48 protein-coding genes and 1 tRNA gene are annotated in these 48,432 nt (G+C 46.8%); 28 read left to right on the plus strand and 21 right to left on the minus strand.

From position 1 onward, the window contains the following. Window positions 1–84: 84 nt before the first annotated feature. The 3 genes from ENI34_02400 to ENI34_02410 all read left to right on the plus strand — a co-directional run bounded on the left by ENI34_02400 (window position 85) and on the right by ENI34_02410 (window position 2,699). Complete coding sequence (locus tag ENI34_02400; protein HEC77977.1) at window positions 85–708, plus strand: hypothetical protein; 624 nt, start codon at window positions 85–87, stop codon at window positions 706–708. Between the two features lie 82 nt (window positions 709–790). Further along, window positions 791–1,267 (plus strand): hypothetical protein, encoded by a 477-nt coding sequence (locus ENI34_02405; protein ID HEC77978.1) that lies wholly within the window; start codon window positions 791–793, stop codon window positions 1,265–1,267. Between the two features lie 688 nt (window positions 1,268–1,955). Beyond that, entirely contained in the window at window positions 1,956–2,699 is a 744-nt protein-coding gene (locus ENI34_02410; GenBank protein ID HEC77979.1) for an MBL fold metallo-hydrolase, read from the plus strand. A 55-nt stretch (window positions 2,700–2,754) separates the two neighbouring features. Here ENI34_02410 and ENI34_02415 read toward each other — a convergent pair whose 3' ends face one another. Next, window positions 2,755–2,979, minus strand: coding sequence for a T9SS type A sorting domain-containing protein (locus ENI34_02415; GenBank protein ID HEC77980.1), 225 nt, complete (start codon window positions 2,977–2,979; stop codon window positions 2,755–2,757). Window positions 2,980–3,138: 159 nt separating this feature from the next. Here ENI34_02415 and ENI34_02420 point away from each other — a divergent pair, with 159 nt between their 5' ends. Beyond that, complete coding sequence (locus ENI34_02420) at window positions 3,139–4,533, plus strand: hypothetical protein (GenBank protein HEC77981.1); 1,395 nt, start codon at window positions 3,139–3,141, stop codon at window positions 4,531–4,533. A gap of 39 nt (window positions 4,534–4,572) precedes the next feature. Here ENI34_02420 and ruvB read toward each other — a convergent pair whose 3' ends face one another. From ruvB to ENI34_02440, 4 genes are read right to left on the minus strand one after another with little or no spacing between them, the layout of a single operon-like run. After that, complete coding sequence (gene ruvB, locus ENI34_02425) at window positions 4,573–5,574, minus strand: Holliday junction branch migration DNA helicase RuvB (protein HEC77982.1); 1,002 nt, start codon at window positions 5,572–5,574, stop codon at window positions 4,573–4,575. A gap of 10 nt (window positions 5,575–5,584) precedes the next feature. After that, window positions 5,585–6,127, minus strand: a complete 543-nt coding sequence (ruvA, locus tag ENI34_02430; GenBank protein ID HEC77983.1) for a Holliday junction branch migration protein RuvA — start codon at window positions 6,125–6,127, stop codon at window positions 5,585–5,587. Next, on the minus strand, window positions 6,124–6,603 hold the full coding sequence (ruvC, locus tag ENI34_02435) for a crossover junction endodeoxyribonuclease RuvC (protein HEC77984.1): 480 nt from the start codon (window positions 6,601–6,603) through the stop codon (window positions 6,124–6,126). The genes ruvA and ruvC overlap by 4 nt, the downstream gene beginning before the upstream one ends. Further along, window positions 6,585–7,343 (minus strand): YebC/PmpR family DNA-binding transcriptional regulator, encoded by a 759-nt coding sequence (locus ENI34_02440; GenBank protein HEC77985.1) that lies wholly within the window; start codon window positions 7,341–7,343, stop codon window positions 6,585–6,587. Before ENI34_02440 ends, ruvC begins: the two co-directional genes overlap by 19 nt. A gap of 113 nt (window positions 7,344–7,456) precedes the next feature. Between ENI34_02440 and ENI34_02445 the strand changes: the two genes are divergently transcribed. Further along, entirely contained in the window at window positions 7,457–9,574 is a 2,118-nt protein-coding gene (locus ENI34_02445; GenBank protein HEC77986.1) for a hypothetical protein, read from the plus strand. Window positions 9,575–9,583: 9 nt separating this feature from the next. On the opposite strand, the gene ENI34_02450 is transcribed toward ENI34_02445, so the two are convergent. Both ENI34_02450 and ENI34_02455 read right to left on the minus strand, forming a co-directional pair. Beyond that, window positions 9,584–10,468, minus strand: a complete 885-nt coding sequence (locus ENI34_02450; GenBank protein ID HEC77987.1) for a phosphoribosylaminoimidazolesuccinocarboxamide synthase — start codon at window positions 10,466–10,468, stop codon at window positions 9,584–9,586. Further along, window positions 10,461–10,874 (minus strand): hypothetical protein, encoded by a 414-nt coding sequence (locus tag ENI34_02455; protein HEC77988.1) that lies wholly within the window; start codon window positions 10,872–10,874, stop codon window positions 10,461–10,463. The genes ENI34_02450 and ENI34_02455 overlap by 8 nt, the downstream gene beginning before the upstream one ends. Window positions 10,875–10,982: 108 nt before the next feature. Here ENI34_02455 and ENI34_02460 point away from each other — a divergent pair, with 108 nt between their 5' ends. From ENI34_02460 to ENI34_02475, 4 genes are all read left to right on the plus strand, one after another. Next, window positions 10,983–12,392, plus strand: a complete 1,410-nt coding sequence (locus ENI34_02460; GenBank protein HEC77989.1) for a hypothetical protein — start codon at window positions 10,983–10,985, stop codon at window positions 12,390–12,392. 193 nt (window positions 12,393–12,585) lie between these two features. Further along, entirely contained in the window at window positions 12,586–14,355 is a 1,770-nt protein-coding gene (locus ENI34_02465) for a hypothetical protein (protein ID HEC77990.1), read from the plus strand. Window positions 14,356–14,466: 111 nt separating this feature from the next. Further along, window positions 14,467–14,682: a hypothetical protein gene (locus ENI34_02470; GenBank protein ID HEC77991.1), complete on the plus strand. Its 216-nt coding sequence runs from the start codon at window positions 14,467–14,469 to the stop codon at window positions 14,680–14,682. Beyond that, window positions 14,679–14,885, plus strand: coding sequence for a hypothetical protein (locus tag ENI34_02475; protein ID HEC77992.1), 207 nt, complete (start codon window positions 14,679–14,681; stop codon window positions 14,883–14,885). The genes ENI34_02470 and ENI34_02475 overlap by 4 nt, the downstream gene beginning before the upstream one ends. A 13-nt stretch (window positions 14,886–14,898) precedes the next feature. On the opposite strand, the gene ENI34_02480 is transcribed toward ENI34_02475, so the two are convergent. From ENI34_02480 to ENI34_02500, 5 genes are read right to left on the minus strand one after another with little or no spacing between them, the layout of a single operon-like run. Next, complete coding sequence (locus ENI34_02480; protein ID HEC77993.1) at window positions 14,899–16,026, minus strand: ABC transporter permease; 1,128 nt, start codon at window positions 16,024–16,026, stop codon at window positions 14,899–14,901. After that, window positions 16,026–17,141, minus strand: a complete 1,116-nt coding sequence (locus ENI34_02485; protein HEC77994.1) for an ABC transporter permease — start codon at window positions 17,139–17,141, stop codon at window positions 16,026–16,028. Before ENI34_02485 ends, ENI34_02480 begins: the two co-directional genes overlap by 1 nt. After that, window positions 17,138–18,055 carry an ABC transporter ATP-binding protein gene (locus tag ENI34_02490; GenBank protein ID HEC77995.1) on the minus strand — a complete coding sequence of 306 codons (918 nt, stop codon included), beginning with the start codon at window positions 18,053–18,055 and terminating at the stop codon, window positions 17,138–17,140. Before ENI34_02490 ends, ENI34_02485 begins: the two co-directional genes overlap by 4 nt. After that, a complete protein-coding gene (locus tag ENI34_02495; protein ID HEC77996.1) occupies window positions 18,042–18,965 on the minus strand; it encodes an ABC transporter ATP-binding protein in 924 nt (307 codons plus the stop codon). Before ENI34_02495 ends, ENI34_02490 begins: the two co-directional genes overlap by 14 nt. Next, complete coding sequence (locus ENI34_02500) at window positions 18,952–19,824, minus strand: efflux RND transporter periplasmic adaptor subunit (GenBank protein HEC77997.1); 873 nt, start codon at window positions 19,822–19,824, stop codon at window positions 18,952–18,954. Before ENI34_02500 ends, ENI34_02495 begins: the two co-directional genes overlap by 14 nt. A gap of 233 nt (window positions 19,825–20,057) precedes the next feature. Between ENI34_02500 and ENI34_02505 the strand changes: the two genes are divergently transcribed. The 4 genes from ENI34_02505 to ENI34_02520 all read left to right on the plus strand — a co-directional run bounded on the left by ENI34_02505 (window position 20,058) and on the right by ENI34_02520 (window position 24,213). Further along, window positions 20,058–20,273, plus strand: coding sequence for a cold-shock protein (locus ENI34_02505; GenBank protein HEC77998.1), 216 nt, complete (start codon window positions 20,058–20,060; stop codon window positions 20,271–20,273). 99 nt (window positions 20,274–20,372) lie between these two features. Next, a complete protein-coding gene (locus tag ENI34_02510) occupies window positions 20,373–21,305 on the plus strand; it encodes a hypothetical protein (GenBank protein HEC77999.1) in 933 nt (310 codons plus the stop codon). Between the two features lie 57 nt (window positions 21,306–21,362). Further along, window positions 21,363–23,417, plus strand: a complete 2,055-nt coding sequence (locus ENI34_02515) for a PDZ domain-containing protein (GenBank protein ID HEC78000.1) — start codon at window positions 21,363–21,365, stop codon at window positions 23,415–23,417. Between the two features lie 22 nt (window positions 23,418–23,439). Further along, the gene (locus ENI34_02520) at window positions 23,440–24,213 is read left to right on the plus strand and encodes a hypothetical protein (protein HEC78001.1); all 774 of its coding nucleotides are present in this window, start codon (window positions 23,440–23,442) and stop codon (window positions 24,211–24,213) included. A gap of 30 nt (window positions 24,214–24,243) precedes the next feature. On the opposite strand, the gene ENI34_02525 is transcribed toward ENI34_02520, so the two are convergent. Beyond that, complete coding sequence (locus tag ENI34_02525; GenBank protein ID HEC78002.1) at window positions 24,244–25,032, minus strand: ABC transporter permease; 789 nt, start codon at window positions 25,030–25,032, stop codon at window positions 24,244–24,246. A gap of 2 nt (window positions 25,033–25,034) precedes the next feature. After that, complete coding sequence (locus ENI34_02530) at window positions 25,035–25,658, minus strand: ATP-binding cassette domain-containing protein (GenBank protein HEC78003.1); 624 nt, start codon at window positions 25,656–25,658, stop codon at window positions 25,035–25,037. A 175-nt stretch (window positions 25,659–25,833) separates the two neighbouring features. Here ENI34_02530 and ENI34_02535 point away from each other — a divergent pair, with 175 nt between their 5' ends. After that, entirely contained in the window at window positions 25,834–27,234 is a 1,401-nt protein-coding gene (locus ENI34_02535) for an aminotransferase class V-fold PLP-dependent enzyme (GenBank protein HEC78004.1), read from the plus strand. A gap of 3 nt (window positions 27,235–27,237) precedes the next feature. Here ENI34_02535 and ENI34_02540 read toward each other — a convergent pair whose 3' ends face one another. Both ENI34_02540 and ENI34_02545 read right to left on the minus strand, forming a co-directional pair. Next, window positions 27,238–29,271, minus strand: a complete 2,034-nt coding sequence (locus ENI34_02540) for a TRAP transporter permease (GenBank protein HEC78005.1) — start codon at window positions 29,269–29,271, stop codon at window positions 27,238–27,240. Window positions 29,272–29,278: 7 nt separating this feature from the next. Continuing rightward, complete coding sequence (locus ENI34_02545; GenBank protein HEC78006.1) at window positions 29,279–30,280, minus strand: TAXI family TRAP transporter solute-binding subunit; 1,002 nt, start codon at window positions 30,278–30,280, stop codon at window positions 29,279–29,281. 136 nt (window positions 30,281–30,416) lie between these two features. Here ENI34_02545 and ENI34_02550 point away from each other — a divergent pair, with 136 nt between their 5' ends. From ENI34_02550 to ENI34_02575, 6 genes are all read left to right on the plus strand, one after another. Next, complete coding sequence (locus tag ENI34_02550; GenBank protein HEC78007.1) at window positions 30,417–31,148, plus strand: rRNA pseudouridine synthase; 732 nt, start codon at window positions 30,417–30,419, stop codon at window positions 31,146–31,148. Between the two features lie 159 nt (window positions 31,149–31,307). After that, complete coding sequence (locus tag ENI34_02555) at window positions 31,308–32,543, plus strand: hypothetical protein (GenBank protein HEC78008.1); 1,236 nt, start codon at window positions 31,308–31,310, stop codon at window positions 32,541–32,543. Between the two features lie 48 nt (window positions 32,544–32,591). After that, the gene (locus ENI34_02560; GenBank protein HEC78009.1) at window positions 32,592–33,557 is read left to right on the plus strand and encodes a T9SS type A sorting domain-containing protein; all 966 of its coding nucleotides are present in this window, start codon (window positions 32,592–32,594) and stop codon (window positions 33,555–33,557) included. 84 nt (window positions 33,558–33,641) lie between these two features. Further along, complete coding sequence (locus ENI34_02565) at window positions 33,642–34,253, plus strand: phosphoribosylglycinamide formyltransferase (protein HEC78010.1); 612 nt, start codon at window positions 33,642–33,644, stop codon at window positions 34,251–34,253. A gap of 20 nt (window positions 34,254–34,273) precedes the next feature. After that, window positions 34,274–34,347, plus strand: a tRNA-Val gene (locus ENI34_02570). A 93-nt stretch (window positions 34,348–34,440) separates the two neighbouring features. After that, entirely contained in the window at window positions 34,441–34,785 is a 345-nt protein-coding gene (locus ENI34_02575) for a VOC family protein (protein ID HEC78011.1), read from the plus strand. A 100-nt stretch (window positions 34,786–34,885) separates the two neighbouring features. Here the strand turns inward: ENI34_02575 and ENI34_02580 are convergent, their stop codons facing one another. Both ENI34_02580 and ENI34_02585 read right to left on the minus strand, forming a co-directional pair. After that, entirely contained in the window at window positions 34,886–35,752 is an 867-nt protein-coding gene (locus ENI34_02580; GenBank protein ID HEC78012.1) for a T9SS type A sorting domain-containing protein, read from the minus strand. A 156-nt stretch (window positions 35,753–35,908) separates the two neighbouring features. Beyond that, entirely contained in the window at window positions 35,909–37,141 is a 1,233-nt protein-coding gene (locus ENI34_02585) for a hypothetical protein (protein ID HEC78013.1), read from the minus strand. Window positions 37,142–37,662: 521 nt separating this feature from the next. On the opposite strand from ENI34_02585, the gene ENI34_02590 reads away from it, so the two are divergent. Beyond that, window positions 37,663–37,830: a T9SS type A sorting domain-containing protein gene (locus ENI34_02590; protein ID HEC78014.1), complete on the plus strand. Its 168-nt coding sequence runs from the start codon at window positions 37,663–37,665 to the stop codon at window positions 37,828–37,830. A 65-nt stretch (window positions 37,831–37,895) separates the two neighbouring features. On the opposite strand, the gene ENI34_02595 is transcribed toward ENI34_02590, so the two are convergent. The 3 genes from ENI34_02595 to ENI34_02605 form a co-directional block, all read right to left on the minus strand. Further along, window positions 37,896–38,288 (minus strand): hypothetical protein, encoded by a 393-nt coding sequence (locus ENI34_02595; protein ID HEC78015.1) that lies wholly within the window; start codon window positions 38,286–38,288, stop codon window positions 37,896–37,898. A 74-nt stretch (window positions 38,289–38,362) separates the two neighbouring features. Further along, a complete protein-coding gene (locus ENI34_02600) occupies window positions 38,363–39,406 on the minus strand; it encodes a low-specificity L-threonine aldolase (protein ID HEC78016.1) in 1,044 nt (347 codons plus the stop codon). A 35-nt stretch (window positions 39,407–39,441) separates the two neighbouring features. Beyond that, window positions 39,442–40,248, minus strand: coding sequence for a hypothetical protein (locus ENI34_02605; protein HEC78017.1), 807 nt, complete (start codon window positions 40,246–40,248; stop codon window positions 39,442–39,444). A gap of 89 nt (window positions 40,249–40,337) precedes the next feature. Between ENI34_02605 and ENI34_02610 the strand changes: the two genes are divergently transcribed. From ENI34_02610 to ENI34_02640, 7 genes are all read left to right on the plus strand, one after another. Next, on the plus strand, window positions 40,338–40,883 hold the full coding sequence (locus tag ENI34_02610; GenBank protein ID HEC78018.1) for an HDIG domain-containing protein: 546 nt from the start codon (window positions 40,338–40,340) through the stop codon (window positions 40,881–40,883). Further along, window positions 40,880–41,755 (plus strand): glycine--tRNA ligase subunit alpha, encoded by an 876-nt coding sequence (locus tag ENI34_02615; protein HEC78019.1) that lies wholly within the window; start codon window positions 40,880–40,882, stop codon window positions 41,753–41,755. The genes ENI34_02610 and ENI34_02615 overlap by 4 nt, the downstream gene beginning before the upstream one ends. Beyond that, complete coding sequence (locus ENI34_02620) at window positions 41,748–43,796, plus strand: glycine--tRNA ligase subunit beta (protein HEC78020.1); 2,049 nt, start codon at window positions 41,748–41,750, stop codon at window positions 43,794–43,796. The genes ENI34_02615 and ENI34_02620 overlap by 8 nt, the downstream gene beginning before the upstream one ends. Window positions 43,797–43,808: 12 nt before the next feature. Further along, window positions 43,809–45,503 carry an aspartate--tRNA ligase gene (gene aspS, locus ENI34_02625; protein HEC78021.1) on the plus strand — a complete coding sequence of 565 codons (1,695 nt, stop codon included), beginning with the start codon at window positions 43,809–43,811 and terminating at the stop codon, window positions 45,501–45,503. Between the two features lie 16 nt (window positions 45,504–45,519). Further along, the gene (locus ENI34_02630) at window positions 45,520–46,683 is read left to right on the plus strand and encodes a hypothetical protein (GenBank protein HEC78022.1); all 1,164 of its coding nucleotides are present in this window, start codon (window positions 45,520–45,522) and stop codon (window positions 46,681–46,683) included. Beyond that, complete coding sequence (locus ENI34_02635; GenBank protein HEC78023.1) at window positions 46,683–48,017, plus strand: sigma-54-dependent Fis family transcriptional regulator; 1,335 nt, start codon at window positions 46,683–46,685, stop codon at window positions 48,015–48,017. Before ENI34_02630 ends, ENI34_02635 begins: the two co-directional genes overlap by 1 nt. A gap of 49 nt (window positions 48,018–48,066) precedes the next feature. Continuing rightward, on the plus strand, window positions 48,067–48,432 hold a 366-nt coding region (locus ENI34_02640; protein HEC78024.1), incomplete at its 3' end, for a CTP synthase.

The following is a 48,432-nucleotide window of genomic DNA, read 5'->3' on the forward strand; positions in this document are numbered from 1 at the left end:
AGTGCATATTATATTCGGTCACGGGTCAAGATATCTGTTCCAGATTACAATTTACTGCTGAAGGAAGTATTGTTTCTAAAACATGTGGCAGGAATAAGCGCATTAAAATGGTCGAATTTCAAGAACAGTTCTGATGAGTTTAAAGATATTTTTAATATTGATTTTAAAGTCTTTATAACGATTTCTATACCTTCACATCTTTCTAAAAAGTTATATAAAGCTTTACAAACAGTGGCGAGGATACCGGCAAAAGATTTCACCGGTGATTGGCGGTTAAAGGTGGCATTGAAACGCAAAGCAATAAACAGTTTAAAGCATACGCTCTTCTTTAATATCTATGAAAGGCAGCATATTGAAAATGCAAAATCGGTTTTAGTTAATGATACTGATCCATCAAAATACAAATTTGTGATTGATAGTCCGCAGTGTTTAAACAAGAATTGGCGTGAAATCGCAAACAGTGCGGGTGTTTCAAAGGTAGAGTTTATAGCCCGATCTGAAGATGAGCCGGGGATTCAATTAGCGGACATCATTGCTGGTTGTATTCAGGATATGACCAGGAATAATCGTAAGGCACGCCGAATCTATCAGCAATTAATTAAAGACAAAATGGTGGATATGTATTCAGAAGACTATCCTAATCCGAATCTCATTTTCTCCCCAACTTTTACGGATCGTGAAAAACGTAAACTGCAGATATTTAGATGAAGAACGACGTGGGGGCAGATCTTCTTCAATCTTCAAAATAAACATTGCTATGGGTGGTTGCTGTTGGTGATGTTATGGACAAATGCGTATTACCAGATTTGAGGAAGCGCTTCTCGTAAAACCAGCTAAGCTTCCAGATGATTTATTGAAAGTTTATACAGTCGATGCAATGTCAGATGCAGAGGGTGTTGATCTCTGTGTAGCAGTCCCAGCACATTATACATTGATTGAAAAGCTAAAGTTGATCAGCAGATTACTTAATAAATACAAGTTTCCTCGAGGATTGATTGAATTGAAAAAAATCGAGCAAAGGGGCGGTAAGAAGATTGCGGTTATAGAATTGAAAGAAACAAAGAAACATCCTACGGCGTGGAGGAGTGGATATTTTCAAGGTTCATGCGGAGGACATATTACAACATATATTCTGACAAACACCTTTTTGCAGCCGGATTACACCGGCAAATGGGTCGATGGTGTGGAGTTCTGGTATAATGGTAAACCGATCACCGGTGATTGGGACCATATATTTTTACACGGAACTATGTATAGAAAGAACTGAGTAACCATCGCGTACCTAATAAGAATTGAAACGGTCAAAATTCGAGGCAGTCTTGGAAAACTGCCGATGATTTATAGCAGACCTATGAGGAATTGAAACATGTGCAATTTTTGTGCAATTAATGTGCAATATGTGCATTTATAGCGTACCCCTGAGAAAGAAATCCAGGCGCGAGGTCTGGAAATGTAAGAAAGAGAGATTCTTCGCGGAGTTTACACTGAACAGAGTGAATGTGCTCAGAATGACAAGAAGGGGAAGCGTTTGGAGCGTTTAGAGCGTTTAGATCGTTTGGAGCGTTAGGAGCTGCGCTGGAAGAAAGATCACCCCCACCTTAATCCTCCCCCCTCAAGGGGGAGGAGAAGAGGGGTAAGGGCGGAGAGCAAAGGGCTAAGGGAGAAGCGTTTGGAGCGTTTAGAGCGTTTAGATCGTTATGAGCGTTGGGAGCTGCGCTGGATGAAAGATCACCCCCACCTTAATCCCCCCCCCATCAAGGGGGAGGAGAAGAGGGGAAAGGGGATGGATGTTGTGCATAAAGTTCTTGATTATTACTGCAGGATATTTACAATTTGATGATTCAGCAGATTGGTTTTTGAAAATCTGGTAATGTGTTTGTAACGGTGTCAAATCTTTGTATTTTGAAAAAGCTTGACTGAACAACCAGGTTGGGTAAAATAGCAGCAGGAGAAATATGAAGATAAATTGTTTTGTTGTCGGCCCAATTTACACAAATTGCTATGTTGTTTCCTGTGACCAAACCAGACAAGCGGTTGTCATCGACCCGGGATTTACTGATACAACAGATGGAGCAGAGGTTCTTCAAAAAATAAAGAATATGGAGGTTAAATACATTATAATTACACATGGCCATTTTGACCACACAAGCGGTATTACGGTTTTGAAGAAAGAAACAGGTGCGGAGATCCTGGTCCACGAGAAAGATGCAGATCTTCTGCCGGAACCGTGGAAAGGAATCAGCGAAATCATAAGTAAAGGCGAGCAACCTCCCTGCCCTGCATGCGGTTCATTATCTGTGCATCTTACAATTACCGCAGACAACAAAAAAGCGAATGTGAAATGCGATAACTGCGGGTTGAGTATAGAGTTTCTTTCTTCGCCGCCTGCTGATATAATGCTTAAAGACGGAGACAGTATAGAATTCGGAAACTGCAAACTTCAGGTTATTCATACGCCAGGGCACAGTATGGGTGGCATATCCCTGTATAGTGAAGAAGAAAATACGCTTTTCAGCGGTGATACACTTTTTGCCGGTTCTATCGGCAGGACAGATATATTTCGTTCTTCCTTTGATGAAATCATAAGTTCTCTTAAGAATAAGCTGATGAAATTACCTGATAAGACGGTTGTCTATCCCGGACATGGCGATACAACGACAATAGGTAGAGAGAGAAAAACCAACCCTCATCTGGTCTGATCCGGTTGAGGGCGGAGCGGGAGTCAGCCCTGGAAAGTGGAAACTGATTTTACTGCTACTTGACCTTTACAATCTTCTGCACAATCTCACCGTTTATCTCAAGGAAGTAGATGCCCGGTCCTGGATTAGAGGTGTACAACCGCCGACCGGTTATATCGTAAATTCTGCTCTTGCCGTGTTTCGGGAGCTGGATCGGACCGGCGATGATCGTCGCCGTCGGATTTGGTCGCTTTATCGGTTTCTGCACCACTTCTTCAACTCCCGGCACGCCGTCGAACATTTCATTCCAGGAGTACCAGAGTTTAGGCTGGGTATGGGCGGGTTGACAGCGGCGGACGTATCCGGATGATTACCGGAGTTGCTGATCGGATGCAGGTTGTTGACAATAAAGAGGGAAGTGTGTAGAATCTGGAGTGCTGATTATTAAAAAGGAGGTCTTATGAAATCGTCATGGATTATTTTTTTCTTGCCGTTTCTGGTTTTCGCGCAGAGCGGTACATCGGGCGGATTGACCAGGAATGTCATCGAAGACATTCAGGGATCTGTCCGGCTCAGTAAAAGTGAGTATGCGATAATGAACGCCGTCACCAACAATAAATTATCAGAACTCAGTTTGAATCGTTCTTTCTTTATCAAACACAACGACCTTTTCAGCCACCGCATCAAGACAAAGGGGATCACCGATCAGAAGAGGAGCGGCCGATGCTGGCTTTTCGCCGGCTTGAACATGCTGCGTCCCGGAGTTATTGAAAAATATAACCTGAAGAATTTCGAATTTTCACAGAGCTATCTCTATTTCTGGGATAAACTGGAAAAAGCCAATCGTTTCCTCGAATTCATTATCACTTCTTATGACCGCGGGTTGCTCGATCGGGAACTGGTGATCTTTCTTGAACGGCCGGTATTCGACGGCGGCTACTGGTCTTATGTGGTCAACCTGATCGATAAGTACGGTGTCGTACCCAAGGAGGCGATGCCTGAGACCTACAACAGTAATAATTCCTGGGTGATGAACTCAATCATCTCACGCAAACTCCGTGAAGACGCCGTGCTCTTGAGAAAGATGGCGCAGGAGGGTAAAGATGTGCAGGAGTTGAGGGACAAAAAGATTGAGATGTTGAAGACAATCTATAAGATACTGGTTTTGAATCTCGGTGAGCCGCCCTCAGAATTCATCTGGCGGTACGAAGATACAAAGGGTAATGTATCGGCGCCGAAGAGATATACACCTGAAGAATTTTACAAAGATGTTGTCGGTGTCGATATCAGGGATTATGTCGCTCTTTTCAACTATCCGGGCAAGGTGTATAATCGTCTTTATCAATGTGACAACGTGCGCAATATCTTCGAATATTCCGACCCGGTCTATATAAATCTCGATATCGAACAGCTGAAAGAGCTCACGAAGAAATCAGTGCTCGATGATGAACCGGTCTGGTTCGCCTGCGACATCATCAAGGACAAGGATTCAGAACACGGGATTCTTTCCACCAGAATACTCGATTACAGATCGTTATACGGACTCGAAATGGAGTTGAACAAGGAGGCGCGGATATTATTCCGCGAGAGTGCGGGAAACCATGCAATGGTCTTCACCGGAGTCGATCTGCAGGATAACAGACCCGTCAAATGGTGGGTCGAGGACAGTCATGGTAAGGAGAGGGGTGATAACGGACACTGGGTGATGTATGATGATTGGTTTGATGAATACGTTTATGCGGTGATCATAAACAAAAAATATCTGCCCGGCGAGTTAAGAAATATTCTCAAGCAGGAGCCGATACATCTTCCGCCCTGGGACCCGATGGCATGCCTGCTTAGAAACATCGAGTAACTGTTATGTAAAGGCCGGAATCAGGTGGTTGAACTTTGATTATTTGAAGAGGGGTCCCTGCGGATTTTTGAGTTTGAAGTGTTCGTAGGCGAGCGGCGTTGCTTCTCTGCCGCGCGGCGTCCTTTTTATAAAACCTTCCATTATCAGAAACGGCTCAAAGACTTCCTCAATGGTCTGGGCGTCTTCGCCCACAGCTACTGCAAGGCTGTTGATACCGACCGGCCCGCCGCTGAACTTTTCAATAATCGTCTTTATTATTTTTTTATCCATTTCATCGAGGCCGCGCTTGTCCACTTCAAGTTTTTCGAGTGCGTAGTTGCATATCTCAATGTCGATGATCTCTTTTCCCTGTACCTGGGCGAAATCCCTTACTCTTCTTAAGAGACGGTTGGCGATCCGCGGGGTGCCCCGCGCCCTTGTTGCGATTTCCCGGGTCGCCTCGTCCGTGATTTTCAGGTCCAGTATCTTTGCGGAACGGGCGATGATATGGAAGAGGTCCTCAGCCGGATAATAATCGAGCCTGAAGCTGATACCGAATCGAGAACGCAACGGTGAGGTGAGCAGTCCGGAACGGGTCGTTGCACCGATCAGGGTGAAGTGGTTGAGGTTGAGACGCAGCACCTTGGCGCCGACCCCTTTATCCTGCATAACATCCAGGCAGAAATCTTCCAGAGCGGGGTAGAGGTATTCTTCCACCGCCTTGTTTATCCTGTGGACCTCGTCGATAAAGAGGATATCAGCGGTATTCAGGTTGCTCAGGATGCCGGCGAGGTCAAAGGGCCGTTCCAGGATGGGTCCGGCTGTCGGATAGATATTGGTTTCCATCTCCCTCGCAATGATATGGGCGAGGGTCGTCTTACCCAGTCCGGGCGGTCCGTAGAGCAGGATATGCTCAATGGGTTCCCCTCTTTTCTTCGCCGCCTTGATGAAGACCTCTAAGTTTTCAGTTATCTTTTTCTGGCCGATGAATTCGGTCAATTTTTTGGGCCGCAGGGTTAATTCATACATCTCCTCGCCTTTGAGGAGTGTATTGCTCGTCATCTTTTCCATATCATTTCCTCAATGCCTGTTTTACGAGTTCTTCCAGCGTGAGATTCTGGGGGAGTCCCTTTAAACGCTGGAGCGCCTCGCTGCGGCTGATTCCTAAGGAACAGAGGGCGTTCACCGCTTGAGTGAACAATTTCGGGGTTTCGTCGAATTTCAGTTTCCCTTTTAACTCAAGAATGATCTTGCTTGCGATCTTTTTGCCGATCTTCGGAACTGACGAGAGGAGCTCGACATTTTCGTTCTCAATGGCTTCGGATATCTCTTCAGGTGAAAAAGAAGAGAGCAGGTTCAGTCCTGACTTGGGTCCTACACCGGAGACCGAAATCAATTCTTCGAAGATCTTCAACTCTTCTCTGGTGAGAAATCCATAAATGAACGCCTCGTCTTCCTTGAAGATACATTTCGTGTAGAGGGTGATTTCTTCCTCTTCTTTAATCTGTTTAAAGGTCGAGAGTGGGGATTGGATCAGATAGCCGATGCCCGAGACATCGAGAATAAAGAATGGAGGAGTTTTTTCATAGACCTTACCGGTCAATCTGCCGATCATAATTTTCTACTCATCCTCCTTAACGCCGTGTAGGCGATCGAGAGGGCGTCTGTCGCATGGTTACTCATCTTCTTTTTCTCGAACATAAAGACCCTCTCGACAAAATAACGCACCTGGGCTTTCGACGCCCTTCCGTTGCCCGTGGTCGTCAATTTGATCTGGGTCGGAGTATATTCGACTATCTTTATCTTTTCCTGAAGAAGCGTGATGATTATCGCACCGCGCAGCTCTGAAGAACGGATCAAACTCTGGATGTTTTTGTGATAAAAGACTTTTTCGAGTGCGGCGAAGTCGGGTTTGTTTTCTTTTATAAGTTCTTTTATCTTCGTGCAAATTTCGATAAATTTTTCGTGAATATTATTTTTTTTAGACCTTATCGTCCCTGTGCAGACACATCTCTCATCCTCTACAATACCGTAACCGGTGGCAGTAATACCCGGGTCTATTCCAATGACCTTCAACCTGATTGAGATGATATCTTTTCCATTACAGCGTCCGGGATATCGAAGTTGGCGTAGACATGCTGGACGTCTTCAAGTTCATCAAGCGCTTCGTATAGTTTTAAAACCTTTTCGGCTTCTTTCTCAGACAGCGGCACCGTGCTTTGCGGAGTCTTGGTCAGTTCACTGCTTGCGATTTCAATGTTGTTATTCTGCAGGATATCTTTGACCCTGGAAAAGTTCTCAGGCGAGGTGATGATTTGATAAAAGTCCTCTTCTGTTTTTATATCCGTGGCACCGCCTTCCAGTGCATACGCGATTATTGTATCTTCTTCGTATTTCTTTGCGTCTACACTGATAATCCCCTGGGCATGGAACTGCCAGGCGACCGACCCCTGACTGCCGAGACTGCCGTTGTGTCTGGAGAGAATATGTCTTATTTCACCGGTCGTGCGATTACGATTGTCCGTGACGACTTCAATAAGAATCGCGACTCCATGAGGTCCGTATGCCTCATAGGTCACTTCTTCAAGGTGCTGTCCTTCGAGTTCGCCGGTGCCGCGTTTTATGGCACGTTCAATATTGTCGTTCGGCATATTGAGGGCTCTTGCTTCTTCAATCGCAGTGCGAAGTCTCGGGTTGGCAGTGGGGTCTCCGCCTCCATTGCGTGCCGCTACGGTAATTTCCCGGATTAATTTGGTGAAAAGTCTTCCTCTTTTTGCATCGGCACTTGCCTTTTTCCGTTTTATTTTCGACCACTTTGAATGTCCAGACATATATTTTCTCCTTTTGATAATATTAATCAAAAAAAAAGACAAGTCAAGACTGCATAGCAGGCTCCTGTTTTACTCGATCTTGATTTTTTATTCGATTTATTTACACTTAAATAATGGGACGGATAAGGACTGCGATCTTCTCTTCAGGTGTTGTCATGGTCATCGGCCAGACCATTATGATTCGAGAGGCGCTTGTGCTCTTCGGCGGTTACGAGCTTGTTTCCGGAGTTCTTTTGTGCTTCTGGCTGCTCTGGGGAGGCCTGGGAAGTTTTATTTTTTCAAAGATAAGATTGAAACACCAATCCGTGAATGTTTATGCATCGCTGCTTATCCTGCTGGCTCTTTCTCTTATCTTCTCGATTACTTTTATGAGATTCGCATTGAAACTTTTCTCCCTGCCTTTCGGCGAGGTGATCGGTCTGGAAAAGATCCTGGAGATATCCTTTTTGAGCCTGGCTCCGACCTGTATTATATTCGGCGCACTCTATCCCGCCGCTTCGAGAATACTTGAACCGGCAAAGGTCTATCTTCTTGAAGGCCTGGGTGCCTTTCTCGGTGGTCTCTTACTTACCTTTATCCTGCTCCTCTTCCTGCCTCCTTACGCCATCATCCTCATTGCAGTGGTTCTTTTAGGGGTCTGCGCATGTATTGTAACGGCGAAACCGGGACTTCTGGTCTTCCCGTTTTTGCTTCTTTTCCTTTTTATCAAGATCCCTGCTTTTGAACTGACGATGCGCCGGGTTCAGATGCCCGGCCAGAATCTGCTCGCTGTAAAGGAGTCGAAATACGGTATGATTGCAGTCACCCGGACAGAAAACCAGCTGAATTTTTATACAAACGGCGTGTTCGATTTCACCTATCCCGACCTCTATACCAGTGAAGAGGCGGTTCATTATTCTCTTCTTCTGCATCCGGCACCGCAAAAGGTTCTGCTCGTGGGAGGCGGAATCGGAAATTGTATAAAGCAAATATTCAAACATCCCGATGTCAGGGAAGTGACATACCTTGAGCTCGACCCGCTCTTTTTCAAGATGGGTGAGGAATATATCAGAGAGAGGTTGACTTCAGTCCCAGGCTTGAAGGTGATATTCGGAGATGCACGGTTTTTCATCAAAAATACCACTGACCGCTATGACGTGATTATCATCAATCTGCCGGATCCGATAAATGCTCAACTCAATCGTTTCTATACAAAAGAGTTTTTCTTCGAGATCCGTCGGATCCTTGAACCCGACGGAATTTTATCGATCAAGATCACGGCACCGCCGGATATCGTCAGTCCACTCTTCGGCCAGCTCCTTAATACGATCCATCGGACACTCGGTTGCTCTTACCGATATAAGGTCTGTCTTCCTGCAGCGCGTATGACATTTATCGCATCAAACCATCATCCGATTGACACGGATGGTCTTGCACGATTACTTAACCAGAGGATTCAGGAGAGGCATCTTGATCTCAAATACGTCAATGAATACTTTTTCCTTTACAATCTCACTTCGGAGAAATTGAATTATTTAAAAAGGCGTATTCAAGAATCCCGGGGCGTTATAAATACAGATCTGAAACCGGTCTGTTATTATTTCACGACTATCTTATGGGGCGGCGTCGTATCCGGCGGTTTGAGAAATCTCTTTATCAGACTCTTTGCACTCAGCCCCTGGTGGTTTTTCGTTCCCCTGATTTTAATTTTTGTCTTTTTCAGACATAAATCAATGGTCTATATATCGGTGTTTTCAATGGGCGCGAGTGAAATCTCCGCCGAAGTGATTTTGATTATCCTCTTTCAAACTTCATATGGATATTTATATGGATGGATCGGCGGTATCATTGCATTCTATATGCTGGGGCTCGCCCTCGGAACAATCCTCTATCTGCGCTCACCGTTTAAAAAGGGGAATTTGGTCATCTTGCTTTCATACGTCGAGTTCATCACCGCACTCTATTTTATCACGATCATCGGAATTTCCCTTGTCAAAATCCCGGGCACGAATCTTCTCATTTCAGTCCTGATATTCATCGGCGGCGTCCTCGGCGGCATACATTTTCCATTGAGTATTGATATTTTGAAGAAGAGGGCGGCGGGGATACTTTACGGCGTGGACCTCATCGGTTCAGGACTCGGCGCCCTGATAACGGCGATCATCTTCATCCCGATCCTGGGTATTGTCTTCACCCTTTTTATCTTTACGGTCTTGAATATCCTGATTGCAGTGGGGTTGAGGACGGTCTGAAACAGCTGTTTATTTTTCCGTATCGACCAATCTGCTCAGTGCTTCCTGATACCGTGCCACGGTCTTTTCCACGATATCGGGCGGCAGTTCCGGCGGTGGTGAATTTTTGTCCCAGTCAGTGCCTGACAGATAGTCGCGCACGAACTGTTTATCAAAAGACGCCTGGGAACCACCCGGTTTATAGAGGGCAGGGTCCCAGAAACGGCTTGAGTCCGGGGTGAAGATTTCATCGATGAGGATTATCTTTTCATTAATTCTTCCGAATTCGAACTTTGTATCGGCGATGATGATGTTGTGTTCCCGGGCATAATCGTGTGCGAAATTATACAGTTCAATACTCTTCTGTTTGATGAATTCCGCATCCTCTGTCGGGATGAGTTCTTTCATCTTTTCAAAGGTTATATTTTCATCATGGCCGGTATGTGATTTTGTCGCAGGCGTAAACAGGGGAGAGGGTAATTTGTCACCCTGTTTTAGATTATCAATCTTTAATCCACCGATCATCCCGGTCTTTTGATAATCACGCCAGCCCGAGCCGGCGATATAGCCGCGCACCACACATTCCACGTCAATGGGTGCGGTCTTCTTCACCAGCATTGATCTGCCTTCAAGTATTTCTCGGTATTTTGCCAGCTCTGCGGGGTATTCTTCGATCCGGTCCGTGATGAAGTGGTTTTCAATGATTCCCTGAGTCGCCTTGAACCAGAACACAGATAGTTTATTCAAGATTATCCCTTTTTGCGGAATGAGGGTGGGCAGGATATAATCGAATGCGGAGATGCGGTCGGTCGCGACAATGAGATATGTTTCGCCGAGGTCGAATATTTCACGCACCTTGCCGGATTTCAATTTCTTTATGTCGGGAAGAACGACTTCGCCTATCGGTTTACTCATAGAATCTTATATCCTTTACTGCACTGAGCACCGCGAAAATCCTTTCGTTATTACTCTCAGGATCGATCGGTGTGAAGAAAAAACCCCGGCGCTGCGGTGAATAACCCAGGGTTAATCCGTAGAGCACTTCTCCGTCGACGAATTCGACCTTTACTTTTTTACCGATCAGTTTCTGGTCTTTCACCTGATCAAAGGTCCTCTTCACCACGGGTCGGCTTTTGTCGAGTCCGCCCAGTTCTTTTACAAAGAAGACCGCTTTGAGGGCGGCCATCTTCACGGCGATGGACCGGTCTCCTCCATCTTCTTTGACGACGAGATGGAATACATCTTTACCGGGCTGGAAATCGGTTGTGTATCCTCTTTTGACCTCGCCGTCGAGGTAACGGACAACCACTTTATTCGGCATAGGCTATTCTATTCATTATGCCTGCCATGTCAAGGGTGAAGAGAAACCGTAAATCAGGGACTTGACTTATGCAGAAGAGAATAGTATACTTACACCAGGAGGTGGCCGATGGATAAGATTAAAGTCGTGGCGGTGATTATCGGGTGTTGCATGGTCCTGTGCCCGATTTACGCCGGTAATACAAGATTCTCAGGAATGGGTGATCTCGCCTTTTTGTTTGAAGATGATTTTTCCAGATTTGCTCTCTATGACTTCGCCGGGATTTCAGCGGCGTTTTTTGAATACGATTCTGTGTCCAGCACTGCATTGCGCGGGTCAGGGCTCTTTGAGTCGTGGCGTGATGATTCCCTTACATACTATGCACTCGGTGACGCAATTCCAGATAAGCTCGTGGAGTACGCGCCGGTCGAAGCGATCGCCTTTTATGATACAATACCGGTATTCGGTCTTATCCCCTGTGAATTGGTCTATGAATCGCGGCGCACCGAGGAGACCTATAATCAATTCGGAGAGATGTCTGAACCCCAGGCATGGGGTCTGCGATTGGGCTATTCCCAGCTTGAACGCCGCATCGAAGAAGAAATAGATTATCTGAGAACACCGTCTCTGTATCTTGTGTATGCAAAGCCTCTTTCTGATAATCTGAAGCTGGGTATATCCGGAGACGGCTTTTACGGAGTTTACAGTTCACAGGATAATACAGACAAGGTTACACTCTCGCCTTTTGGAGGCGGTGGAGGAATCAGTTACAACAACGGGATTCTGGCGCTGGGTATGAACCTCGAATATCACTATCCGATCTTCAAATATGAAGGGCCTTTTGCAGACGAACAGTTCAGCGGCCATGCGGTCTCACCGGTGTTCGGCGCACTCCTTGCATTCTCAAACATAAAGTGGAGTAGTGCATTGAGCTACAGATGGGTTAAATTGAACGGCTCTTCAGACGGTAACAGCATCGGAAGTTTGAAGATAAAAGGATATTCTGCAAAGAGTGTGTTCAGGATGAGCTCTTACTTTCTACGCGCTGCAGGATTTTTTGAATATCACAACAACCTTCCTCTGTATATCGATGAGAACGACAGTATCTGGTTTGAGACCGGGTACAGTTCTTACAGGTTCGGCGGCGGTCTGGGGATAAGTTTGACCAGACTGACAGCCGGTTTTGAAGGCAGGTATGGTCGGTCTGAGTCTGATGATCGGGTGGCGGGAACAGTGAGAAGATCGAGCGATTACGGAGTCCGGATCGGTGCTGAACTGGAAGTCGTCAGAGAATTTTTCCTGAGGGGCGGTTATAATTACAGTGAATTTGATCCCGACCTGGAAAATTCGAACGGCATGAATGATCATACGGTCACCAACATTCTGACCTGCGGTTTCGGTATCAATCTCTTTGCGGATTCACGCATCGACTTCGCCTACAATTATAAACAGAGCCATCTGATGCTGACGGACGAGCGGGTGACAGATCACATCTTCTTTATCTATCTGAAACGTTTTCTGGGGTTGAATGAAATGTGATCGTCTTTCCGACCCTATTGACGGAAAATCAATTATGTATATAATAAAAATAAGGAGGAGGTCCTTTTTATTCGATTTCCGTTTACGAAAAACAGAATTCAAAGAGAAGGTATGCTAACTGAGATTTGGTATAGAAAGCATAGGAGGTTTTTAAAAACTTGGATATCGAGGTTCATAAGAAAGTGAGGGTAAGATGAGCAAATTTTTATATCTGATTTTTCTTTTTTTAACACCCGCTGTCCTGTTGAGCCAGATCCCCGGTAATATCGTGGTCTATCCTGATTCTGAGAAGATACCGATATCACCTTATCTCTTCGGCTCCGGTGATGAGATGACGGCCTGTTTTTCGCCGCTTGCAGACATCCAGCCTTTGATTACCGCGACCCGGCCTTCACTTTTGCGCTTCGGCGGGATCGGCGCCGAGTACTTTGACTGGCAGGGTGATTCTCTCGGTGGTCTGTTCTATCTTGACTTTTTTGATACATTGATAATCCCGTCTCCGGTCTATTTCGGTATCGACAGTTTTTTACGCATCTGTGAGGCGATCGGTGCCGAGCCCATCCTCACGGTCAATATGCAGATCGGAGATACGGCGCTCGCCCGTAATATGGTGGAATATGTTAATGGAGATACAACGACGCCCCTGGGGAACTTACGCGCCCATCGCGGACATCCGGCACCATATAATGTTTCCATCTGGAGTCTGGGTAATGAACCCGATATCGCCGGAGGCCAGTGGCCTGTTCCTCCCTGGGGTTACTGGACGTTTTACCGCCACTACAACATTCCTTTTTCAAACTGGTCCTGGCAGGATTCCGCTTTCTGGACGCCGCAGGATTTTGCAAGTTTGATTCCCCTTTATGTGAACAGTATGGAGAACGCCAGTCCTATTCCTCTTGAGTTTATCTATTCCATCGCCGGTAATCCTGCATGGGTCAGACCGGTTATCGAGCCCAATATCAACCTGATCGATTATCTTGATGTTCACTATTATCCGAGCAGTGCCTCTGATACCATAGCTGATACGACTGATTATATAGAATGGCTCAGAAAGTCGGATACGATATTCGCCGCAGAACCGTATATCCAGAGCTTCAGGGATTCCCTCAATGCAATCGGTGCGAGCAACATCGAACCGATCGTGCTTGAGTACAACGCCGGTATGATAATGATTCCCGATCATCTGTGGTGGAACTATCTGACAGGACTCTTTATCGCCGATTGTATCGGCCACTGGATGCATGCAGGCCTTAAGATGGCGGCGGTCTACAGCATCCATGAAGGAGACTCCAGTAATCCGGGGGATTTCCCATATTTCGGTGTGATCAGGGGTGATACGGCAAGTCGGCGCATGCCTTCCTATGTGCTGGAGCTCTATAATACATACTTCGGAGATACACTCATATGCGCCTTTTCCGACCACAAAAACACCGGCTACGGTATAGAGTGCTGGGCTTCAAAGCGCTCGTCAGACAACAGATATGCACTGGTGGTCGTTAATAAAACCCTGGACACGACTTATGCGATGACCATCCAGATTCATGATTCCATCCAGTTGTATCGGCTGCGAAACATCACCAATAATGCTCCAATCGGTGCTCCATACAACGGGACGACCGGGATCGAGGATCAGGGGCTCTTTGTACCGGACAGCATCCATTCCGGAGTCAGTTATCTTAATCAGGTGTTTGTTCCGGCGAGTGTTTCTCTTTTAGAGGTACTTCCTTATACAGGAATCGCCGAGGAGTCGAAGACAACGATACCTGATTTCAGAATTCCGATGATAGTCAGGAAAGGCGTGGTTCTGGAGGTACCGAGGGGTACTTATACGCTTTATTCAGTCACGGGCCGTAAAGTAGAATACTGGCGTGACACCGAAAAGTTGAGTATTCCTTACCTGCCCCAGGGGATCTATTTTTTAAGGACCGAGCCGGCTGTTTACCGAAAGATTATCATCTTTTAAGGGATACAAGATTGACAAACTCCGGATTATTATTATAATTTTCCGATTACTTTCGAAGAGGTCGGACAGGTTTGCTGAATCGACGGCCTGATTTATATCGAAGGAGGTTATATGATAGACAAAGAGACACAAAGACAGATTCTGGCGAATATGGATGCGGCGGCCGAGCAGGCGAAAGAGGATTTCAAGAAACTGCCCGAAGAGACCAGACGTCTTGCTGCGGCATGGATAAAGAAGTGGTATCTCAAAGCAGGATACAGACGACTCGGCCGTTTTCTTGTAGCATACGCCAAGGAAACAGAGAAGAAAGAAAAGGAGAGATCGTGAAGAAGCTGGGGATCATTCTTATTATTATCGGAATCGCTGTCATGGTGCTGGGGATTCAGCAGACTACGGCGATTCACAATTATAATGCCGCTTTATCGTCCCATGATAATATCAAGAATGATACTTTTGCAATTTTAACAGGCCTTTTCGGCGGCGCCGTTGTCATCGCCGGCTGGATAGTTGCCATAAAAAAGAAACGCTGATCTTTTCACGAGTTTATTCGATTCTCTTCTGAAGTCGTAAAGAACTGAATACAAGGAAGAAGATTCCGAATACCGCAAGTATCATTATTTCTTTATAAATATCGATGATACCGGCGTTCTTCAAGAGAATGCCGCGTACGATAATGAGGAAGTAGGTCATTGGATTGACATATGCTATCCAGCGGACAAGGGTTGGAATACTTGAGATGGGGAAGAAGAGACCTGAGAGGAGGAACGTCGGCATCATCACCGGAAACACCGTGAGCATCGCCTGCATCTGGGTTCTGGAGACCGATGCGGCGAACAGCCCGAAGCCGAGTGTCGTGAAGAGGAATATTATCGAGGTGAAGAAGAGAAGCAGTAGATTCCCGCGGATGTAGATGTGAAAAAGGAATTTTGCGACGGATAATATCAGCACCACTTCGATGAATCCTACAAAGACAAAGGGGATTGTTTTACCGAGAATGAATTCCCATCGTTTCAGCGGTGAAACGAGTACCTGCTCAAGCGTTCCCAGTTCCCTCTCCCTGGAGATCGCCATCGCGGTTAAAAGCGATGTAATGATGAAAAGAATCATACAGATGATTCCGGGAACCATGTAATGAGAGCTCTTCAGTTCTTCATTATACCATATTCTTACACTGGGGGTGATCTTCGGCAGGGACATGGATTGTATCTGCATTAAATTCCGTTCTTCAACGATCTTGAGTGAGAATGTCCTGATTATTTCGAGGATATAATTTTTTATTATCGTCGCGGAGTTGGCGTCTGAACCGTCGCCGATGATCATAAGAGAAGCGGTGGTATTGCGGGCGATCTTTTTCGAAAAATCGGATGGAATTATGATAACGACCTTTGCTTTACCAGTTTTAAGGAACTCTTCGGGTTCAGAGATTGACGTTTGCTCTGGAGAGACTTCAGAGAAGTAATTGGAGGTGAAAAATGAACTGCTTAAAGCACGACTTATGGAAGTGCGGTCGTTGTCGAAGATGACGAGGGTGACATTTTTAATATCGGTCGTGGCTACATAACCGAAGATAATCAACTGGATGATCGGGGATATAACCAGGATGAAGAGCATACGTTTATCTCTGATGGTCTGGATGAGTTCTTTCTTTATCAGGGTGGCGATTATCTGCATCAGGAAATCCTCTTTTTGAACCTTATGATGCTGATACCGAGGAAGAAAGAGGCGAATAAGAACATAGCAAGGAAGTCGCTCCACAGGGTGGTGATGCCGGAGTCTTTGAGAAAGACCCCCCGAATTACATTGAGAAAGTATTTTGCCGGGACCAGATAAGAAAGTCCTCTGAGGATGAAGGGCATACTGCTGATCGGAAAGATGAATCCGGAAAGGAGGAATGCGGGCAGCACCGAGGTGAGGAAGGCGAGCATGGTTGCAATCTGCTGGCTTTTGGCGATGAGTGAGAGAAAGAGTCCCAGGCCGAGCGCTCCGAGGAGGAAGAGGATCGACGCTGTGTAGTATAGAATGATACTGCCTTTGAACGGAACATTGAAGACCATTATCCCGGTCAGAAGCACGAGCGTGGTTTGAAGCAGCCCGATTACAAGATAAGGGAAGAGTTTGCCGAATATCAATTCATGGGCTTTTATTGGCGTGTAGAAGAGCTGTTCCATAGTGCGCCTGTCCCATTCCCGGGCGATGGTCGAAGAGGTGATGAGGGTTCCGATGATCATCAGGATCACGGCGATCAACCCCGGCACCACGAAGTTCTGACTCCGCAGTGAAGGGTTATAAAGAAATTTTATTCGGCAGTCGATCGGCATGCCGGCGTTGAAAGAATACCGTTCAGTGATTATTTTTTGTCGGTAATACTGTGAAGCACCCAGAATATAGCCGAGAAAGACACGTGCCGTGTTGCTGTCGCCGCCGTCGATGATGAGCTGAAATTCAGCCTCTTCACCGCGCGATATCTTTTTGCTGAATCCTTTCGGGATGATGATGACCGCCTTGACCACACCCTGTTTAAGCAAATTCGAACAGGTGGTTCGGGATGAATTCGTTGTGTAGTCGATCTCAAAAGAGCCGCTCGCTTCGAGGGTGTGAAGGAATTCACGGCTTTCTCTTGAGCGGTCGAAATCCACAAAGAGGAGTCGGATGTTTTTTACGTTGAAGCTGACCGTGTAGCCGAAGAGCAGGAGGAGAAGAACAGGCCAGATGATTGCGAAATAGAGCATCCGCGCATCGCGCAGGATGTGAATGATTTCTTTTGTTATGATCGCGGTGATTCTCATAGCTGTTGTTCCATTACCGAGAGGAAGACGTCTTCAAGGGTCGGAGTGATTGCCGTGAAGCGGGTGACCTTCACATTCAGATTCTTCAGTCTCTGTTTCAATTCCGCGGCGTTACTGTCATCTTTCAAGAAGATGTGGAGTGACGAGCCGAATGGAATAATCCGTTCGGCGGCGGACTGTTCAGCCGCCTTTTTGATAAGCGGCAGAGGGGTTCCCTGGACGAGCAGCACTTTTTCTTTTATCCCCTTTTTGAGTTCGGCTGGTTTGCCGAGGGCTCTGATTTTACCCCGTTGAATAAGAGCGACACGTTCACAATGCTCGGCTTCATCCATATAGTGGGTTGTGATGAATATGGTTACGCCCTGTTCGTTTTTAAGCCGATAGATCAAATTCCAGAAACGACGGCGTGATATCGGATCAGTTCCGGCAGTGGGCTCGTCAAGGAATAATATTGAAGGGGAATGCATAAGTGCACAGACCAGGGCAAGGCGCTGTCTCTGTCCCGGTGGAAGTCGGTTTGTAATGGTGTTTTCAAAACCCCCCAACTCTGCGAATTCAAGAGCCCATCTCTTTTTTCTTTTCTTCTCAGAAAGTGATATACGATAGATCCCAGCGAAGAAGTCGATGTTTTCACCTGCGGTCAAATCCCTGTAGAGGGAGAATTTCTGGGACATATAACCGATATGCTGTTTTATCTTTTCGTTCTCTTTAATTACGTCAAAACCCGCGACCCTGCCGAAGCCCGACGTCGGTTTAAGAACCCCGCACAACATCCTGATGGTGGTCGTTTTACCGGCGCCGTTGGGCCCGAGAAAACCGAATATTTCGCCTTTGTCGACGTCGAAACTTACGTTGTTCACTGCGATAAATCCGTTGAAGACTTTCTTCAAATTATCGATCTCAATGATCTTCATATTCCCGTTTTATCACGGAGACGAAGACATCTTCAAAGTTCGTCCCGATACGTTTGACCTGCACCTTCCAGGTTTTCTCTTTAAAAAATTGCTGCAACTTTTTGCCGACAGGGTCTTTAGTTATAAGGTGGAGGGTGTCTCCGACCGGATAGAGATCGAGTATCTGCAGTTGTTCGGGGAAGATGTCGATCTTCATCTTTAAAATATCCGGCCCTCTGAGTTCAAATATGTGATAGGGATAACGTTCTTTTATTCTCAGGGGGTCGTCAAAGAGGAGCAATTCACCTTCATAGAGAAAACCTACTTTTGAACAGCGCTCCGCTTCATCCATGTAAGGTGTCGAGATGATGATCGTTGCACCGTCGTCGATGAGTTCATAGAAGAAATCCCATAGTTCTCTTCGTGATATGGGATCGATGCCGGTGGTGGGTTCATCGAGTAGAAGTAATGGTGGTGTATGGAGAAGGGAACAGATGAGGGCGAGTTTCTTCTGCATGCCTCCGGAAAGATTTTCGGCACGCCGTTTTCGAAACGGCTTCAGGTTCATGATTTGAAGCAGCTTTTCTTTCCGTCTGGTACTCTCTTCATCGCCGACCCCGTACATCTTTGCGAAAAAATTCAGGTTTTCTTCCACTGTCAAATCGTGGTATAAAGAAAACTCCTGGGGTACGACTCCGATCTTCTTTTTCACCGCCTCGGGATTCGCCACAACGTCGACTGCGCAACATTCGATTGTGCCCTGATCAGGTGTGAGAACACCGGCGAGGAGTCTTAAAAGGGTGGTCTTACCGGCGCCGTCCGGTCCTATCAGACCGAAGAGTTCTCTTTTTTCGATCGAGAGGTTCAGATTTTTTATCGCCGATTTTTTATTGAATCGTTTATGAAGCCCGACGACTTCAACGATGTGCATTTTCTAAGATCTCGGCATCGGCAGGCATCCCCGGTAACAATTTCTGCTCAGGATTGGGAATCGTAATCTTAACTGCGAAGACGAGGTCTGCCCGCTCCTCCTTTGTCTGGATGTTTTTCGGTGTGAACTCCGCTTCCCTGGATATCCAGGTGACCCTGCCTTTGTATACTTCGTCGGGGTATGCATCCACATGGACTTCAGCCTCTGACCCCAGTGATATTTTACCGATTTCAGTCTCCGGCAGATAGATTTTCAACCAGGCACGATTTAAATCGCCGATGCGGAATATCCTCGCTCCGACGAAGACCGCTTCTCCTTCTTCAAAATTCCGCGCGAGTACGACGCCGGAGATAGGGCTTGTAATAAAGGCGTTTTCAAGCTGGGTCTTGATCAGTTCCAGGTCGGCTGATACCCCTTCGATATTCTCTTTTGCCTTTTCTTCATTCATCTTCAGAAGTCGGTATTGAAGTTCATAATTCTCCAATTCCTTCTTCGCGACATTGCCGACGGCGTAGAGTTCACGAATTCTTTCCAGGTCTTTTTTGAAATCTTCTTTTTTCAATCTGATCTCTTCTAAGGACAACTTCGCGGCATTTAGACCGGTGAGTGCCTTTCGCTGTCGGGTGAGCAGTTCACGGTGTTCGATGACGCCGAGCGTATCTCCTTTTTCAACGAGATCTCCTTCTGCAGCAGTCAACTTTTCTATCCTGCCGTTGATCCTGGCGGAGATGTCGACTTCTTCCACTTCGATCATACCGGAGCCGGTTATCGCTGTTTTTCTTTCTCCGGTGAAGAGCAGGACCAGTACGGCTGCGATGATTATCAAGATGACGACTATGAGAAAAATTTGTTTTTTCATATCACTCCTCTAAGGACAGAAAGATTGTTATTTCCTGAAACTGCTGTGATTATACACGAGGTTATTTATGCTGTCAACAGGTTTATCACGAATTCCGACGGCATACCACGAGCAATGACACTTGACAGAATAAATAATCTGGGTAGAATATCATTAAGCTGGACCGTAAGTTGGAGGATTTGTAGTATTATACATATCCTTAAAACTTCAGTAATGGCTTGAAAGGAGGTTATGTGCCAACCTACGGAAACGTGAAATGGTTCGACAGTAAAAAGGGTTTTGGTTTCATCGCGAAAGAAGACGGCAGTGGTGATGTATTCGTCCATTTTACCGATATAGTTGGAGAAGGATATCGCACCCTCCATGAAGGTGAGAGGGTTAAGTTTGAGATTACACAATCTCCGAAAGGAGAGAAAGCCACCCAGGTTGAACGTGTCGAACGAGAATAATGTACACGTCCGGTGTAACAGAGAAGCCCCTTAATCGGGGCTTCTCTGTTTTTGCAAATAATTATTGACTTCTTTCTCATCTTATGTAATATGTATGTAATGGCGACTCATCTGGAGAATATAGAAGATATACTTTCTTTTATCGCGAAAGACACCTCTGCTGAAACGATGCTTGATGCACTTTACAAAAAGATTCGATTTCTCGTGGAGCGCTACATCGTTCTCCGCGATGCTGAAAACTTCACCGCCTATTTCAAATTTTTACTTTCGACCGACAAACTGCCCAAGGAGTTGGTTTTCAACAATAAATTGATCCAGGCGTTCATCAATCGTACATATGCCGATTCCAAGGAGGAGATACAGAATTTCCGGGGGGACATTCTGTATCGGTATTTAAGCAAAAGTCTTGTAAAGGGGGCGGAAATCAAAGCCGGTGCCTTAGATGAGTTGGAGAATATCATCAAAAGAGAAAAAGCGCCGTCCCTGGAAATTTTAAAAGAACGTGTCCGCATCGCGATGATTTTAAAATGGCTTCAAGGACCCCTTGAGACCCAGCTGTCCGGCGGCTTGCGGGATTACATTACATTTCTGGCGACGATCTATGGACAGTATAAGACAGACCGGGTGTATAATGTTGATTGGCAGCCTTATGACATCTCCGATGAAGATATGGCGGTACTCAACAGCGAATATGCGGTCTTTGAACTCTCTTTGATGGAAGCGATCAAACTCATCAGGGAAGCAAGAGCCAGAAAGCCGCGTTCGAACAATTACAAAGACCAGTTCCGTATCGTTCTGATAAGCCTTGATAATCTCGTCAGACTGGCCAAGAAAGGGGAACTGGATTCACCCCATGCCTTTCGCGATAAGATGATCGTCGCCACGACCCTCATCTATATCCAGGATGAATTTGTCGAGAAGGACCCGGAATTGAAAAAATTGATTCAACTCTTTGTTTCTCTGTATTATCAGTTCCGGGATAAACATTACACCTCTGTTGAAAAGAAACGGGTGGGGATAAAAGAGTCCTGATCAGTGAAGATAAAAATTCTGAGGATAATAACCGGTTTAGGCCGAAGGGAGAGTTGTATGAGAGAAGGATTTTATTTTGGCGGGGTCGTTTTTTTCTTAATTCATTTACTCTTGTTCTTTCCGACAGCATCCGCCGAAAGTGTCCCCGCTGGTCCGGCATTAGAATTTACGGATGATGAGAACGCCGCTGAAATCGCGGTTGCAAAGATAAAGCCGGCGTTGGTGAGACTCCATGTGGTGACGGTTTACGATGATCAGGGGCGTGAAGTGAAGTACGAGTCGGTCGGGAGCGGAGTGATTATTACAGAAGAAGGACATATCATCACAAACCACCATGTGGCGGGCAGGGCGAAGCGGATAGTGTGTACGCTCGCAAATAAAGAGGAGATTGAAGCCGAATTGGTCGGGACCGACCCCCTGGCGGACATTTCCGTGGTCAAACTGCTGCCGAACAAAAAAAGAAAATTTCCGTTTGCACAATTCGGCGACTCGGATGAGTTGAAAGTAGGGGACAGGGTGTTTGCCATGGGTAGTCCCCTGGCACTTTCCCAGTCCGTGACCTCGGGTATCGTGAGTAATACAGAATTGGTGATTCCCGAGGTATTCTGGCCGTTCAGATTCACCCTCGAAGGAGAAGACGTCGGTTCTCTGGTGAGATGGATCGGACACGATGCAGCGATCTATCCGGGAAACTCGGGCGGTCCTCTTGTGAATGCCGAGGGAGATATCGTCGGGATAAATGAAATCAGTCTGGGTATAGGCGGTGCCATACCCGGCAATCTGGCGAAGAAGATTGCTTCTGAGTTGATTGCTCATGGAAGAGTCCGGCGCAGCTGGTTCGGTTTTGAGGTTCAGCCGCTTTTAAAACACGGTAATCAGAAAGAAGGGATTTTGATCAGCGGTGTCATCGACGGTTCACCGGCGCAGGATGCCGGTTTTTCACCGGGTGACGTGCTTGTCAGATTCAAGGGAAAAGATATCTGCGTTCGTTTTGCAGAGGAACTTCCGATGTTCAATCAACTCCTTATGGATTGCCCGATAGGAGAGCCGGTGGAAGCCGTCGTCATACGCAACGGTGCAGAGATAACTTTACATGTCACCCCGCGGGAACGGGAATATGTGTTGCCGAAGACAGTGGAGCTCAAGAAATGGGGGATTACTGTACGGGATGTCTCTCTTTTTATCGCCAAGGAACTCAAAAGGGATAATCAGGACGGCGTGCTCGTCACCTCGGTGCGGCCGGGCGGGCCCTGTGGTGAAGCGAAACCGGCTGTTATCCAGGGTGATATAATCGTCAGGGTCAATGACCGCTCGATTAGAAATGTAAAGGAACTGGTTGAGTTGACCGAGAAGATCACTGATATAACCCCCATGCTGGTGACCTTTGAACGGAAGGATGAACGCCATCTTACTGTTGTCGAGGTGGGCATCAAAGAGGTCGAGGCACAGGGTGAAGAGTTGAGAAAGGCATGGCTCGGTGTGGCGATACAGGTGTTGACAAAGGATATCGCCAGGTCACTCGGCATTGAGGGTTGTAAAGGCGTACGAATTACCCAGGTTTTTAAGAAGACACCTGCTGAACGTGCGGGGATCAAGGTGGGAGATATAATTGTGGCGGTTGACGGCGATTCTGTGTCCGCCACCAATCCTGCGGATATCGATGTCTTTCCGGTTATGATACGAAGGCACAAGATCGGTTCCCGGGTTGTACTTACAGTATTACGTGATGATAAAAAATTTGATTTGACCGTGGAACTCGGAAAGTCACCTGTTCCGCCGAATGAGGTGAAACGCTACCGCGACACGAATTTTGAACTGGTGGTGCGGGATATCGCTTTTATGGACCGCGTGGAACAGAAATGGGACGACAAAATGAAAGGGGTGCTGGTGGATGAGGTGAGCAGTGGAGGCTGGGCAGCACTCGCCCACTTAGCAGTGGGTGATCTGATCGTTATGATGGATAATAAGACCGTCGCCGACGTCGAATCGTTCAGACGGATTATGTCTGAAGTCAAAGAGAAGAAGTCGAGGAGCGTGGTGCTGCAGGTCATACGCGGCATCCACAGTTTCTTTATTGAAATAGAACCCAATTGGGAGCAGGGAAACAGGTAGGGCACCAGGACTGGAGGTTGAGATGAATGAAGATTACAAGGAAAGTATAGAGTTTATGAGAATATGGTTCTTTATATTCTTCATCGCAATAAATTTTATCCACGCCGATGAAGCAGCCGAAGCAGCCCGGAAGATCGTTGAGGAACGACAGGATGCGGTTGTGATGATAAAGGTCGTTCTGGAGATGCATGACTATGAAAACAAGGCAGAGGTTCTGGGCACGATTATTGATCCTTCTGGTTTGGTTATATTATCATTGTCGAGTATCGATCCATCCGCTATGACCTTTGGTCTGGACAGTAAGACGAAGATAAAATCGGTTAAACTGCTTCTCTCCGACGGTACCGAGGTGCCGGCCAAGATCGTGCTGCGCGACAGGGATCTGGATATCGCCTTCCTCAGGCCGACGGAGAAGATCGAAGGTAAAATAGACTGGATCGACCTTAAGGAGAACTGCCGACCCGATATGATGGAACAGGTTGTTCTTATATCACGTCTGGGAAGTGTTGCCGGTTACACTCCCTATGCTTCGATATGCCGTATTCAGGCGATCGTCGAAAAACCGAGGATGCTTTTTGTGCCGGGCTTCAGCGGAATATTTGGTGGATTGGGAATCCCCGCCTTCAATTTGAGCGGCGAGTCGGTCGGGATACTTCTGTTGAAGGTCACCAACCCCACCCAACTTGATATGGGCGGTATCGGAGGTGGAATACAGAGTATGGGTATGCTGCCGGTTATCCTTCCTGCAGAAGAGATTATTGATGCGGCGAGCCATGTTCCTGAGTCAGGAGATTAGAAGATATAGAAGAGGGGAAGAAGAGCCGATCTATGTATCGAACAGTTCTTTCTTGAGCAGACCGTATCCGTCAAAACAGGTCTTTGTGGTGAGTAAAATAGTCAGATTGATCGCGATGGTCGTGGAGACGAAGATTGCGATCATTATGGCGATCTGGTATTTGATGGCAAGCAGCGGAGAGAGTCCTCCCAGAATCTGACCGGTCATCATTCCGGGTAAGAAGACGATACCCATCGTCGCCATTGTGGCGATTGTCGGTTGTAGAGCGGCGCTCAAACTGTTTCTCAAGTAAGGTAACAGGGCTTCCATGACCGTGGCACCGACCGAAAGTCTGTATAGATACCGCTGTTCATCCCGTCTTATGCTTTTATAGAAATCGGTTATCCCGATGATGTTTCCTCTTAATGAATTTCCCAGAAGCATGCCGCCGACGACCACAAAGAATCTTGCATCAAGGATATTTTTCAGATTCAGAACAAAGGTCGTGAAATAGAGGATAACGGCGAAGGTGGCGATGAGGAATGAAATACAGGTGGGTAAAAAGAATATCTTGAATTTCAATTTTACTTTCCTGGTTACATTGAATGTCGCGACGACGATCATGACGACAAGCCAGAGGATGTTCACAATGGAGGAATTGAGGAGAAAGAGGTATTTCAAGAAGATCCCGATGAGTACGAGTTGAATCGCCATCCTCGCGACGGAAATCAGGGTGGTTTTGATTATACCCAGTTTGGTGATGATGCTTATGACAAAGGGTATTATGAGGAGGAGGGAGCACAGAAATAATGAAAAATTCGAGATGTCGGGTGTCTGCATTTTCAATCTCCGATCTTTATAATCTTCAAACCGGGTTGATTGAGCCAGTGTCGGTCATGGGCGATGGCGAGGACTGTCCAGTTTTTGTTTCCGATGAAGTATTCTATAACCTTTTTTTTAAGTTCGTTGTCCAGTGCAGAGGTCGCTTCATCAAGGAGGAAGATATCCCGGTTGAGGAGGACCGCGATGATGAGCGCTATCCTCTGTTTTTCGCCGCCGGACAACTTCTCGTAATCGTCGTCGAGAATATCTTTTTTTAATCTGAAAAAGAAGAGCAGTTCTTTCAACCGTTCTTTATCAAAAGGCACATCGATGTTTGTTTTATATGAAAAAATATTCCGAATCAGATTGAAGACATTACCACCGCCGATATCCAGGTCCTGGCTGACATAGGCGATCTTTTTTCTGAGTTCCCAGACTGTCTTTTCATTAAGCGGTTTTCCCAGAAAGTATATCGAACCCTTCTGAATTTTTTCAAAACCGAGCAGCAGTCTGAATATAGTCGTCTTACCGATGCCTGATTTACCGTAGATGAGCAGCTTGTCGCCTTTTGCAACGTCGAAGTTCAGATTCTTGATGATTGTATTGTTGTTGAAAGTGACTTCAAGATTCTCGAATCTAATCATAGATATTTTCTTTCCTCGTGATTTCAGTTAAGTATACGGGTGATCGTGCCCTTGTCAAGGTGATAGCCTGACATCTCACATCCCTTGACTTTTCAGTGGAATTCAGTGGGATTCATTATTATTTTATATAAGTACAGCTTGACTGTTTTTGTAAGATAGATATAATAATCCCTATATGAAACTGAATGAATTACAAAAACAGGTTGTTGGACTGGATGCAGAAGTTATTTTGCTCGACGGTTCAAAAAGAAGATATGTAAACTTTGACAACGCAGCCAGTACGCCGCCGCTGTTGCCCGTGCAGCAGAAGGTTAATGAATTCTGCAGATGGTATTCGAATGTTCATCGAGGCACGGGTTTCAAGTCGCAGATATCCTCGTGGGTGTTCGAAGAGGGCCGCCGAATGATAGCCGACTTTGTCAAGGCGGACGAAAAATCGAGTGTGATTTTCTGCAAAAACACCACCGAGGCGATAAATAAACTCGCCAGCCGGTTCTGCTGTCCGGCGGCAGGTGAAGAAAAGCCGGTCATCCTGACGACAATCATGGAACATCATTCCAATGAGCTGCCCTGGCGCAGGGTCGGAAAGGTCGTCCATATCGCTTTGAATCCCGACGGAACGATCAACACCGCTGATTTTGATGAAAAATTGAAGAAATACGGGGGGCAGGTGCAACTGCTGGCTGTGAACGGCGCATCCAATGTTACGGGATATATCAATCCGATACATGAATTCGCCCGAAAGGTACATGAAGTCGGAGCTCAGATCGCGGTCGACGCCGCTCAACTTGCACCCCATCGGCCCATTGACGTCAAACCGAGTGACAGTCCTGAACATCTCGATTATCTTGCATTTGCAGCGCACAAGATGTACGCTCCTTTCGGCATCGGAGTACTGGTGACCGCAAAGAATCTTTTTGAGATTCGTGATCCTGAATATGTGGGCGGAGGCACTGTTGATGTGGTTAGTCTGGAGAGCGCCTACTGGAAAGATCTGCCGGAACGCGAAGAAGCCGGCACCCCGGATATCGTCGGTGTGATCGCACTTGCTGAAGTGATAAAACTGATTGAAGAAGTCGGTTTTCAGGAGATCATCGCGCACGAGGCTGAACTTACGGCGTATGCACTTAAAAAACTTAATGCAATGCCCGAGATAATTATCTACGGCGATAAAAACCCCGAGAATGCAGCCCAAAGGCTCGGGGTGATTTCATTTAATGTGAAGGGTGTTCATCATGCCCTTGTCGCTGCGATCCTGAGTTATGAAGGCGGTATCGGAGTACGTAACGGATGTTTCTGTTCTCAACCCTATGTGAACCATTTACTCAATATCAGTTCTGAAGAGCAGGAGGAGAACAAGGCGAGAATTCTTGCACGCGACCGTTCAAAGGTACCTGGAACGGTTCGCATCAGCTTCGGTATGTACAACACCAAAGAAGAGATTGATTATTTCTGTGACGTCCTTAATATGATTATCAAACAGCAGTATAAAGGAAAGTATGTGATGAACAAGGAACGGGGTGAGTATTATCCCGAAGGATTCAAACTCGATTTCTCCACTTATTTTCAGTTTTAGTCTTTATTTTTTGAGCCTTGTTTTCTGGGCGAAAAAGACCGCTCCGTAGATTAAAAAAGCGAATCCATACATAAAATAACGCAGTTCGTAATTCAACCCGAATAACCGGGTTATAACAGCAGGGTAGAAAAAGAGTGTTGAGGCAGCGAGCAAGAACGGAATTTCATACCATCGGTTTTTGGTGAGAAACCATCCCTGAACCGCGTTGGAAAAGGCGAAGGCGCCGAAGACCGCCATCGCGAAAATCAAGAATCCCTGGAAAAAGTTATTTATTCCGAAGAGCACCAATTCTGAATTGAAGATGAACATAAACGGAATAACAGCGGTTCTCAGATCATAACTGAATCCTTTTATTCCCGTGGGAATGGGGTCGGATTTTGCGATCGCCGCCGCGCTGTACGCCGCAAGCCCCACAGGCGGGGTGTCGTCGGCGAGAATTCCGAAATAGAAACAGAACAGATGTGCGGCGATCGCCGGGATATAGCCGATCCCGGCTTTCTGGCTCAAGGTCATAATGACGGGGACCGTGATCGACGCCATCACGATATAGGTGGCGGTGGTCGGTAATCCCATTCCGATGATCAGACTGGCTACGGCGGTAATCAGAAGGAGCAGGAATATATTACCGGCGGAGATGATTTCCACGATCTGCACGATGAGACTGCCTATGCCCATTGTGACGATGCCGACGACGATCCCGGCGCATGCCGTCGCCAGGGCGACGGTGAGCATATTGCGTGAGCCGGCGATGAAACCGTTCCCGATTGTTTTTATCGACGTGATTATTCCATATATTACACTTTTTTTGTTCTTCAACGCCCGGGTTGTTTCACGGATAAAGATGATCACCATCAGAACGACGATTGCATTGAATGCGGCGAGTTTCGGAGTATGGCGCAGAACCATCAGTTCGTAAATCAACATAAAGAGGGGAATCAGATAATAGAAACCGTTCTTCAATACCGTGGTGAAATCAGGTATATCGGATTCAGGAAGTCCTTTCATACCGAGTTTTGACGCCTCAAGGTGGGTGAGATAGAAGAGGGCGAAGTATGATACAAAGGCGGGGATTGCAGCCGCCTTGACTACATCGAGATAAGGAATACTCAGGTATTCGGCGATGATGAATGCGGCGGCACCCATTATCGGCGGCATCAGTTGTCCGTTTGTGCTCGCAGCCACTTCGGTCGCCGCTGCGACTTTCGCCGGATAACCGACCTTCTTCATAAGGGGAATCGTGAATGTTCCGGTTGTGACGACGTTGGCGATACTCGAACCCGAGACAAGGCCGGTAAGACCGCTCGCCACCACAGCGGCTTTCGCCGGACCGCCTTTGAATCTGCCGAGCAGGGATATTGCGAGGTCATTGAAGAAGTGGACTGCACCGGCACGCTCGAGCATCGCGCCCAAGAGCACGAACAGAAAAACGGTGTTCGCCGAGACATCAAGGGGAATACCATAGATGCCTTCGGTTGAAAGCGCCACCTGACTCAGATATTTTTCTAAGGATACTCCGCGCAGGGCAAAGACCGACGGCAGATAAGGACCGACAAAAGAGTAGATCGTAAAGAGGATTGCGATGAGGACGAGGGGTATGCCGATGGCACGGCGTGATGCCTCAAAGACGATGATTATCAGGAGAATACTCATTACAATGTCGCGGACCCCCGGTATTCCCGCGCGCATCGATATACCGGTCCAGTCCAGTACAATATAGAGGACGGTAAAGCAAGCGACCACTGCCAGGAGATAATCCAGCAGCGGGATGTATTTTTTTGAATTCAAGAATTTGATTTCACCCCTTCTTTTTAAGAGAGGGATCGTAAGGAAAACAAGCATTACGGCGAAGGCAAGGTGGACGGCCCTTATCGTGATGCTGTCAAGGATGATGAAACGGGGGAGGGCGAGCTGGAAGAGCGCCCAGCCGATCGAGAGCGCAGCGATTACGATCCTGTCGCTCTTTTTGTCGGTTCTGAGTTTACCGGTTTCTTCTTCGAGAATCTCTTTTGCTAACTCGAGTTTGCTGGTTCGGCGCATCCTCTGTCTATTCAATAATCAGTTCCGGTGCGATGTATCTGTCCAGGCCGACCTCTTTATAGTATTTTAATGCACCTTTATGAATGGGTGCGGAGAGCCCCTGCAGCATATTTTCTTTGGTCAGGATTTTATATGCCGGATGGAGCGATTTGAATTCCTCGAAATTTTCAAATACTACCTTGGTGATTGCATATACGAGGTCCTCATCGACTGCGCTGGAGGTGATGAAGGTCGCCTTGACGCCGATCGTTTCGATATCGTCGGTGTTCAGGGCGCGGGGATAGAATTCATGGGGGATCACCGCCCTGGCGTAATATGAATATTTTTCAAGCAGTTCGTCTATCGCCTTGCCGGTGATCGGCACGATGTAGACCTTGATCCGACCTGATGTCGCTTCTTTTATGTTGCCGTTGGGATGGCCCACCGTATAGAAAAAACCGTCAAGTCGTTCATCCTGCAACAGCCCCGGTGCCTCGACCGCCTTTACGTATTCCGCAAGGATGTCTTTTTCCGTAAGTCCCGCCGCGGCAATGATATCCTTTGAATTCTGGAGTTGTCCTGAACCGGGATTTCCAAGATTTATCCGTTTTCCTTTTAAATCGGCGATTGTCTTTATCCGGCTTTTCTCCGATACCACCAGGGTGATCGGTTCAGGATGGATTGAAAAGATCGAACGCAGTTCTTTCTGGGGACCTGATTCAGACCATTCTGCCAGGCCGTTGTATGCCTGGTACTGCCGGTCTGATTGGGCGATTCCGAATTCCATATCGCCTTTTATGACCGCGTTGATGTTGAAGACCGAACCGCTCGTTGACTCGACGGTTGCTTTGATCTTGAATTCATCAACTCTTTTGTTGAGCATTCTGCTGATCGCGCCTCCTGTGGGGTAATATAAGCCGGTCACGCCGCCGGTGCCGATTGTTACAAAAGTGAGTTTTTCAGAACCACAGCCGTTTATCGAAACGGCGGTGAAGATGAAAAGTATAGTTAAAAAAAATATTTTTTTCATAATTTCACCTCCGTGAAGTTTTTATACCCATTTTTTATTTTATCCACATCACCGTTGATGTCAATAATCGCTTATTCTGTTGATTGATATTGACTGAATCGATAATTGATATAAAATAGCTAAGGAGTTATGGAAGATGGCACAGGAGCGTTTGCAGAAGATTCTCGCCCGTGCAGGTGTTTGTTCACGACGCAGGGCTGAAGAATTGATACTTGCAGGTCGGGTTACAGTCAACGGCAGGGTGATTAAGAAACTCGGTACAAAGGCGGATGCGGCGAAGGATTTCGTCAAGGTGGACGGGAAGTTGATCCACGGCGCACCGTCGAAGCAGTATTATATGGCGTATAAACCAATGAAGATGCTGACGACCCTCGCCGACCCGAAGGGGCGTCCCACAGTGGCTGATTTATTGGCGATGAACAGGATTCGGGTGCGTGTTTTTCCGGTGGGACGGCTCGATTGGGACGCCGAAGGTTTACTTCTCTTCACCAATGACGGCGAGCTTGCAAATAAGATTATGCATCCCCGCAGCCATCTGCCCAAGACCTATCTCGTTAAGGTTAAGGGAAAGCCTGATGAGCAGGTTCTTCGACAGATACGCACAGGTGTCAGGATCGCTCCGCGTACTACGACTTTACCTGCTCGGGTTGATATAGAGCGCAGGACAAGATCCAATACCTGGCTGGTGCTTACATTGATTGAAGGGCGTCAGAATCAGATAAAGAGGATGTTTGAGCGGCTGCACCATCCGGTTTTGCGCATCAAACGGTCGGCAATAGGACCGTTGAAGTTGAAAGGGCTGAAACCCGGTGGTCTTCGGGCACTGAGCCGGCGCGAAATCGAACAGCTCAAGAGTTCACTTGAATAGGCATATATAAAGATTACTTTAAACTCAACTCTTGACATATATGTATATATAATTATAATATAACATAAGATTTAAGTCTTTCGAGGGTTGATTGAGCCGTTTTGTGTTCAAGATTAAAAGCTCCTTTTTGACACAGAACGGTCTACGGAAGGAGGAGATATGAGAAAGACCCTTGTTATACTCTTTCTTATCGGATTAAGCAGTCTGGCTGCTGCTGCCTGGGAGTCCATCGGACCTGAAGGGGGATATATACGTTCATTAGTGGTCTCAAGTAGTGACGCCAATTTGATTTATGGAGCGACATACTATTCTCCGTGTAAAATCGTAAAATCGACCGACGGCGGTGAAACCTGGAACCAGGTGGGTTCTTACGGAAATACGAACTACTGTATGGCGATTGACCCGAATAACGACAATAATCTGTACGCCGGTACTTATTATTATGTATACAGATCAACCGACGGCGGTGTTTCGTGGAGCAGCAGTACGACCAATGGTGTCTATGTCTACGGTCTCGCCGTGAATCCCGCGAATTCATCAATCATTTACGGTGCAGGAAGGAGATACGTCAGCACAGGTAATTATGCGATGGCATTTTTGAAGAGTACAAACAGCGGAGTGAGCTGGACTACTACAGATATTGTCAGCGGCGGTTATTGTTATGGATGGTGTGTTGCTGTTGATCCTTCTTCTCCGAATACTGTTTATGTGGGAGGTTCCAGTTATTCAGGGACATATACACCAAAGGTATTCAAATCGACCGACGGTGGTTCCACCTTTACCGAGGTGTTCAGCGGCAGTGCCGGTTACTACGTCTATTCAGTGGCGGTTCATCCCGGCAATTCAAATATCGTCTACGTCGGGACTTATCTGGATGGAATATACCGTACAACCAACGGTGGTTCGACCTGGAGTAAGGTTCACACGGGTAATTACAACTACCGCATGGCGACAACTCCGGCGGATCCTGATCTGGTGTTCAGCAGCGGTTATTATTATGTCTACAGAAGCACCAATGCCGGTGCAAGCTGGAGTACGGTGACGTCCGGATTACCGACAGGCGGTACTTATTACGGACTGGCGATAAATGCAATGAACGCCTCAGAGGTCTATCTCGGCGAGAGATCGGGTGTTTTCAAGAGTACCAATACGGGAAATTCCTGGTATGAATCGAATAACGGGCTGCTCCTCGCCGACATCATCGCACTCAGAGCCGCTCCATCTCAGCCGTCCACGGTCTATATCACCTTTGAAGACGTCGGGGTTTATAAGACAACAAACAATGGTTCAGAATGGAACAAACTGCCGAGTTTTTCAAGCTGCGGTGATATGAATGATTTCTGGATTCACAACGCAGACCCCAATACCGTCATTGCAATCGAAGGGCTTGGCTGAGGCACTGCCCAGGCTTATAAAAGCACAGACGGCGGGTCCGTCTGGTCAATGAGTGATTCAGGTTATTATAATACCGGCTATGCATTAGCCGGTGATCCTAACAACAATTCAATCTGCTGGAGCAGCGGTGATTACTACACCGGCAGCGCGTATGTAATGGCTGTTTCCAAGACGACGAACAGCGGGACGAGCTGGATAAGGTATAATCTGGGCTCCACTTCGGGTGCGACATATACGGTGGCGGTTGATCCGTTGAACTCGAACGTCGTTTATGCCGGAGGATATGAAAGCAGTGCACCGGCTGTATACAAGACGACGAACAACGGTGCGAACTGGAGTAAGTTGCCGGCGACCGGTTTATCAGGTTATGTTTACAGTCTGGCGGTCGATCCGGTGAATACGGATGTTCTTTACGCCGGGACACTCAACGGTGTTTATAAATCGACGAACGGAGGATCCACCTGGTCAAGCACAGGATTCAGCGGCGGCAGGACCAATGCGCTCGTCATCGACCCGGATGATAATGCTACTATCTACGCCGGTACTTCCAGTAATGGTGTTTATGTAAGTACAAACAGCGGCGCCAGTTGGTCACAGATGAATGAAGGGCTCGGAACATTTGATATCGAATGTCTGGATATTAATCCGGGAATGTATCTCTTTGCAGGAACCAATGGTAAGAGTATGTACCGCTGGTCTTTGTTGGTAGGTACAGAAGAGGTGGACAACGACCTGAATGGAAATTTCGGTCTTTCCGCAACACCCAATCCAATGAGACAGAGAACCGTATTTCAGTATACTCTGTCAGAAGAGAGCAGGGTGAAGTTATCTGTCTATGATGTGCAGGGAAGATTGGTCAAAAATCTCGTCGATGAAATTCAGCAGGCCGGAGTTCATCAACTTTACTGGAACGGACGGGATGACAGGAATGTGCGTGTTCCAGCCGGTGTCTATTTCTGTAAGTTTGCTACCGACAATTCGATTTCCTTGAAAAAACTTATCATCTTAAAATAACAGAAACAAGGCTGCTTCCTGCTTTTCAATACAAAAAAAACGGAAGCAGCCTTGACTTTATCCGTAAACTGATTAAAATAGATCATGAAGAATATCGCTGTTTTAGTCTCCGGCAGAGGGACCAATCTTCAGGCGATCATCGATAATATTGAGAACGGTACATTGAAGGCGTCGCTTGTTTGTGTGATCAGTGATAATAAGGACGCCCCGGCATTGGAACGGGCGAGAAAACATAATATCGAAGCCCTCTATATCGACCCCGGTCCGAAGAAAACGTGGCTCATTCCTGAGGTGGAGCAGAAGTATGTGGAGGCGTTGAAAGAACGGAAGGTTGACCTTGTCTGTCTTGCAGGATTTATGAGAATATTGAAGAAACCGTTTCTTGAGGCGTTCGCCGGCAGGATTTTGAATATCCATCCGGCACTCTTACCCTCTTTCCCCGGACTTGATGTTCAGCGTAAGGCGCTCGAGTACGGTGTGAAATTTTCCGGCTGCACGGTTCACTTTGTGGATGATACTGTGGACGGTGGTCCGATCATAACTCAGGCGGTTGTCCCGGTGCTTGATGATGATACACCGGAAACACTCGCCGCCCGCATTTTGAAAGAAGAACACCGGATTTACACTGAGGCGATAAATCTTGTGCTTTCCGGTAAGTACAAAATCATCGGAAGAAGGGTGGTAAAGAGCGGTTGATGAGTTTCGCCGGTCTTTTCGGGCGGTTAGCTCAGTTGGTTAGAGCGTCGGTCTCACATACCGAAGGTCATGCGTTCAAATCGCATACCGCCCAGTAAATTCAAGGGCTAAGTTTTTTGAAAACAGACGACGGACAAAGAGGGGTAACTGCCCGTCGCTGCAGACAGTGGGTTAAAAAGGAGGTATTATGCACGGTATCTGTCATATTGAAATTCCCACAACCGATCCGCAGAAGTCAAAGGAGTTCTACAGTAAGATTTTTGACTGGAAGATGAACCAGGAAATGGGGGAGTATATAACCTTTTCCACTCCGGACAACGACGGCGGTGGTTTTACGACCGACAGCAAACCGGTTAAAGACGGTGTGGTGCTTTACATCAAGGTCGAGGATATAAACAAGAAGCTTGCAGAGATCAAAGGAGCCGGCGGCCAGGTGGTCAAAGAGAAGACAGGTATTTCCGAGGAGTACGGATATTACGCACTCTTTACCGACCCCTGCGGCAACATCATGGGACTCTGGAGTAAACAATAGTTTAAGGAGAGAGGTTCTTGTGTTTTTCTGATTCAGAGAATTATAGAAGAAGATGCGGCTTCCTGAAGATTATCTTCAGAAAGCCGCATTATTTATTATACTACTTTATAAGAACTAATTTCTGGATATAAGATGTATTGCCGAGTGTGAGACGGGCAAAGTAGATTCCGGCACTCTGTTTTCGTCCTTCGTTGTTTTCTCCATTCCACTGGATCTTGTGGATACCAGGGGATTGGGTCGTTCTGACAAGTTCCTTGATAAGTCTGCCCTGAATATCATAGATGGATAATGTGACGACTCTCTCTCTGGAGAGTTGATAGGTTATCGTAGCGCGGCCCTGTGCAGGGTTGGGCATTATATAGAAGAGTTCTTTTGATATTCTGTTTTCCTGTTTTTCGTCGGCACCCACCTGAATCGACCAGCGATGGATTCCGCCGTTCTGTGTTCCGGCATAGAGATAGGTGGACTGACTGACACCGAGACAATTGATCTCGAGGTCAGTAAGGCCTTCGTTTATCTGGGTCCATGATGAACCGCCGTCAGTACTCCAGTACACGCCGTTGCTTTCAGTCCCGGCATAGACACCTTCATATATCGCTGAACCTCTGTTCACAATGACCGCATTCGTCTGTCCGCCGGGACAGGCGGTGCTTGACCAGGTGTTGCCTCCGTCGGTTGATTTGTAGCAATTGATGCTCGTTCCGGCATAGATGATATTGGTGTTGTCAGGGTCGATCGCCAGAGAGTAGACGGTTGTGCCGGACAGACCGGTACAGGGCAGTTTTGACCAAGAATTACCGCCGTTGGTTGTTTTATAGATCGCCACACTGCTGCTTTCGTCACCGCCGGCATAGACGATATTTGAATTTGTCGGGTCGATGGCTACGGCATTGGTGATTCCTGAACCGGTGGCAAGGTCATAGCGTATCCAGGTGGCACCGCTGTTAGTGGTTTTGGAAACGGCCATTATATAGATGGTGCCGGTGTAGTGATCACCGCCGCTCCAGTAGATTGAAGGATTATTCGGATCGGCGACTAAATCACCACCCGTGTTGTAATAACCAGGATCGGTTAGTGACCAGACGGACCCGCCGTCTGTGCTTTTATAAGCTTGAGCAGTACCTCAGCCGAGCCCTTCGATCGCCATCACATAATCAGGGTCATTGTACTTGATTGCAATGGCACACATATCACCGCAGCTTGAAAAGGAAGGGCAGAGGTTCCATTCGGTTCCGCAATCGGTTGTTTTATAAACTCCGATATCTTCCACCTGACAATATACGGTTGTGGGATTTGAAGGTGCCGCGGTTGCCGCGACGACCGGTAAGCCGAGTTCAATACCGTCACTGCTTAAAAACCAGTTTGAAGCACTGTTTGTGGTTTTAAATACTCCTGCCCGGTTGGCGACAAAGACCATGGCTGAATTAGTCGGGTTTACAGTAAGACCGTAGTTATAACTGCCGCAGAGTCCGTCTTCCTCGGCAGTCCATGAGAGCCCTGCATTTGTACTGCGCCGAAAGTATGCATAGCCTGAACAATAGACATAATTAGGATCCGCTGGTGAGGTGGCGAGGCGGTAATTGTAGTTGTAGGTGGATACTTTGCTCCAGGTAGAGCCGCCGTCGGTCGAACGGTATATTCCATCGTAATAGGTACAGGCGTATACGACATTGGAGTTTGTCGGATGGACCGCAACATCATAGACGTAGTAACCCACGGTGTTTGAATAGACCTGGCTGAAGGTCGCACCGCCGTCAGTGGATTTGAATATCTTGGGCTCGTAAGTGCTCGTGTAACCCGCACCGCCGCAGTAGATGATATCAGGATTACTGGGGTCGACACCCACTCCATAGCCGTAACAATATCCGCCGCTCACCAGATCGAGTGTAGTCCAGGAAGCGCCGGCGTCCGTGCTTTTCAGGAAGGTCATTGCATAATTACCCGTACTGATATATTTTCTGCCGCAGCCGTAGATGATATTGGGGTTTGTCGGATGTGCTTCGAGGTCATAGATATAGGTGTTCGTGATGCCGGATGACGGAGTCCAGGTCACGCCGCCGTTGGTTGATCTATATACGTAATAATAATAAGCGGCATAGAGTACACCGGTGGAGCTGATCGTCATACAGTAGTTATAGCTGTTGAAAGAACCGACCTCATTCCAGGAGAATCCCGCGTCTGTGGATTTGAAAACTCTGGTCGGGCTGGAATATGATGTGGCATAGAGGGTATTATTGTCGACGGGCGATATTACGATAGAACGCATATAGCCACCGCATGGTCCGATTGTCTCCCAACCTGCATTGAGCAGACCGCACATTCCGATAAGAGTCAAGACTACCAGAAGTTTTTGCATAGATCTCCTCCTTTTTCAGCCGTCAAGTTCGTCTCCAAGAACCATAATGGTTCCCGATTACTTACAGGGTATTTTCACTACCCTCAGACTTAAGTATTATGTTATTGTATACAATTATATATATAATTAATTAATTGTCAAGAAATAATTAATCTGACTCCTCTCCACTTTTTTCTTTTTTATTTAAAGATCCTTCTTCTCCGTCATTCCTTCGTTACACTCAGGACGACGTCTGAGCTTGTCTTCTTTCTCTGTCATTCTGAGTGAAACGAAGAATCTTTATCAGTCATTAGTCATTGAGATTCTTCAGTCGTCTGCTTGGGGCAGACTCCTTCAGAATGACAAAAGAGCGGACAGAGGGATGATAAAAAAGTGGAGAGGACCCAGATAATTAATGGAATGATATTACAAGAATTTAAAAAATCTTGACAACACGAAAAATTTTGTTATTATTAACAGTAAGAACGGTAAGGGTTGAAAAATTATAGAAAAAGGGAGGCTAAAATGATGTACATCGCGAGATGCTTTATTGCCGTTGGCATTATTACAACTGCACTATGCGAGAAAATCTACTTCCTGGTTATTATCAAGAAAGAATAGATACAAAGGATCTTCCCAGTGGTATCTATTTTGTTGTACTTAGACAGGATAATGACAAGGTTAGTAAGAAATTTTTGCTTGTGAAATAACTCCGATATTCTAACTCGATGTCAGGTACTTGTTTCGTCCCTCAGAATAATCTGGTGCAAAAAGCTCAGTCTTTCTGTTCCGCCTTCTCTTTTATTTTTTGAATTGCGGCGATTGCGGCTTCTTTTGTGTCATATATGTTCGCAGTCATCTTAGCCTTCATTGAAGTTGTTCTGACGGTCATACGTGCCCAGTCATTTGTTCCCCAGCGTGCAAAACCGAGGAGATAATGGCCTACATTGGCGCGTGCTCTTTCACCGTAATATTCCGCGATCTGCGCCCTGACAAGCAGGCCGTCGATATGTGAAACCATATAGACTTTTTTACCGAGTTTTTCAAAGAATTTTCTGTATTTTTCAAAGAAATCGTCTACATCCTCACGGGTCTTGATTTCTCCTTCATCGTCGGTAAAGACAATATTGAGTTTTGGGTCATATTCAAATTTTACTTCTCCAGGCATTCTTATATCCTCCCTTTCCTGTAAATAAATATCAAGCGACTGGTATTACTATTTTATCTAAAAAATTTACTTTGTCAAACATTTTGCGCCATTACTTCTTTTAAGGCGTTGAGTGCGCTGTCGATGTGCTCCGGAAGGATCCCGTAGTGGGTGACCATCCGGAAACGAAATGCACCGGTGCGTAAAAATTTGATGCCCTTTTCATTCAGCCTGGTCACCAGGGCATCGGGGTTCAATCTTTTATCGATGAGGTCAAAATAGACGATGTTGGTCTTTATCCGGTCGATCTCAATGGACAGACCCGGTATCTTTGCGATTCCTTCAGCCAGGCGTCGGGCGTTTATATGGTCTTCTTCAAGACGTTCCCTCATCTTTTTTATGGCGAGTATGCCCGGTGCGGCGATGATGCCCGCCTGGCGCATACCTCCGCCCACAATCTTTCGGGTACGGCGTGCTTCAGCAATGAATTCTTTTGAACCGCAGAGCATTGAGCCTATCGGCGCGGCAAGCCCTTTGGAAAGACAGAAAGAGACGGAATCGACATTGCGGGTGAATTCCGTGGGTTCCTTTTTCAGGGCGACGGCGGCATTGAAGATTCTCGCTCCATCGAGATGGATGCGGAGTTTATGCCGACGTGCGAGTTCGGCTACTGAGTTTGTATATTCAGGTGTCAGAGGGGCGCCGTAACAGGAGTTATGCGTATTCTCCAGGCAGATAAGGCGGGTGCGCGGCCAGTGTTCATTTTTGCCGCGGATTGCACCTTCAATATCTTCCAATCTTAATGTGCCGTCGGGTTGATTCGGGATTATATGGGGATGTATTCCACCGAGCGCGGCCATTCCTCCTGCTTCATTACGGAAGATATGGGCTTCATTGCCGAGGATCACCTCTTCACCGCGGGCGCAATGGGTGAGCACCGCGACGAGATTTGCCATTGTTCCGCTCGCCACGAGCAGAGCGGCCTCTTTACCCATAAGTTCGGCAGACAGTTCTTCAAGTTTGTTTACTGTCGGGTCTTCATGAAATACATCATCACCCAGCACCGCATTGAACATAGCCTGACGCATATCATCGGTCGGCAGGGTGACGGTATCACTTCTCAGATCTATGATCTTCATTCTTCGACTCCTTATTTAATTATATTAAGATTGCACTATTTGTCAAATAATTTACTCAGTTCTTTACTGTATTTCTTCGCCTGCCTGTAGCCGAGTCTGATTGCATCTTTCGCCTTTTCAAAACGGCTGAGACCGATCTCAGAGGTATTGATGTTTATCAGCAGACCTTCCTTTAAATGTTCTGCCTGCTGCACAATCAATTGTGAGGTTGTGTATTCGACTATCCTGGTGAGGACGTCTTTGATGGTGTAATCTCTGCCACTTGATTTTACGGTGCTGATTTTACGCTGTTTATAATCAATTCTTTTCAGGACATTTACGGCGATGATCTTTGTGGCTCCCAGTTTGAGGGCGGCGGTGATCGGAACAGGGTCGACAAAGCCGCCGTCGACAAGCATCCTGCCTTCAAAAGAATAAGGGATGAAAAGACCGGGTATTGAAATCGCCGCCCTGACTGCCTTGAGCAGGTTTCCCCGATCAATGATGATTTCACAGTTCTTCTCAAGATCGGTTGCGACCGCGGCGTATCTTATCGGTAATTTTTCGATCTTTTTCCCGGCGAAATACGGTTTGAGATATTCCATTATATGGGCGTCGTGGATGAGCCCTCTTGTGGAGAGTCGAAAAGGAAAGAGCCATCTTTTCTTTGCGTTGGTTATCTGAAGGGCGATCTTTTCGATCTCCGCGGCATTGAATCCTGCGGCGTAAAAACCACCGATCAATGCGCCCATACTCGCTCCGACGATGAGCTGCGGCTTGATCTTCTTTTTTTCCAGAAACTTCAAGACGCCGATATGGGCATAGCCTTTGGCTGCTCCACCACCGAGTACAAGAGTAAACATATCAGATTATATAGGGATTTTTCTTTAAATCAAGTCGCATTCCAAACTTTTTCTTGACTTTTTTTTGAAAATATGCATAATTATTTTCTATGACAAGGGATTATGCAATCAGGATATTACGTGAGAGATTAAAGAACAACAATCTTTTTAAACACTGTCTCGCCACTGAGGCGTGTTTAAGGGGATTGGCTGAACATCTCGGAGCCGACGCAGATAAATGGGGGCTCGCCGGTCTGGTGCATGATATAGATTACGAAGAGACGAATAAACAGCCTGCAAAACACGGACTTGTCGGTGCCGAATATCTGGAGACCCTGGGGTTTGAACCGGATATCATTCATGCGGTAAAAGCCCACGCCGGCCATCTTTCTCCGGAATCTCAGCTGGATTGGGCGTTGTTTGCGGCTGATCCCCTGACCGGTTTGATCGTCGCTGCGGCGTTGATGCATCCTGACAAGAGCCTTAAGGCGCTGCCTCTCGACTTCGTGCTCAGACGGTTTAAGGAGAAGCGTTTTGCTGCGGGTGCCAATCGGGAACAGATCCGGACCTGTAAGAATCTCGGTCTGGAACTGGAGGAATTTGTTGATATCTGTTTGAAATCGATGCAGAAGATCTCGGATGAACTCGGACTATGAAGAAGACATATACTTTTGAAAATATTATTTTGAATTTGAAACAGTACTGGCAGAAAAAAGGTTGTCTGCTCTTTGAACCGTATAATTCCGAAGTCGGGGCGGGGACATTCAATCCCGCCACCTTTATCCGGGTCCTTGATAAAAAACCGTGGAATGTCTGCTATGTTGAACTTTCAAAACGACCCCGCGACGGCAGATATGCTGAGAATCCCCATCGGGTTCAGCAGTATTATCAGCTTCAGGTCATAATGAAACCCGCTCCCAGGAACATCCAGAAAATGTATCTCGAATCTCTTCAGTCTCTCGGTTTCAAATTGAACGAGCATGAGATCAGATTCGTCGAAGGCGATTGGGAGGCGCCGACCCTTGGAGCCTGGGGACTCGGCTGGGAGGTATGGCTTGACGGTCTTGAGATCACTCAATTCACCTATTTTCAACAAGCCGGCGGTGTCAATCTTCAGTTGATTCCGGCTGAGATAACTTACGGTCTGGAAAGAATCGCCGTGATTTTACAGAATGCGAAGTCCATCTTTGATCTGAAATGGAATGACGAATTGACCTGGGGTGATGTTTATCGGCAGAATGAGATTGAATTTTCAGAATATAATTTCAAGACAGCGGATTCGAAATTTTTAGTATCTCTTTTCAATGAATATGAAGCAGAGGCATTGCGTATTTTTGAAAAAGGTCTGGTGCTTCCCGGTTATGATTATACGATAAAGTGTTCGAATATTTTTAATATCCTTGAAGCAAGGGGAGCGATAAGTATCTCAGAACGGGCGAAGATGATCGGTCGGGTGAGGGCTCTTGCGAATCAGGCGGCACGGCTCTATCTGGAAAAAGAAAGATCAGAGAGTGAAGAAAATGATTGATTTTTTATTGGAGATCGGGTTCGAAGAATTTCCGCCTTCTTTTCTTAAAAAGTCGGCACAGGAGCTTTCCGACGGCGTTGTGACGCTTTTAAAGAAGAAACATATTTTTTACCGGTCGGTGAGGGTCATATATACACCGAGACGGATCGGCACGCTTGTGCTCGGTCTGCCCAGGAAGCAGAAACCCCAGATCATCGAGATCCAGGGTCCGCCGAAAAAGGTGGCTTTTGATGAAGACAATAAGCCGACACAGATGCTCGTCGGATTTATGAACGCCAACGGCTTGAAACAATCCCAGCTGTCCATAAAGAAGACCAAAAAGGGCGAGTATGTCTGTGCCAAGAAAGAGATTGCGGGGATGCTTACCGAGGATATCCTGTATGAGGAGGTGCCCGGGATTATCCGTAATCTCGAGTTTCCCAAGACGATGATCTGGCCTGATTCAGATATGAAATTTCCGCGGCCGATCCGCTGGATCGTCGCCCTTCTGGACCGCAGGCCGTTGAGGTTCAAGCTTGCCGGTGTAAAGGCGGATCGTTATTCTTCACCCAATCAGCATTTTTCATTTAAACCGATCCGTCTTGAAAAACCCCGTGAATACCTGAACTTTCTCAGACACGGAGGAGTCGTCGCCGACCCGGCGGAGCGGAAGAGGATAATCCTTAAACGTTTGAAACAGGCCGCGGCTAAGCTCGAGGGCAAACCGATATACAGTGATGAGATGATAGAAGAGATAAATTGTGTTACAGAATATCCTGAGGCGGTCACCGGTGAATTTGATTCGAGCTATCTCGAACTGCCCGAAGAGGTCTTGAAGACCGTACTCAAAACCCAGGGGAATTTGATATGGATGAAACCGACGAATAAATTCATCTGTATCTTCAGTGCGAAAAAGAAAGCCCTCCAGAACGTAAAGCAGGGGTTTATAAACGTCGTCGCCGCAAAACTTTACGACGCCCATTTCTATTACAAGAACGATCTTAAACAGGGATTGAATAAACTTTTGAAACAGACTAAAGGTATGACCTGGATCAAGGGACTGGGGAGTTTATATGACAAATCGGTCCGTCTGAGTCAGGTGGTCGAACACTTTAAAAAGGTGGAAGGAATCGACCTTGAGGTGCTGAAGCGCGCCGCCCTGTTGTGTAAAGCAGACTTGCTTTCCGAGATGGTGCGGGAAAAGGACTTCACCTCATTGCAGGGGATTATGGGCGGCTATTACGCCCGTGCAGGCGGTGAAGATGAAAGAGTGGCACTTGCGATCAAAGAACATTACCTTCCGACATCCGCCGGTGATCGACTTCCTGCAACAAAAGAAGGAGCTGTTCTGTCCATCGTCGATAAGATCGATAATGTGGTCGGTGCCTTTCTCAGCGGAAACCGACCGAGTGGTTCTTACGACCCCCTGGCAGTACGCAGAAACGGCTATGCGGCGGTTACTTTAATAGATAAATTTTTAATCCGGATTTCGCTTTTTGAAATAATCGAAGCCCTCCTTGAATTTTACAGGAAAGAGTTCGATAAAAGAATAATCTTTGATTTTTTCATGGAAAGGGTGACACGTTTTCTCCATGACAGGAAATACAAATATGATGAGATAAAGGTGATTCTCGCCGACTGGAAAGGTGATGTCGTGGACAGCCGGATGAGGGCTTCCGCCCTTAAAGAATTCAGAGACAGACCCGAGTTCGTTAAACTTGTGATCGGACAGAAAAGGGTCAGGAATATCTTGAAGGGTGCAGGCAAGGTCGGCAGGGTGGATACCGCTTTATTGAAGGAAGAGGCTGAAAAGGTCTTATATGAAAAGGGACTGCAGACAGAGACCGAATTGAAGGAACTCTTCAAGGTATGTAATTACCACGGGATTTTGAATCTACTTTTGGATATGCGCCCCCACATCGATAAGTTTTTTGACGATGTACTGGTTATGTGTGAGGAGCAGGATTTGAGGAACAACCGTCTTGCACTGGTCCGTTTCATTCATAAACTTTTCTTGAAGTTCGGCGATTTCTCGGAGATCGTCATCGAAGGAGAAAAATAACCGAGGTGTTCCATTAAAAAGATATTTTTCGATCGGCTTAAAAAAGAAAATGTAGGAGAGGTGATCGAGGTCTTCGGCTGGGTCGACAGGGTCAGGAACCTTGGTGGTTTGCTGTTCATCGATCTAAGGGACCGTACCGGCATGCTTCAACTTGTTATCGATCCCAAAGAGCATCCTGAAGCGGTTGACCTCGGAGCCCAGGATTGCATTCGTGCAACAGGGATGGTGCGGGAGAGACCTGAAGGGCAGAAAAATCCTAAGTTGACGACCGGTGATATTGAACTTGACGTGGACGGTATGGAGGTGCTTGGCAAGTCGAAGGTGCCGCCTTTTGTCGTTGAGAACGACGTCAAAGCCGGCGAAGAACTGCGTTTGAGATACCGTTATCTTGATTTACGTCGTGAAACGATGCAGAGGGTGATTATCCTGCGTCACCGGATAGTCAGTGCGATGCGGGAATATCTTAACAATAACGACTTTATCGAGATTGAGACCCCGATACTCACCCGAAGTATGCCCGAAGGTGCACGCGACTACCTTGTGCCTTCGAGATTGTATCCAAAGAAATTCTATGCCCTCGCCCAGTCCCCGCAGATGTACAAACAACTTCTGATGGTCGCCGGTTTTGAGCGGTATTATCAGGTCGCCCGGTGTATGCGGGATGAAGATCCCAGACACGACAGACAACCCGAGCATACCCAGATCGATATCGAACTTTCTTTTGTTGATGAAGAGGATGTCTATCAGATTACCGAAGGTATGTTCGTTCACATCCTGAAGACTGTTTTTGATCGGAAACTTGTGGTGCCTTTTCCGCGTTTGACCTATGCCGAAGCCATGGAGCGGTATGGAACGGATAAGCCGGATCTCCGTTTCGGTATGGAGATAATCGATCTGAAAGAGTTTTTCAAAGAAAGAGATTTTCCTCCTTTTGAGGGAGTGAAAGAAGTGAGGGGTATTGTCGTCAAGAAGGAGAATAAGATTTCAAGAAAACGGCTTGATGAGTTGAACAACCGGGCAAAGTCCGCCGGGCTGCGCGGTATATTCTGGGCAAGGCGTGAACAGGAATTCCGTGGAAGCATCGCAAAACTTCTTGATCATGAAACAGCGGCGAAGATCCAGATGGAAACAGGGGACTTACTGATTATTACGGCGGGTGACGATACCGTATTCACTTTTCTCGGCGGACTCAGAAACGAAATCGCTGCCGAATACAATCTATATAAAAAAGATTATATGTTTCTGTGGGTCTATGACTTTCCCCTGTTTGAGATTGACGGAAAGACCGGTAAGATTACGGCGAGCCATCACATCTTCACCCAGCCCAGGAAAGAAGATCTTCCTTATCTTGATTCAGACCCCCTGCGTGTCCGCGGCAGACTTTATGATCTGGTGTGCAACGGGAACGAACTTGCGTCCGGCAGTATCAGAAACCACAACAGGGCATTGCAGGAGAAATTGTTTGAAATCGCCGGTATGGATAAGAATAAATACACGATGCTTCTGAACGCCTTAGAGTATGGCGCACCGCCGCACGGCGGGATCGCTCCGGGCATAGATCGTATCGTGATGATTCTCGCCGGGTTGACTTCAATCAGGGACGTCATCGCTTTCCCGAAGACCACTACAGCTCAGGGGTTGATGGAAAAGATTCCTGATGAGGTGACACCGGAACAGTTAAAAGAACTGCATTTGAAGTTCGATTAAATAAGAGGAGGTAAAAATGAAGTTGAAGAAAACAGGTTTCATTGTTATATTTTTATGTTTATTTATGTTGCCCGCTTACGGATTGGTTTTTAAAAGCGGTGACGACATAACGGTTGCCGAAGACCAGGTTATCGATGACGACCTCATTGCGTTCGGACAGAAGATTTTGATCAAAGGCGACGTGAACGGTGATCTTTATGCCTTTGGTCAGAGCGTCACCGTGCTTGGAAATATTCAGGGGACGATCTTCTGCGGCGCAGGGAATATCGATATCAAGGCGAAGAGTGTAAAGAGTATCTGGGCGGGCGGCGGTAATATTTCAATCAACGGCAGGGTTTCCCGAAATGTGGTGCTTGCCGGAGGACAGCTGTACATAGACGGTGATGCAGGTATCGGTCGGGACCTCAAGGCTTTCGGCGGCAACCTTGAAATCGACGGTGATGTAGCCGGGTCGATCAAAGCCGGGGTCGGTAAGTTCACGATGAACGGTTCAGGCGGTGATGTCAGGGTTGATGCGGATAAGATTGTGATTGAGTCCGGGACAGAGATCTCCGGTGACCTTATAGTGAGAGGCAAAAACAAGCCTGAGATTGAAGATGGGGCGGTCATCAGTGGAGAGATAAAGTTTGAAGAACCCGTAGAAAAAGAGAAAGAACAGCCCAGCCTTTCAACCGTGGCACCGATGATCGGTTTCTTGGCATTGTTTTTGAAAGTGGTCTTTTTCATCGCCAAGATACTGGTCGGGATTCTTCTTATTGCTACAGCAAAGAATTTCGTCCGTCGCGTAATGGATACCCTGATTAATGAACCGTGGAAATCACTGGGGTTCGGAGCATTGGGTCTGTTTGTTATTCCGATCGTCGTGGTTATTCTGATTGCACTCCTTATCGGTTTGCCGCTTGCTATTTTCGGTATATATCTGTATACGATATTCTTCTATGTCTCGTCGATATTCATCGCCCTGGTAATCGGCGAAAAGCTGATCGCCCTCTTCAAGAAAGAAGGAGACATCTCCCTCTATCTTTCATTTCTGGTCGGTATGGTCGTTCTCTTTATCATCACCCTCATTCCGGTGCTCGGTTTTATCGTAAAGTTCTTTGTGGTGTTGTTCGGAGGAGGAATGTTCCTTCTCGGCACCTTAAATTTATGCCGGGAGATTAAAGAAAAAGAATTGATATAATGCATATCCTCGTCGTGGATGATGAAGAAGCCCAGCGCGCCCTGCTGGCCGATTATTTAAAGAAAAAGGGTTATATTGTAACGACGGCTGCTTCGGGCAAGGAAGCGATAGAGAAGAACCGCACCACAGGTTTCGACCTTGCAATCCTGGATTTAAAGATGCCTGAGATCGACGGGCTCGAAACGATGATGAAGATGAAGGAGATCGACCCGCAGACTTATTTTATCATCCTCACCGGTTTTGGAACCGTGGAGTCCGCGGTTGAGGCGATGAAGATCGGCGCCTACGACTATTTGAGTAAACCGGTTAATCTCGATGAGCTGGATTTGAAGATCGAGCGTATCGAGGAAGAAGAAAATTTGCATCGGGAACTGGAGATTTTAAGAGAAGAAGCGGCAGAGGAGTTTGAAGCGGAATCCATCGTCGCCGAGAGCAGAAAGATGAAAGAGGTTCTTAATATGGTCTCAAGGGTGGCGAAATCGGATTCAACGATATTGATCAGCGGAGAGTCTGGAACCGGTAAAGAAGTGGTTGCACGTCTGCTTCACAATCTCAGTAACAGAAAACACAACCGCTTTATCGCAATTTCCTGTGCGGCTTTGCCCGAGACCCTCCTGGAAAGCGAACTCTTCGGTTATGAACGGGGTGCATTCTCCGGTGCGGAAAAACGCAAGATCGGCAAGTTCGAGCTTGCCGACAAAGGTACCCTCTTCCTTGATGAGATCGGTGATCTGCCTCTCAGTACCCAGGTCAAGCTTCTGCGGGTGCTTCAGGAATTCACCTTTGAACGTCTCGGCAGTAATATACCGATCAAGGTCGATGTCCGTTTGATTTCAGCGACGAATCAGGATTTGAAGAAAAAGATCGCCGAAAAGAAATTCCGTGAAGACCTTTTTTATCGTTTGAATGTGATATCAATCGATCTTGCACCTTTGCGGGAGAGAAAAGAGGATATTAAACCCCTGGCTGAGCACTTCATACGAAAATTTTCCTGCAGGTGCAACAAAAAGATACGCGGGCTTTCCCGAAGCGCCCTTGATAAATTGATGCGCTATGATTGGCCCGGAAACATCAGGGAACTGGAGAATGTTATGGAACGGGCTGTCGTGTTGTGCCGCACGAATTTAATCGATGCGAAAGATCTTCCTTTCGGCGGAGCGTCGGAACCTGTCTGTTTTGAGACAGAGACCTTACGCGGTATTGAGGAAAAACATATCCGTACAATGCTTGAAAAGACCGGTTGGAATCTTATGGAGACAGCCAGGCGACTCGGCATTCACCGCAATACCCTGCGATTGAAAATCAAGGAGTATAAGATAGAAAAGAAGAAGTAGATATTTCAATATCCTTGACATAAAGTTCATTTTAACTATACTTTAAAACATGGATACTAAATATATCTTTGTTACAGGCGGGGTTGTTTCTTCTCTCGGTAAAGGCGTGGCCACCTCTTCGATGGGGCTTCTTCTGAAATCCTATGGTCTGAAAGTGACTCTTCAAAAGATCGATCCTTATATTAATGTAGATCCCGGCACCATGAATCCTTATCAACACGGTGAGGTTTATGTGACTGAGGATGGTGCAGAGTGTGATCTGGACCTGGGTCATTATGAAAGATTTTTAAATGAGTCTTTGACAAAAGAGAATAATATCACCACCGGACAGATTTATTTTTCGGTGATCTCCAAGGAACGGCGCGGTGAATATCTGGGGAAGACGGTTCAGGTGGTCCCCCATATCACGGATGAG

The organism is candidate division WOR-3 bacterium, assembly GCA_011052815.1.
Lineage (GTDB): Bacteria > Hydrothermota > Tepidihabitantia > SM23-42 > SM23-42 > DRIG01.

Bases quoted from the DNA above. Each gene is read 5' to 3' on its own strand.
- ENI34_02405 (HEC77978.1), top strand. From the start codon at position 791: ATGCGTATTACCAGATTTGAGGAAGCGCTTCTCGTAAAACCAGCTAAG.
- ENI34_02410 (HEC77979.1), top strand. From the start codon at position 1,956: ATGAAGATAAATTGTTTTGTTGTCGGCCCAATTTACACAAATTGCTAT.
- ENI34_02415 (HEC77980.1), bottom strand. From the start codon at position 2,979: ATGTTCGACGGCGTGCCGGGAGTTGAAGAAGTGGTGCAGAAACCGATA.
- ENI34_02420 (HEC77981.1), top strand. From the start codon at position 3,139: ATGAAATCGTCATGGATTATTTTTTTCTTGCCGTTTCTGGTTTTCGCG.
- ruvB (HEC77982.1), bottom strand. From the start codon at position 5,574: ATGACGAGCAATACACTCCTCAAAGGCGAGGAGATGTATGAATTAACC.
- ruvA (HEC77983.1), bottom strand. From the start codon at position 6,127: ATGATCGGCAGATTGACCGGTAAGGTCTATGAAAAAACTCCTCCATTC.
- ENI34_02440 (HEC77985.1), bottom strand. From the start codon at position 7,343: ATGTCTGGACATTCAAAGTGGTCGAAAATAAAACGGAAAAAGGCAAGT.
- ENI34_02445 (HEC77986.1), top strand. From the start codon at position 7,457: ATGGGACGGATAAGGACTGCGATCTTCTCTTCAGGTGTTGTCATGGTC.
- ENI34_02450 (HEC77987.1), bottom strand. From the start codon at position 10,468: ATGAGTAAACCGATAGGCGAAGTCGTTCTTCCCGACATAAAGAAATTG.
- ENI34_02455 (HEC77988.1), bottom strand. From the start codon at position 10,874: ATGCCGAATAAAGTGGTTGTCCGTTACCTCGACGGCGAGGTCAAAAGA.
- ENI34_02460 (HEC77989.1), top strand. From the start codon at position 10,983: ATGGATAAGATTAAAGTCGTGGCGGTGATTATCGGGTGTTGCATGGTC.
- ENI34_02465 (HEC77990.1), top strand. From the start codon at position 12,586: ATGAGCAAATTTTTATATCTGATTTTTCTTTTTTTAACACCCGCTGTC.
- ENI34_02470 (HEC77991.1), top strand. From the start codon at position 14,467: ATGATAGACAAAGAGACACAAAGACAGATTCTGGCGAATATGGATGCG.
- ENI34_02480 (HEC77993.1), bottom strand. From the start codon at position 16,026: ATGCAGATAATCGCCACCCTGATAAAGAAAGAACTCATCCAGACCATC.
- ENI34_02485 (HEC77994.1), bottom strand. From the start codon at position 17,141: ATGAGAATCACCGCGATCATAACAAAAGAAATCATTCACATCCTGCGC.
- ENI34_02490 (HEC77995.1), bottom strand. From the start codon at position 18,055: ATGAAGATCATTGAGATCGATAATTTGAAGAAAGTCTTCAACGGATTT.
- ENI34_02495 (HEC77996.1), bottom strand. From the start codon at position 18,965: ATGCACATCGTTGAAGTCGTCGGGCTTCATAAACGATTCAATAAAAAA.
- ENI34_02500 (HEC77997.1), bottom strand. From the start codon at position 19,824: ATGAAAAAACAAATTTTTCTCATAGTCGTCATCTTGATAATCATCGCA.
- ENI34_02510 (HEC77999.1), top strand. From the start codon at position 20,373: ATGGCGACTCATCTGGAGAATATAGAAGATATACTTTCTTTTATCGCG.
- ENI34_02515 (HEC78000.1), top strand. From the start codon at position 21,363: ATGAGAGAAGGATTTTATTTTGGCGGGGTCGTTTTTTTCTTAATTCAT.
- ENI34_02520 (HEC78001.1), top strand. From the start codon at position 23,440: ATGAATGAAGATTACAAGGAAAGTATAGAGTTTATGAGAATATGGTTC.
- ENI34_02525 (HEC78002.1), bottom strand. From the start codon at position 25,032: ATGCAGACACCCGACATCTCGAATTTTTCATTATTTCTGTGCTCCCTC.
- ENI34_02530 (HEC78003.1), bottom strand. From the start codon at position 25,658: ATGATTAGATTCGAGAATCTTGAAGTCACTTTCAACAACAATACAATC.
- ENI34_02535 (HEC78004.1), top strand. From the start codon at position 25,834: ATGAAACTGAATGAATTACAAAAACAGGTTGTTGGACTGGATGCAGAA.
- ENI34_02540 (HEC78005.1), bottom strand. From the start codon at position 29,271: ATGCGCCGAACCAGCAAACTCGAGTTAGCAAAAGAGATTCTCGAAGAA.
- ENI34_02545 (HEC78006.1), bottom strand. From the start codon at position 30,280: ATGAAAAAAATATTTTTTTTAACTATACTTTTCATCTTCACCGCCGTT.
- ENI34_02550 (HEC78007.1), top strand. From the start codon at position 30,417: ATGGCACAGGAGCGTTTGCAGAAGATTCTCGCCCGTGCAGGTGTTTGT.
- ENI34_02555 (HEC78008.1), top strand. From the start codon at position 31,308: ATGAGAAAGACCCTTGTTATACTCTTTCTTATCGGATTAAGCAGTCTG.
- ENI34_02560 (HEC78009.1), top strand. From the start codon at position 32,592: ATGAGTGATTCAGGTTATTATAATACCGGCTATGCATTAGCCGGTGAT.
- ENI34_02565 (HEC78010.1), top strand. From the start codon at position 33,642: ATGAAGAATATCGCTGTTTTAGTCTCCGGCAGAGGGACCAATCTTCAG.
- ENI34_02575 (HEC78011.1), top strand. From the start codon at position 34,441: ATGCACGGTATCTGTCATATTGAAATTCCCACAACCGATCCGCAGAAG.
- ENI34_02580 (HEC78012.1), bottom strand. From the start codon at position 35,752: ATGGCCGTTTCCAAAACCACTAACAGCGGTGCCACCTGGATACGCTAT.
- ENI34_02585 (HEC78013.1), bottom strand. From the start codon at position 37,141: ATGCAAAAACTTCTGGTAGTCTTGACTCTTATCGGAATGTGCGGTCTG.
- ENI34_02590 (HEC78014.1), top strand. From the start codon at position 37,663: ATGCTTTATTGCCGTTGGCATTATTACAACTGCACTATGCGAGAAAAT.
- ENI34_02595 (HEC78015.1), bottom strand. From the start codon at position 38,288: ATGCCTGGAGAAGTAAAATTTGAATATGACCCAAAACTCAATATTGTC.
- ENI34_02600 (HEC78016.1), bottom strand. From the start codon at position 39,406: ATGAAGATCATAGATCTGAGAAGTGATACCGTCACCCTGCCGACCGAT.
- ENI34_02605 (HEC78017.1), bottom strand. From the start codon at position 40,248: ATGTTTACTCTTGTACTCGGTGGTGGAGCAGCCAAAGGCTATGCCCAT.
- ENI34_02610 (HEC78018.1), top strand. From the start codon at position 40,338: ATGACAAGGGATTATGCAATCAGGATATTACGTGAGAGATTAAAGAAC.
- ENI34_02615 (HEC78019.1), top strand. From the start codon at position 40,880: ATGAAGAAGACATATACTTTTGAAAATATTATTTTGAATTTGAAACAG.
- ENI34_02620 (HEC78020.1), top strand. From the start codon at position 41,748: ATGATTGATTTTTTATTGGAGATCGGGTTCGAAGAATTTCCGCCTTCT.
- ENI34_02630 (HEC78022.1), top strand. From the start codon at position 45,520: ATGAAGTTGAAGAAAACAGGTTTCATTGTTATATTTTTATGTTTATTT.
- ENI34_02635 (HEC78023.1), top strand. From the start codon at position 46,683: ATGCATATCCTCGTCGTGGATGATGAAGAAGCCCAGCGCGCCCTGCTG.